Raw genomic sequence first — 57,671 nt, forward strand, 5'->3', positions numbered from 1 at the left:
TTTAATTCTTGTGCTTCTAATTTTTGAAAATTATTTTTATATTGTCTTTCAGCAACATAATCTAAATCTCGTAATACTGTTTCACGATTAGGAGTAAAACTATAATTCATTAAATAACGTTTATTACCAATAATTTTATCTGTTAAAATTTCTTTTCCACTTACTTGACTAATAACTTCTTGTAAATTTTTGGCTTCTTTAATACCAACTTGTTCTAATGTTTTAGTTTTTTGTGCTAACTTAATAAATTTATTTGTACGATAACCACGACTAATTTTATTCAGTCCAGCAAATGCAGGTAATATATTAAAAAAAGTATTTAATTTTGTTACATTTCCTTTTAAATAATCATAAACTTGATTAATAGTAAAATCAGTTAAAAATTCTACACCAACAGCACTAATACTAGCAACTAAATCACTTGCACCTAATCCAAGGGCTACACTTTCACTTAATCCACCAGTAAAAGGAGCAAGTGCTACTGCTATAACTTGTACACCAATCATTTCTAAAATTTCTCATCAAAAACTTTTATTTTCTTGTTGGTTACTTGTTCTAGTATGTTTTGGTTTATTTATGTTTAAAAGTATTACTGTACTAGTTGTACCAATTGGCATGATATTAATTTCCTTTATTTAAGAGTTATTTTAATTGGATTTATTGAACCTTTATAATTTAAATCATTAACATTTGAAGAAATAACTATGTATAAGTCACCCGCTTTTTGTTTTTGATTACTTACATTAGTTTTTCCTTGTGCATCACTAAAATATTTAATAGTTGGATTTGTTAAATTTGGATTTAATGATTTAAGTTCATTAGTACTTTTTATTTGTGTATTTAATTCACTATTATTGTTATTAACATTTGCAGTAATATCAATTGTTAAACTTGTAATTTTAGTTTTTAAATCAGTTTTTTCTGTTTTAATAACTCCACATAACATTCATCTTGATGTTGTTTCATTATTAGAAATATATGGTATTGCTTCTCCAACAACTTCACCAGCAACTTTATATGCTCTTCCTGCTTTATCATCTTTAATAAAATCTACATAAATAACTGTATTTTCTATCATGTATCTTTTCATTGCTCTTGGTGTTGCTAAAATAAAGGTCATTAATTGTTGTTCATTTTTATCATTAGTAAAAATCATATAGTCATCAAGAACAATTTCACATAATACACCTTTTACATATAAATTATTTCCATTTAAACGTAATTGTTGTGCCAACTGATTATCGGTAATTAAACCTTTATTATCTGCTAAATAAACTAAACTATCATAAAGACCATTAGTAATAAAAAATTTACTATTTGCAATATTTCTAAATTGAAACAAAGTATTTCAAGCAGATAACATTGATTTTAAATAGCCTACTGGTGTTGTATCTTCAATATCAATTTTAGTAGCAAATTTTGCAATTGCTTGTGTATCATCAATTGCCAATTTATCTGCTAAATCATTTGCAACTTCATATTGCATACTATCTAATAAATTTTGTCCATTATTTGCTTTTAAATCTACATCTGCAATAATTTCTCCTGCAAGATATTTTTTAGTTATTTTTTTACTAATTTTATCTGTATCAACATATGGTAATTCATATCTTTTACTTTTATCATCCCAAGCAATAATTTTTACTTCCGGTTTTTTTGGTTTTTTAACAATAAACTCAATATTTACTGAGTCAACAATTTCAGTAGGAAAAAAGTTTGCCCATGGACTATTTGAAATTTTAAAAAACTCTATAAATTCTGGTGCTTCTACTAATCTCTCTGTATTGTCTAAATTTTGATTAAATGGTACTGACATTTTATTTCTTCCTTTCGTTTATAAATAATTTTTCTTTTTATAATTAATTAAAAAATTTTCTTTATCATTTGTTTTATTATTAATAATTATTTGTTTATTACCACCTGTATTAATTGTTTGTTTAAATACTGGTTGCTCTTTAATCATTTTTTTAATTGTTTCTTCTATTTTTGAATTTTCTATATTACTTGTTTTAAATTTTAAAAAATCATAAAATTCAGTTTTAACTTGATATTTTTTAAATATATTAATCATTTCTTTTTCTTTAATTTCTTGATTAAGTTTATTTAATTTATTTTCTGCTTCATTAACTTTATTTTCTATTTCTTGTGAAGAAGCATTATTTTCAGTTAAAGGTTCAGTTGTTTGTTGAACATTATTTTCATTTTCTAACATTTAACATTCTCCTAATCTTATCCTAATAATCAATCTTTAACTAATTGTGGCATTTCGCTTATTAATTTTTTATAATCATTAACTGCATTTTCTAATGTATCAATATCAGAAAATTTAAAACAATTATCAATATGTAAATCAAAATCTCTATCAATACTGATATCTTGTTTTCTATATTTTTCATTAAATTCAATTTTTGTCATATTATTTTTCTCCTTTATTAATTTTTTCATTTAACTTTGCTATTTTTTTTTGATGTTTAATAATTTTGTTATTTGCTCTAACATGTTTTGGAGTTGTGATAAATCTTTTTAATAAAACAATAATTTCTCTACAAATTAATGTTCCAACACTTGTTCCAATAATTATTAATTCATGTAAAAATTCTTTCATTTGAATATTTTCCTTTCAACTATTTATTTTTAATTTTTAATTATTCATCAAATTGACCACCATTAATTCTTTCAATCATCGATTTTGAATTACTTATAATGCTTACTAATAAGGCCATTTCTTTATTTAACTGTTCCATTCTCTCTTTATATGTCTGAATTTCATTATTATAATATTTAATTAATTTTTCTTTATTCATAAATTATTCACCTCCTTTATAAACTCATGTGATTATAATCTCAATTTAATGAAGCATTATCATGATTTAATGGCACTTCGCTCATATTATCACTACCATAATATTGACACTTGCAGTTTCACTATTAATAGTAAATCTATTATCATTAATTAATCTTGTAGCTTCATTTGTAAATGGTGTTTCTTACATTTCTTGATTATGATGTATAGTTTCAATAGGTAATAAATTATGGATTATTTCACTTGCACCAGCAACTATGGTAGGTACTGCATAAGCATTCATAAAATCATTATTTATACCCATAGCAACACCACTTGAAATTAAACAACCACCAGTAGCCATATTACAAATTTTTCTTATTGTTTCAAATTTATTAGGTATTAACTCAGTTAATCCACTAATAAGATTTGATATACCATAAGCATTTAAACTAATATATGTATCTCAATCCATTAATGACTGATTTTCTTGCTTGTTTAATAGTAATCATGGTGGACCTTCTGTTGTAGTTGTAGTAGTTATTGGAATTGGTGTTGTTGGAATAATAGGATTAATATTGTTTTCAGTTCATTTACTATAATTTGCTAATCCAATTGTTCCTAAACCTAAAATAATTTTTTTAGAACTATTAATTAATTTAGTTTTAGTATTTGGTCTTTGATTTAAATTTCATATATCTAAACCTAATTTTTACCAAATAATAAACTATTAATTGAACCTAATACTGGATTTGCAATTACTTGACCATAATAAGCACTTGTACCAATCATTGCACAAATTGGACTTATTCCAGTTCTAATTAATTTAGTTAAAGTATAATTTGATTGATTTTCTATACTTGACATTTTATTCTCCTTTAATTTGTTTTAAATCATTTAATAGTTCTATAAATTTTTTCATCTCTTTTGAATGATAATCAATGCTTCAATAATCATCATTTCAATTAAAAATTATATGTGTATCTGAATGTAAAAATTCAACATTATCAATAAAAAATAATTTTTCATCTACATTTCATTTAATTAAAAATTCGCGTTTAGTCATATTTAATCTCCTTTAATTTTCTAATTTTTTAATTGTTACTTTAATTCAACCTTGATAAACATCATTATCACCAACTATTAATGCAACATTACTTTCTGGGTCAGAAACAATTATGTGTTTGGATTTAACATTTGGGTATTGTTTTAAAATAATTGCTCTAATATCATTACTTGTATGAATTGCTTTTGGAAATGGTGATAATATTTCAATTTCATCTTTATTTTCAAACAAAGTAGGTAATATTATCATTAGTCAAATTCACCTCTTTCAAGTCTTATAATTCAGTTTTCTAACTCATAAAGTTTGGATGAATATTCTATTAATGAATTATTTAATAAATCTATTCTTTCTTTCATAGAAATAATTAATTTTTCTTTATTCATAATTTAACTTTTCTTTTCTAACTCTTTTATTTTGTTTTTGTTTACAAAAGTTATTACATTTATGTGCATAAAATCTACCATAACCACATTTATTATTCTTTATTACTTTTAATAAAATTAGGAATTTTTAATTCATTTTTATTATTACTCATTATCAAATTCTCCATTTCTTATTAATTCAAGTAATTTCATAATTCTTTCTGGTTTATCATTTTCATAAGAATAATCACAACAATTACAATGATGTACATTAATATTTCATTCCTCTTCAATATAATCAATTAATTTTTGTTTAATCATTATTTTTTCTCCTTATTTTTAATTTGATTAGCAATTTCACTTAATATTTTTAATACTTTATATTCATTTTTTAATTCTTTAATAATAAATATTAAAATTATTATTAGTGTTATAGATGTTATTAATATTGGTATTATCAATAAAATTTTTCATAATATCATTTTTTACTCTTTTCATTTTTTAAATCATTTAACATTGATTGAACAAAATGCACGATTTTTAGGAATGTTTAAAGTGTTAAAGATTTGACCAGTTACTAAAATTTCATCATTTTTGTTTAATAAAATACAGCGTCTATAAAGTTTTGGGTTATTAAAAATTAAAGTAACATAATTTAATCCATTTCATTGACCACGAACACTATAATATAATTCCTTATTACCTTTTTCGTAATATTTTGCTTCAATAGTGTTACTCAGTTTTACTTTTAATTTGACATAATTTTCTTTATCTTTCATTTTTAGAATTCCTTAAATAATTATCAAAAATCAATATTTTCTTATGATTTTTTAAATAATATTGAATATGCTTATAAGCATCTTGTTCATGTTTTGTTAATTTTATATTTCCTTTATAATCTGTTATTTTATTTTTATTTTTTGGGTGATTTTCGAAATAATCTCAGTTAAAAACATCTTGAACTAATACCATTAATGCACCAATAATTTTAGGTGTTGATAATGGATTAGTTAATAATTGTTTTGAACTTAAAAAGAAATTTTCTACAATAACTAATATTTTTTTATCAATAAATTTTTCTTTAATTAATTGCAATTTTTCTTTATACATATTTTTAGTTCATAAAACAGTTAATGTATTAAATGTTTCATTAAAAACAATATTATTAGTTTCACTTGAATATATAACCATTCCATTATTACCAATTCCAGCAGGGTCAATTCCAATAATTAAGTCATATTGCATTAATTAAGTTAACCTCTAATAACCGTTTTAATAATTTCTAAATCACAATTACATCAACAATATTTACATTCTTCAATAAATTCTTTATGACCACAAACTAAATTATCTTTTTTTAAATCATCAATCAGTTTAATTAGCCCTATTTTAAATTCAATATCATCACTGTCTGGTATGCAAATCGTTTCTCTTTTAGTTAAATATTCTTTATCCATATTTATACCTCCTAATTAACTTAATATTTAAAATACAGTCATAACAAATTGCTTTACTATTTTTATCTCTTAAAAAATATTTTCTTGTTTTTATATCATTAGTATTAAAGAATAAATAATCTAATTTATTTTGTTTACATGTTCAACAAAAATACTTTTTCATTATGATTTGAAATTTCCTTATAAGAAGTAACTATATAATTAATTGCTAAATCATCATGTTTATATGGATTATTTATTTTAAAACCTTTTCTCTTTTCTTCTCACGTAATGTTATATTTAAAACAAGGATTAGTAATTTTAGTTTTGTTATCAGTTATTTCACCCATAAATCAACTATTATGCTGTTCATAAAATGTTAATGGTTCAAGTTTTATATCATTAAGATAATATTCTTTTGGAGTAATTGGTTTATTAACAGTTATTTTTTGGTCTTTAATATATGGTTCTAATAATTTTATTAATTCATTACCACTTAATTCTCTTTTAATATTTTCTAAATTAAAAACTCAATATGTGTAACTGTTATCAACAATAAAAGAATTATTTTTAATCATTCATTTTGGAAGTGATAATTTATATTCAACATAATCAATAAGAATAGATTGTGGTTTATCTTTAACAATTTGTTCTTTTTTAAATTCTATTTGCATAATAATCCTTTCCTAATATGTTCTGTTGCTTCTAGCATAAAGAACATATATTTTGATGTTTAGATTATTAATACTACTACTATTCGTTTTATTCATTCCATGAAAACTGGGCTCAAAAATAAATTGTGAAATTTTAAAAAACATTGAGGCATTCGATTCAATATTTATTTAATTTGTGTTAAACAAATTAATATTTTAATTGAACCGGCCCCGCTCAATTTTTTTTACAAGTTTGAAATTTATTTTCTCGCCCAAAAAAATTTTTCAAAAAAAATAAAAAATAAAACCAACACTTGCTCACTGGGGAGTGGCAAGGTTGGTTAAATAAAGAATAGAATTAATACAATGGGTCCCTACAACAGGTCTATATATACTAGTTTCCAATTCGCTCCCACCCCAAGAATTACCATTAATGGTTAGTATATTTTATTAGGTATCACTCCACTTTTTATTTATCCATGCAAGTCCACATGCTAGCTACTATTTTTAACAACTGTGTTGTAGTTCACTTTTTTAGTTCCCTAACACGTGTTGATAATAGTGCTAAAGACGGTTATTAAAAATTTTAAAATTTTACAATTACAAAAAAAGACAAGATTATTTCTTGTCTTTTTCCTTGTTGATAATTTTAATTTAACTTACAAAATGTATATTTTATTTTTTTTTAAATACGTCGAATATAAAATATAAATTTAATGTTTTAAGAAAAGAGAGTAATTTTCTCTAATTTTCATTATTTTTCAAATAATTCATTTTTGGAAATAAGTTACTAATATGATAATAAATTATTTCGTAACTTTGACAACCGCCCAATTAGTAAAGTTAAACTGAATTCCTTGAAATATTAAACTATGAAATAAGAAAAAAACATAAACTTTCTTAAAGTTACTATTTATCATTAACTGTTCATATAAATTAAATAAAAAAGAAAAGATATTTTTATTATTAATACTAATTTTTTCTAAATAATTAATAATTATCTTGTTAAAACTTTTAATCAATTGATAACTTTTTTCATTTATAAAACTATTAAAACTTTTTATTTTTTTATATGTTATACATAAGTTTGAACAATCATAATTTTGATTAAAAATAAAAATTCAACAATCTAAAAGACTATATTTATTTAAATTGATTTTTATTTTTGGTAAAGAAACTATTTTAACACCATAATTTGATGTTAAAATGGTAAGATTATTTATTGATTTAATGTAGTTAATGTTTAAAATAAAACCAGTATCAATATTAAACATATTTTAACTATAACCTAACTCTTTTAATTTTCTAGGATTATTTCTTCAATCAGGTATTACTTTTACAAAAGTTTTTAATATAATATGAGAATCAAAAATACTTTCTAAATCTGTTCTAACTCTTATTCCAATTTCTTTAATCATACTACCTCCTTTACCAATAATAATTCCTTTTTGTGAGTCGCGTTCAACAACAATAACAGCATTAATATCAGTAATATTAGTATTTGGATTATAATTAATACTTTCAATTAATACTGCTACACTATAAGGAATTTCTTCTTCTGTTAAATTTAAAATTTTTTCACGAATAATTTCCTTAATTAAAGTATTATCTGAAACATCATCGTTATTTTCAATTAAATAATTCTTTTCACCAATTGGTAAATACTCATATAGTTTTTTCAATAATATATCTAAGTTCATTTCTTTTATAGCAGAAATTGGAATTATTTCTTTAAATGGTAATAAATCTTTTCACTCATTAATTTTATCCATTAATTTTTCTTTTGTTACTAAATCAACCTTAGTTAATAAAAGTAGAATAGTTGTATTTACCCTTTCTGATAATAATTTAATAATATGTTTATCGCTATTTCCAATGTATTCATTACATGGCGCTAATAAACAAATAATGTTAGTTTCTTTAGTGGCACGGTTAGCATCGCGATTCATCATTCGTCCAAGTTGGTTATTATGTTTATGAATGCCGGGAGTATCAAAAAATATGATTTGCATATCATCACTATTATAAATACCTTGAATTTGATTTCTGGTTGTTTGTGGTTTATTAGACACAATTGCCTTTTTTTCTTGAAGAATGGTATTTAATAAAGTTGATTTTCCAACATTACTTCTACCAATAAAACTAACAAAACCTGATTTAAAATTATTAGTCATAAATTAATTCCCTTTCAATGAACTTGGTTTAAACGCTAAAGGTAATAAGTCTTTTACTAATATTTTACAAATTGTTTTAGTATCATTATTTTCATTTTTATTACTAATATAAACAGGGCATGTTTCTGGCATAATTTCAATCATAAATTGACGACACATACCGCAAGGAGAACCAACCGTTTCACTATCAGTAATTAAAAATAGACTAATAATATCTTCTTTTTTATAACCTTGAGCAATAACTTGTGACAAAGCTGCTCTTTCAGCACAAATACCTACTGAGTATGCAGCATTTTCAACATTTACTCCTAACACTTCTTTACTATTTTTCAAAATTACTATTGCAGCAACTCTAAATAAAGAATAAGGCGCATAAGCATTTTTTTGTATTACTTTTGCTTTTTTCAATAATACTAATAAATCTATATCTTGTTCCATTATACCACTCCTTATTTTCTAGTAATACCAAGAATATTTAAAATTTCATCTTGTAAATCAAACATAACCTTTTCTTCTACGCTATTTTGATGATCATATCCTAATGTATGAAGTAATCCATGAATAAAAAGAAATGATAATTCTCTAATTAAACTATGACCATATTCTTGTGCTTGCGCTACTGCCTTTGAATAACAAATATAAACATCGCCTAAATCTCTAATATCAATATTAATATTTGGAAAATCATCATCATTATTTCCAAATGATAAAACATCAGGAACATAATCTTTATGACGATACATTTTATTTAATTCAATACTAGTCTGTTCGTCATTAAAAATAACAGCAATACACCATGTAATTTTCTGTTTTAACTTAATAGCTACTGCATTTAAAATATTTTCTGATAAAATATTAAAATTTTTAATGTCATAGTTATGATCATTGTAAATATTTACAATATTAATTTTTGCTGGCATTTATCTACCTAACTTCTTTTTGATTAAATTATATCAATATTTACATTTATGTTGTAATATTATTTCAAATAAATGTTAACAAACTTTCTTTACCAATAATTATTAATACCATTTGATTTAAATATGTATTAGAATTAATGTTTTCTTCAATTAAAAGTTGATTATTATCATTTCATTTTGGAAAAAAAATTGTTAAATAACATTTATTAATAGAGAAAAAAATAGTAATTTGATTAAAACTATTAAACTTTAAATATTCTTCTCTTTTAAAATCTAATAAATAAGCAAAGTGTCCCTTATTTTCATATCTTGTCTCACTTATAAAAATAGTTTGACCATTAACAGCATAAACATGAGGAATATTAATAATTTTTAAACCTAATAAGAGTCTTAAAAAAAGAAAAATTGAACTACTTTCTAATAAATAAGTACTTTTTCTAAAAAAAATCATTATTCATTACCATCTATACTTTTATAATTATTTAAATCAATTACATTTTTAAATAATTTTACTAGTGTTAAATCATGACCTGCATAAATAATAATTATTTTTTTATAATGATTCAATAATAAAGTTATTAACTTTATTTTTAAATCATTATTGATGTTACTCAAAATTTCATCTAATAAAATTACTTTTCAATCATAAAAAAATAAACTTAAGAAAATAATTATTTGTTTTTGACCTTGACTAAGATTAGCCCCATATTCTTGACAATAATAAAATGTTGTTAAACCTAAACTGCCCAAGAGATCATTAAATCCTAATTTTTGAAAATTTATTAATTTTTCTTTTGTAATGCTGAATTATACTTGCACTTACAAGTATAATTCAGCAAATAAAAATAAAATTTTTGACATATTTTATTTAAAATATATTCAATTAAAATTTTCATTAAATTAATAAAAAAGAAACTTAATAATAAAATCATTGCTAACTGTAAACTATTATTTAAAATAATTTGATTAATAAAATACTTATAAAATACTTGTGCTATAAAAAAGGTAGTAACTAAAAATAAATTATTAATTATAATAATTAATGAATAATATAAATAATTTGGAATCAAAAATGGTGAAAAATTTTTAATTTTATTCATCTTTTTTTTATTACTAATAAAAAATTTATTTATTATATTAGTTGAAATAACAACATTCGTAAAAATTTTTGTAAAATCTTCAATATTTTTTCAACTAAGTTCAATATCTTCTGGATTTGCCACCAGTCATTTATTTTTTTTCTTTTTGTAAATAACTAAAAAATGAAATCCGACATTTGCATTATATATTTGAATAATTAATGGTTTAACAATTATTAGTGATTTTAATTTATCAAAATTAATATTATAAGTTTTTAATAATAAATTATAATTACTAGCCAATTGTTTTAATTCTAAAAGATTAATTCCCAATTTTGTTAAAAATATATCTTTTTTTATGTCATTAATTAATAACTTCTTCTTAAAATAAAACCTATATATCATAGCAAGACATGTCAAACCACAATCATTTTCTGTTTCTTGTTAAACAAAAGGATATTTCATATAAAAAATCACCGCCAATAATAATTAACAGTGATTACCATTTTTTCCTTTTTATTACTTACGATGTTTTTTCTTTTTAGCAGCAGCGCTTTGTTTTTCGCGTTTTTCATCACGCGCAGAAAGAAAATGTTTATGTCTTTTTTCTGCTCTTTTAGTTTCTTGGGCCTTTTTACTAAATCCTTTTAAAAGACGTTGAAACTCTTGTTCACTACTTGTTCGTTCTTCGTTTTCTTTGTTGTCTGATGATGGTGATTTTTTCACTGAATGCATTCATGTCAGCTCCTATTTTTTATTTTACTTTAACAATTATATTAGTAAATTAAAAAATTATCAATATTTTTATACAATATTAAACTTTTTATTTTGCTGAATTATACTTGTAAGTGCAAGTAAATAAAATTGCAAAAAATTCTCATATAAAAATTTCATAATGCTAAATTTAGTTTAGAAAAAAGTAAGGAGTTTTTATATGAGTTATAAACATCTTGGCATAGATGAAAGGATTTATATTGAGAATCAATTGAAATTTAAATTTAAAATTAGTGAAATAGCTAAAAATCTTAATCGAAGTATTAGTACTATTATTCGAGAAATTAATAGAAATAAAGATAATAATCATTATTTTTCATTAATTGCACAAAATAAAGCTAAAAATCGAAAACAATCACATATTAGTTTTCATAAGTTTAAAAATAAGAATTTAGTAAAATATGTACAACAAAAATTACTATTAGGTTGATCACCTGAACAAATTTATGGCAGAATTAAAAATTTTCATAAAGAGTGAGTTATTAGTTTTAAAACAATTTATACTTGAATTTATTTTGGAATGCTTGATAAAGTTACTAGTAAAAATTTAAGAAGAAAAGGTAAAAAACGAAAATCTAAAGAAAATCGTGGCAAGTTTAATGGTAAATCAATTAAAGAATGAGATATAAATGTTAATGATCGTATAACACTTGGTCATTGAGAAGGAGATACTATAGTATCATCACGAGGTAAAAGCAAATCAGAGGCTTTTTAGTAATCTGTGTTTCTTTGTTTTACAAAGTACTAGTTCAGATTAATTCTGTCTTCAAATTTTATCATAAAATGAGCAATTACTGTATTTCAATTTTGAATGGGCATTGTTCATTTTTTTGTTATATTTTCAATTGCTAAGGCTAAATTGTAAAGGTAAGTGCAACTAAATTATTTTTCTATCCAAATATTCGATTGGTGAAAGATAATTTAATATTTTTCTCGGTCTTTGATTTAAAGACAATATAAATTTATGAACTTCATTTTTATTAGTTTTTGAAAAAATAAATTTTTTAGGAAATTTTTCTCTAATTAAACCATTAGTATTTTCATTAGTACCTCTTTGTCAAGGTGAATATGGATTGGCAAAATAAATTTTTACATCTAAATTTTTTTCAAGTTGTTGTCAATTTGAAAATTCTTTGCCACGATCAAAAGTAATAGTTTTAACAATGTTTTTAGGAAGAATTGATAAATAATAACTGACATTTTTATTAATAACTTTAGTAGTTCTGTTTTTAACTAATATTGCTAAAGTAAATCGTGATACTCTTTCAACTAAAGTTATTAAACATGATTTGCTTTTGCCTCTTGATGATACTATAGTATCTCCTTCTCAATGACCAAGTGTTATACGATCATTAACATTTATATCTCGTTCTTTAATTGATTTACCATTAAACTTGCCACGATTTTCTTTAGATTTTTGTTTTTTACCTTTTCTTCTTAAATTTTTACTAGTAACTTTATCAAGCATTCTAAAATAAATTCAAGTATAAATTGTTTTAAAACTAATAACTCACTCTTTATGAAAATTTTTAATTCTGCCATAAATTTGTTCAGGTGATCAACCTAATAGTAATTTTTGTTGTACATATTTTACTAAATTCTTATTTTTAAACTTATGAAAACTAATATGTGATTGTTTTCGATTTTCAGCTTTATTTTGTGCAATTAATGAAAAATAATGATTATTATCTTTATTTCTATTAATTTCTCGAATAATAGTACTAATACTTCGATTAAGATTTTTAGCTATTTCACTAATTTTAAATTTAAATTTCAATTGATTCTCAATATAAATCCTTTCATCTATGCCAAGATGTTTATAACTCATATAAAAACTCCTTACTTTTTTCTAAACTAAATTTAGCATTATGAAATTTTTATATGAGAATTTTTTGCAATTTTATTTACTTGCACTTACAAGTATAATTCAGCTAATTAAAAACGAATCAGCTACTGTTAATTCTCGCTTTAGTCGAATTATTAAAACAAAAAGTATTAATCGTGGATTTTTAACAAGATTCCGTTTATCACTATTTACATCATCAATTGGAAAAATGGCAGCAGCAGCATTAACTATGTTTTTAGGAACAACTTTAATGACAACATCTATTATTGGTCCAAAAATTATGGCTGATAATAAATTACTTTCTTTTACTGGTATGAATTATCACTCCTTAGTTGAATATGACATTCCGACTTATAATTCTCCATATAGTTTTTATAAAACTTATAATCCAAATAATAAAGATGATTGAACTTATACTTCTACTGTTGATAGTACTACTGGTGATACATATTGACATCCACCACGTTTTGATAATTCTGGACCATTAAATGATACTTTTGTTAAAGAATTATTAGAAAATAATATTAATGCTGAAGCATATGCTCCAATGTCAGATGAAACTAATCCCGGTGCTGCTATTAGTGATTTAGGATATACTGGTTTAACGTATTTAAATGGTAAAATGCTTACTAAAAACTTTTTAAATGGATTAGATTCTAGTGATATTAAAGATGCTTCTGTGATTGTTGGAATTATGGTACAAATGGCTTGACCAAATGCATTACCAATGTATGACACAGTTTTAAAAAATACTAATATTAACAGTTTTTATAGTGAGAATACTTATAATATTATTAGAAAATTTTATCAAAACTATCGAACAACAGTGGCAATGAATATTAGTGGTACGATTTCGAAGACTGGTAAGATTAGTACTAATCCTAATGATTTAGATATTACAAAATTCAAAGATTGAGCAAATACTAATATTCCTGCTTACAAAAATGCCTCAAGTAAGGGTCCTACTTTTATTAATCATATTGATAATTTAAGTTTTGATACTAGCGATAAATTATATCCGTGATATTTAACTAATGAAACACAATTATTGAATAATAATGCATCTGAAATTAGTGACAAAGAGCGTGATAGTTGAATTAATAAAGTTGGAATTTGATTTGGTGCTTTATTTTATAATAGAATGGGACAAACTGTAGTGCAAGGTGCTTATACTAAAAGCCCATATTTTATTCGTCAAAATATTGCCAAAGCTTATAGTGATCCCAATGCTCCTTTTAATGTTGCTTTTAATGTTGTGCCTTTTGATAAAGAAACTGATGAATTAGGAACTTACTTTATTGGTACTCCTGAAAAATTATTTAAACAGAACAAATATTTAATGAAAGTTTATGATTTACAAAATCAACAACAGTTAGGCAAACCTTCAATGATGCAATTATATGATGCTGGAGGTTCTTCATTAAATCCACTTTTAGAACAAGAAAATAGTGATGATAGTATTAGTCTTGTTATTAATCAAACAATTGCTAAACAATTAAATTTAAAAATAAATGATGAATTTAAAATGAGTAGTAATGGTAATACTATGAAATTTAAAGATAATAATAAATTGAAACCTTTTGATTTGGAAAAAATTAATATTGATAACATTGTTAGTGATAGTAAAAATGTTAATAATGTAACATTATTAAAACAACAAACTGGTTATACACAAGTTGATGAGTTAAAGGATGGAGCTTATGATAATATGGGTATTAATGCTACAAATATGTTAAAAGAAGTTACTGCTGGTAAGGTTGTTAATTCTTATAATGATAAGATAAGTTCTAAAACACCAACGTATAAAGTAGTTGGTATATATAATGGTTATGGTCAACCTAATGCTTATATTAGTAAAACTAATGCTGATAAAGTTTTATCATTTAATAAAACAAAAGAATATTTATTTTTATTATTTAAAAAAGAATGAGAAGACAAAAAAACAACTTGTGATGTTGATTTTGGTAAATTAAAATCATTTAATGAATATCAAAATTTTCTTAATCAATTAAATGATCCCATTATTTATAAACTTAATCAAATATTTGAAAATGAAAATCCAATCTTTAATTTTAAATTTTCAAATTCGCAATCGAGGCTTTTTAGTAATCTGTGTATCTTTGTTTTGCAAAGTACTAGTTCAGATTAATTCTGTCTTCAAATTTTATCATAAAATGAGCAATTGCTGTATTTCAATTTTGAATGGGTATTGTTCATTTTTTTGTTATATTTTCAATTGCTAAGTAAAATATTTTGAAAACTGCCATATCATTTGGAAAAACTTTTTTATTTCTGATGACTTTTCGTAGTTGACTATTAACAGATTCAATAGAATTTGTAGTATAAATCACTCTTTTGATTTCTGGAGGATAACTAATAAAAATCATTAAATTATCTCAATTTTTATATCAAGATTTAGCAATTTGAGGATAGTGTTTATTTCATTTACTTTCAAATGATTCTAAAGCTTGCATTGCTTGTTCTTCACTACATGTATTATAAATTGGCTTTAAATCTGTAACTAGTGATTTTCGATGTTTGTATGAAACATATTTTAAACTATTTCTGATTTGATGAACTATACATAATTGATGTTCAGTTTTAGGATAAACTGATTGTATTGCTTCTGACATGCCTGTTAAGTTGTCACTACAAGCAATAAGAATATCATTTAAGCCACGATTTTTCATTTCTGTGAAATTTGCTAATCAAAATTTAGCGCCTTCATTTTCACTAATTCATAAACCTAAAACATCTTTTTTACCTTCTAAATCAATACCTAAAGCTATATAAACTGATTTGTTAATAATGCGTTTATCTTGTCGTACTTTAACTACTATACAATCAAAATAAACAATGGGATAAATGCCTTCTAATGGTCTATTTTGTCATGCTTTGACATCATCAATCACATCATCAGTAATTTGACTAATAACACTTTCACTAATATCAGCACCATGATATAACTCTTGTAACTGCATTCTAATATCTGATAATGTCATACCTTTTGCATATAAGGAAAGAACTTGTTGATCAAAACCATCAAATCTTCTCTGTCTTTTTGGCACTATTACAGGAGTAAAATTACTATTACGATCTCGTGGTACATCAATCTCAATTTTACCTTGTTGAGTTATTAATTTTTTTGAACTTATACCATTACGAGCATTGTCACTATTACTATGTTGATTTTTTTCATATCCTAAATAATTTTGCATCTCAGAATTCAACATTTTTTCAACTAAACGTTTTGTTAATTCTTTATATAAACCCCCTTCTTTAAAAACTGTTGTTAAATCTTCAGTATTTTCTAATAATAAATCTACTGCTTTTGATATTGGATCATTATTATTAAAGTTATCTTTTTTAGCTATCTGTAACTCACTCTTTCTAATCATTTAATTATATTTACTAGAATTAATTAAACATAGTTATTTTTGTAAGTTACACAGATTACTAAACATTACCTCGCAATCATTATCAGATATAACTAATTCATTTTCAACTTCGCAAATGTATGGAGATTACAGTGCTTTTGGTTTAAATGGTGGTACTGATGGTTCTGATGGTTCTGGTACTTATCAAGGTTATGGTGCAGGTAGTGCTGTTAATATTACGCCACAAGATATCCATCATCAGTTGTTAAATCAAATTACTGCTTTAGTTGATACAGTATTGGTTGCATTTATTATCTTTTCATTAATCATTTCGTTCTTTATTATTTTATTAACAAGTAATTTAGTAATTTATGAAAATCGTAAAACAATAGCAACAATGAAAACACTTGGTTATAGTGATGCAAAAATAACTAATATTGTTATTGGTATGTATTTACCAGTGATTGCTGTTATGTTTGTTATTGGTTTTCCTGTAGGATGAATAATTGTTAAGTTTATTCTTAACTATTTAGCTGCTAATACAACATGGGTTTTACCATTATTCTTTGTTTGATGATTACCGCTTGTGGTTGGTTTAATTGTCTTTGGCATTTATGCAACAACCTTTATTATTGATTGATATGCCATGAAGAAGATTAATCCAATTAAAACTTTAAATGAAATTGATTAAAAGCAGAAAGAAATAAAAACATGAAAAATGATAAAAAAACACTAAAAATTCAAGTGAACAAGTAACTAAAAATAAGTTAGAATCTAGTTTTACAAAGAAGTCAGTATCTAAAACCGAAGGTACAATACCACCAGTAACTCATAAATCTCATGATAAACCAGAATCAAAGGAAGAAATAGAAGCTAATAAAGCTAAATTACAAGCTTTTAAAGATAATCAAAAAGCAATTAAAAAATTAACAAAAACTCATTCAAAAGAAATTTTAGCAGGTAAAATTATATCAATGACTAATAATACTCCTGATACTCAAACTAATGTTATTGAATTATTTGATGTTAAAAAATCTTACTTAACTGGAGACTTAGAATATGAAGTATTAAAAGGAGTTAATTTAAAAATTAAATTAGGTGATTTTGTTGTTATCTTAGGACCATCGGGAAGTGGTAAGACAACATTATTAAATATTATTTCGGGATTGGATAAACCTAATACTGGTGATGTTTTTGTGGCCGGATACAATTTATCTTTATTAAAAGATAGTCATTTAACTAAATTTAGACGAGATAATGTTGGTTTTATTTTTCAACAATACAATTTATTAACTAACTTAACTGCTCGTGAAAATGCTGAAGTTGGTGAAAATCTTGCTAAAAATAAAAATATGAGTATTGATGATATTTTTCAAGTTATTGAAATGGATGAACATATGAATAAGTTTCCAAGTCAATTATCAGGTGGACAACAACAAAGAGTATCGATTGGTAGAGCACTAGCAAAAAATCCGACAATTTTATTTTGTGATGAGCCAACAGGAGCACTTGATGAGGAAATGGGGCGTAAGGTGTTAGAAATTTTATTGGATGTTAATCGAGAATATAAAACATCAATTATTATGGTTACTCATAATCCTAACTTCCAATATGTTGCAAATACTGTTATTAACGTTAAAAATGGTAAAATTATTAGTGTAAAGAATAATGAAAAACCAATGAAACCAAATGAAATAAATTGATCATAAGAAAAGGGTATAGATGGGGGTTGATTTAATAAATATAAGAAAAATGCATAAAAATATGCATTTTTCTTATATTTATATAGAGTAAATACTTGTATAAAGAAAAAAAATATTAAATTATAAGAATCTAATAGAAAATACTATATTTTATTTAGTTTAATTATTTTTTAGAAAGAAAAAGGTGCAAGGTAATGAGTATTGGTTTAATTACATTTATTATATGAATATGTTTAGTAATTTGAATAGTGTTTTTAATTTGAGGTATAAGTTTATGTAATAGTAATAATGCATTAGGCATCATATTATTATTTTTAACATTAAATTTAATTGGTTTAATAATAGGAATTTCTTTATTATATAATAAAAATAAGCAAAATATAGATAACAAAAAAAATATTAATAGTAATATTAAAATAGAAGAATTAAGTTAAACATTCCTTTTTAGAAATTTTAATATTAAATTAAAAAATCATACCTTAATTTAATACAATTGCTGAATTATACTTGTAAGTGCAAGTAAATAAAATTGCAAAAAATTTTCATATAAAAATTTCATAATGCTAAATTTAGTTTAGAAAAAAGTAAGGAGTTTTTATATGAGTTATAAACATCTTGGCATAGATGAAAGGATTTATATTGAGAATCAATTGAAATTTAAATTTAAAATTAGTGAAATAGCTAAAAATCTTAATCGAAGTATTAGTACTATTATTCGAGAAATTAATAGAAATAAAGATAATAATCATTATTTTTCATTAATTGCACAAAATAAAGCTGAAAATCGAAAACAATCACATATTAGTTTTCATAAGTTTAAAAATAAGAATTTAGTAAAATATGTACAACAAAAATTACTATTAGGTTGATCACCTGAACAAATTTATGGCAGAATTAAAAATTTTCATAAAGAGTGAGTTATTAGTTTTAAAACAATTTATACTTGAATTTATTTTGGAATGCTTGATAAAGTTACTAGTAAAAATTTAAGAAGAAAAGGTAAAAAACGAAAATCTAAAGAAAATCGTGGCAAGTTTAATGGTAAATCAATTAAAGAACGAGATATAAATGTTAATGATCGTATAACACTTGGTCATTGAGAAGGAGATACTATAGTATCATCAAGAGGCAAAAGCAAATCATGTTTAATAACTTTAGTTGAAAGAGTATCACGATTTACTTTAGCAATATTAGTTAAAAACAGAACTACTAAAGTTATTAATAAAAATGTCAGTTATTATTTATCAATTCTTCCTAAAAACATTGTTAAAACTATTACTTTTGATCGTGGCAAAGAATTTTCAAATTGACAACAACTTGAAAAAAATTTAAATGTAAAAATTTATTTTGCCAATCCATATTCACCTTGACAAAGAGGTACTAATGAAAATACTAATGGTTTAATTAGAGAAAAATTTCCTAAAAAATTTATTTTTTCAAAAACTAATAAAAATGAAGTTCATAAATTTATATTGTCTTTAAATCAAAGACCGAGAAAAATATTAAATTATCTTTCACCAATCGAATATTTGGATAGAAAAATAATTTAGTTGCACTTACCTTTACAATTTAGCAACATAGTTATTTTTGTAAGTTACACAGATTACTAAACATTACCTATTTTTACATTAGTAACTTAGATAAATATCTTATTTAAGTTATTATTTATTTCTTAATAATATATTATTCAAAACTATGTAATTCTTTTCATAGTTTTTCTAAAATTACTTTTGATTTAACTAATGATGAAAGTTTTGTTTTTGTAGCATTTTGCAATAATTGTCAAGTTGGAAATTGCTGTAATATTTTATTTTGTAATTGTAAACCAATTCCTGGTACTGATGATAAAACACTACTTATCATTGATTGACTTCGTTTTGTTTTATGATATTTAATTGCATAATTATGAACTTGATCTTGTAATTTACTCAAAAATAAAAAACAAGCATCAGTTTTAGGAATATTAATAATTTGCATTTTATCATTTATAATTTTATCAGTTTGATGTTTTTTATTTTTAACTAATCCAATAATAGGAATTGTTAAGTTTAATAATGTTAGTTGTTCTAATGTAGCACTAATTTGTGGTTTTCCACCATCAACAATAATTAAATCAGGTAGTGGCAATTTATTAATAACTAAGTGATGATATCTACGATAAATCATTTCACAAAAACGATGATAATCATCAATAATTTTTGGATCTAATAAAAATTTGCGATAATCATTAAAACTAGGATTACCATTCTTATAAATAATCATACCGCCAACACTAGCACTTTGTTGAAGATTAGAAACATCAAAAACCTCTAAATGATTTAAATTAGGAATTTTTAATCATTGTGATAATACTTTCATCATATTTAACGGTGCATTAAATTGATTAGTTTGTAAATAATTATTTCATGCGTAAATGGCATTGGTTTTTGCCAATGTTAAAATATGTTCTTTTGTTCCTTTAATTGGATTAATAAATTTTATTTGTGGAAATAATAATTTTAATTGTTTTAAATCAATATTTGATGGTAAATATATTTCATTTGGCAATGTATTTTTACTATATAGTTGTTGACAATAATTACGAATTAAATCTTGAATTTCTAAGTAATTATTTTGAACTATTTGTTCATCTTTAGCTTGCAATTTACCATTACGATAAAATAAAGTAATTAAAACAACCATTTCATCTTCAATTAAAAAATTAATAAAATCGCGATTTCCATAATCTTGAAACTCAACAACTTGTTGTGATAAAAATAAATCTATTTTTGATAACAAAATTTTAATACGATTAGCATTTTCAAATTGTAAGTTTTCAACACTAATATTCATATTATTAATTAATATTTTTTTAACAGCAGTAACATTCCCTTTGAAAAATTGATCAATTTTACTAATCATATCTTCATAATAAGTAATAGGTACCGATTTAAAACAAGCACCAGAACATTGCTGTAAATGATAATATAAACAAGGTTTACCAAGATTACCAGCACATTTTCGTAATGGAAAAATTCGTTCCAATAACTTTAAAATTTCACGCGCACCAGTACCATCGGGAAATGGTCCATAATAATGTCCCTCTTTTTTAGTAGCACTACGTACATAACGATATTGTGGATCACGATTATTAGTAATTTGAATATAAGGATATTTTTTATCATCTGCTAACAAAATATTATATTTAGGATGATGTTTTTTAATCAATGTTTGTTCTAAAATTAAAGCCTCTTTTTCATTAGATGTCGTAATGTATTCAACATCATGAATATCATTAACTAATAACATTATTTTAAAATTACTGGCTTTATTTAAATATGAAGTTACTCGTTTTTTTAATGAATTAGCTTTACCAACATAAATTAAATTATTATGTATATCTTTAAATAAATAACATCCAGCAATATTAGGTAAAAGTTTAATTTTCATTTGTAGTAAAGATTTTTCTGCCATTAGTTCACCTAAATTTATTAACAAATTAAAAGATACTTTGATTTTAACATTAATATAATGTTTTATCCTAAAGTAAATTCTTAATTTTATTCATTATTAATTACTTATGATTCGTTATTAATAATAGTTTCGTTATCATTAAGAATTTCACGATTTAAAATACTATCTTCTAAACTTTTTTTAACTACCAGAGTACCTTTGCTATTACTCATTACATCTTTTTGTTTTTCAGGGTCAATTTTACCAAAAGGAGTTAAATAACTATTTTCATTAAAATAAACAATAGGCGAAGAAGATTTATTGATAATGTCACTATTATCATTTTGTTTTATTTCATTTTGTTTTATTTCATTTTGTTTTATTTCATTTTGTTTTATTTCATTTTGTTTTATTTCATTTTGTTTTATTTCTGCTTTTTTTACTGGTGATATAGGCGGTTCCTTCTTTGATTCCTTATTAAAACTATTTTCTTTTCTAAAAGATTTTTTAACTTGTTTATCAATTAATAATTTTTCTTTTTTTAACTTAATATGTTTTTGTTTTAAATCAGTATTTATTTTATTTTTTTGCTTTTTATTTTTATTATTAATAATAATTTGTTTAATAATTTGTTTAATAATTTGTTTAATAATTTGTTTCATTTTGCTAAAGAAAATAAAAGGTTTATTAAAAATAAATAAACAAGTTAAAGAAAAAATACTAATAAAGTTTGCAATTAAATTAGTAACAAAAAAACCATAATTAAAAATACCTATTAAAACATTACTAATAATGCCACCAGTAGCATATGCTGGAAAAAAGGTTTCAACACTAAAATCTTTAAAAGAAATTGGTGAAGCAAAAAAACCTAGATAATTATTTATACCATTTGTATTTCATCATGTTTTAACGTATATTTCACTAATATTTAATAGGTTTAAATTATAATAACTAGTTCATAAATTATTCTTTCCTAAAATTATTAAAGTTAAAGTTTGCGTTGTCCAACAACTAATCACTAAAAATAAAAAATAAACAAAAATATACTTCAATTTAAATTGCATGCGATAACCAAAAGCTAAAGGAATAATCATTAAAAAAAGAAAGAAATAAACAGCATATTTCATTCACCCAAATAAAAAAGAAAAAAGAAAATCATCAAGTACTTTACCAATTATTGAAAATCTAGTTAAACTAACCATTAGGAAAAAGAAGATTACTAATAAGAAAAAAAGTAATCCAACTTCATCACCACGAGATTGAGATTTTGATATTTTAATGCTATTTTTAATCATAAGAACATCACCTCTTAACATTCTCCACAAAATAACTTATAAAAATAGTATAACATAATTGATATATGTAATATCTTTCTATAATCGATTTTTGATTTATTATTGCAAAAAACAATATTAATTTTTTAATACTTTTATCATAAAAAATGTATTATTTAAATTTCATATTCATTATTTTCTAGATTTTAAAAATTTAAAATAAATCATTTTTCTTATTTATATTTATTTAACAATTAATTTATATAATATTATATAATCATTGTAAACTTAATATAAGTTTTACCCGTTGCTTTATTTAAAGTAAAATGGGTTTTTATTTTCTAATTTTAAAGGGGACATAAACAATGTGGGGTTTTAATAAAAATAAAAAAGAAGAACAAGAAAGACAAAGAGAAGCTGAAAAACAAGCAGAACAACTACGAAAAATTGAAAGAGACCAAGCTAGATTAAAAGCCGAAAGAGAAGAAAGACAAAAACAAAAAGAAGAACAAGAAAAAAAAGAAAAGCAAAGAGAAGCCGAAAAACAAGCAGAACAACTACGAAAAATTGAAAGAGACCAAGCTAGATTAAAAGCCGAAAGAGAAGAAAGACAAAAACAAAAAGAAGAAAGAGAAAGAGAAGAAAAAAATAGAAAAGCTGAAGAAGAAAGCCAACGTGTAAAAGAAGCAAATGAATATATGGAAAAACAAAGAATAGAAAGAGAAGAAAAACGAGAAAAAATTTTTCAAGAAAAATTAAAAGAAGATCGAGCTAAAGAATTAAGAGAACGCGCCAGAGCAGCTGAAGAAGATGAAAGACAAAAAAGAGAACGTGCAGAAGCAGAAAATGCAGCAAAAATAAAAGGTAAAGGACATTATAATCCATGAAATTTTTAAATTTTAAAGGTAATGTTTAGTAATCTGTGTAACTTACAAAAATAACTATGTTTAATTAATTCTAGTAAATATAATTAAATGACTAGAAAGAGTGAGTTACAGATGGCTAAAAAAGATAACTTTAATAATAATGATCCAATATCAAAAGCAGTAGATTTATTATTAGAAAATACTGAAGATTTAACAACAGTTTTTAAAGAAGGGGGTTTATATAAAGAATTAACAAAACGTTTAGTTGAAAAAATGTTGAATTCTGAGATGCAAAATTATTTAGGATATGAAAAAAATCAACATAGTAATAGTGACAATGCTCGTAATGGTATAAGTTCAAAAAAATTAATAACTCAACAAGGTAAAATTGAGATTGATGTACCACGAGATCGTAATAGTAATTTTACTCCTGTAATAGTGCCAAAAAGACAGAGAAGATTTGATGGTTTTGATCAACAAGTTCTTTCCTTATATGCACAAAAGGTATGACATTATCAGATATTAGAATGCAGTTACAAGAGTTATATTATGGTGCTGATATTAGTGAAAGTGTTATTAGTCAAATTACTGATGATGTGATTGATGATGTCAAAGCATGACAAAATAGACCATTAGAAGGCATTTATCCCATTGTTTATTTTGATTGTATAGTAGTTAAAGTACGACAAGATAAACGCATTATTAACAAATCAGTTTATATAGCTTTAGGTGTTGATTTAGAAGGTAAAAAAGATGTTTTAGGTTTATGAATTAGTGAAAATGAAGGCGCTAAATTTTGATTAGCAAATTTCACAGAAATGAAAAATCGTGGCTTAAATGATATTCTTATTGCTTGTAGTGACAACTTAACAGGCATGTCAGAAGCAATACAATCAGTTTATCCTAAAACTGAACATCAATTATGTATAGTTCATCAAATCAGAAATAGTTTAAAATATGTTTCATACAAACATCGAAAATCACTAGTTACAGATTTAAAGCCAATTTATAATGCATGTAGTGAAGAACAAGCAATGCAAGCTTTAGAATCATTTGAAAGTAAATGAAATAAACACTATCCTCAAATTGCTAAATGAGGCTTTTTAGTAATCTGTGTTTCTTTGTTTTGCAAAGTACTAGTTCAGATTAATTCTATCTTCAAATTTTATCATAAAATGAGCAATTGCTGTATTTCAATTTTGAATGGGCATTGTTCATTTTTGAGGCTTTTTAGTAATCTGTGTTTCTTTGTTTTGCAAAGTACTAGTTCAGATTAATTCTGTCTTCAAATTTTATCATAAAATGAGCAATTGCTGTATTTCAATTTTGAATGGGCATTGTTCATTTTTTTGTTATATTTTCAATTGCTAAATAAAATATTTTGAAAACTGCCATATCATTTGGAAAAACTTTTTTATTTCTGATGACTTTTCGTAATTGACTATTAACAGATTCAATAGAATTTGTAGTATAAATCACTCTTTTGATTTCTGGAGGATAACTAATAAAAATCATTAAATTATCTCAATTTTTATATCAAGATTTAGCAATTTGAGGATAGTGTTTATTTCATTTACTTTCAAATGATTCTAAAGCTTGCATTGCTTGTTCTTCACTACATGCATTATAAATTGGCTTTAAATCTGTAACTAGTGATTTTCGATGTTTGTATGAAACATATTTTAAACTATTTCTGATTTGATGAACTATACATAATTGATGTTCAGTTTTAGGATAAACTGATTGTATTGCTTCTGACATGCCTGTTAAGTTGTCACTACAAGCAATAAGAATATCATTTAAGCCACGATTTTTCATTTCTGTGAAATTTGCTAATCAAAATTTAGCGCCTTCATTTTCACTAATTCATAAACCAAAAACATCTTTTTTACCTTTTAAATCAACACCTAAAGCTATATAAACTGATTTGTTAATAATGCGTTTATCTTGTCGTACTTTAACTACTATACAATCAAAATAAACAATGGGATAAATGCCTTCTAATGGTCTATTTTGTCATGCTTTGACATCATCAATCACATCATCAGTAATTTGACTAATAACACTTTCACTAATATCAGCACCATGATATAACTCTTGTAACTGCATTCTAATATCTGATAATGTCATACCTTTTGCATATAAGGAAAGAACTTGTTGATCAAAACCATCAAATCTTCTCTGTCTTTTTGGCACTATTACAGGAGTAAAATTACTATTACGATCTCGTGGTACATCAATCTCAATTTTACCTTGTTGAGTTATTAATTTTTTTGAACTTATACCATTACGAGCATTGTCACTATTACTATGTTGATTTTTTTCATATCCTAAATAATTTTGCATCTCAGAATTCAACATTTTTTCAACTAAACGTTTTGTTAATTCTTTATATAAACCCCCTTCTTTAAAAACTGTTGTTAAATCTTCAGTATTTTCTAATAATAAATCTACTGCTTTTGATATTGGATCATTATTATTAAAGTTATCTTTTTTAGCCATCTGTAACTCACTCTTTCTAGTCATTTAATTATATTTACTAGAATTAATTAAAAATAGTTATTTTTGTAAGTTACACAGATTACTAAACATTACCTGCTAAATCTTGATATAAAAATTGAGATAATTTAATGATTTTTATTAGTTATCCTCCAGAAATCAAAAGAGTGATTTATACTACAAATTCTATTGAATCTGTTAATAGTCAATTACGAAAAGTCATCAGAAATAAAAAAGTTTTTCCAAATGATATGGCAGTTTTCAAAATATTTTACTTAGCAATTGAAAATATAACAAAAAAATGAACAATGCCCATTCAAAATTGAAATACAGCAATTGCTCATTTTATGATAAAATTTGAAGACAGAATTAATCTGAATTAGTACTTTGCAAAACAAAGATACACAGATTACTAAACATTACCGTTTTGTTAATTCTTTATATAAACCCCCTTCTTTAAAAACTGTTGTTAAATCTTCAGTATTTTCTAATAATAAATCTACTGCTTTTGATATTGGATCATTATTATTAAAGTTATCTTTTTTAGCCATCTGTAACTCACTCTTTCTAGTCATTTAATTATATTTACTAGAATTAATTAAACATAGTTATTTTTGTAAGTTACACAGATTACTAAACATTACCCCATGAATATATATACCATCTCATTTTACATCATGATTTGGTTGTTTTGGAATATTTGAAAAATATAAATTCATTTTTTTGGTTCCACTACTATCAAAATAATCTGTTCAAATTGTAGTATCACCAAAAACAACTTCATGATTTGGTTTTAGATAATAATTAAATTTTTTATTTTCATGGGTAAGCACCCCCCATGATTAATCCTATTGTTCCGGTTGTAGCACCAGTTAGTGCTAATGCTAATGTTATTTTACTTAAATTTGTTTTTATTCATGTTTTCATATTAAATTACTCCTTTTTTCCTTGATTTTACTTCTAAATTGTACTGATTTTTTATTATTTTTACAAGTATGCTTTTAAACTCAAAATAATGCCTAAATTAAAAGTGTTTATTTTGTGATACCTATACTATTAATTGTATTGAAATTGTTTATTATATAGCAAATGTGAAGATACTTTTTTTCACAGTAACATTATTTTTACCACGAATGACATTTTTATATGGATATAGTGCATAAAATAATGCATCATATGGGTCTTGATACATATTTTTGTCAGGAATGTTAGTTTTTGTTTCATCATAACGTAATTCTTCTAAACATTGAGTTGTTTTTGATAAATCATCTTTATTTGCATAAAAGTTTCCATAACTCATAATATTTCTCATTCAAACTACTCTATTAGTTAATCCGGCTTCTTGATTTAAATTTGAAGCATGTTTAATAGCAGTTTGTGTTATTAAAATAGTATTGTGTTCATCAATTAATTTTTGATTTAATCAATCCATTGCTGTTCTTGCTTTATCATCATAAAAATAAATTGCTTGTTCAAAATTTTCAAAATTATCAATTAATCCTAAAATTTCATTAACATAAGCATTAATTTTTTCATTTTCATTAATAAAATCATTTGGTGTAACAACTAATTCACAAATAATATAAGCATCATAATAACCAGTATTATTATATTCTTTAAAACCAACTATCATAAATACAGTATGGTCTTTATGTCCAGTTGCTCAATCAACACCAACTGAATAAAAATCAAATTTATACATATCTTTTTCTTGATTATAAAATTGTTTTAAATCATATGGTTGTCAATATTTTACTGTTTTTTGAAATGGAAAAATTGTTGCATCACTATCTAAAAATTCAAAACCATAAAAAACAGTATTAAATTCATCAGGATTACTTTTTTTCATTTCTAATAATGTTCTTTTTTGAATATCTGGTAATTTATTTCAAAATGGTTGAATAGTAAATCTTAAAACAAATAAACCTAAACCACTAAACATATCTTTATTTTCATAATAAACTTTACCAACTTTTTTAAGATTTTCCATCACTTTATCATTTAATGGTAAAAATTGCGTGCAATACTTTAAATAAAATGGATGGTATTTATCATAAGGATTACATGTAAAAGTAATGAAAAAACTTTTATAAAAATAACGAGTAATCTTTTGTCCAAAGTTAGAACTATATATATTTTTATCAATAAATGTTCAACTTCATTCTTTAATTGGTTCATTTGATACTTTAATACGATTACTTCTAAACATAGAATTTTGTAATCTTTCATATCGATATGTTAATTGCTTTTCAGTTAATGTTTCTTTTTCTTCAGCCATTATTATTTCATCTGTTCTTGAACCTAAAAAACTTGAGCCACCTGCTTCTTTTCCAAAAATCTTATTACCATTAGCATAGCCAATAAAGTCAATTTGTTGATTATTAGGAAAAATAATATAACCACCATCCTTAGTAATTTTTCATTTAATACCATGTGGATTATTAGGTAATAAATTAATATCATATTTATCTAGTAAAACTTGACAAACATTCATCAATGCCCCAATAGTAGTTTCACTATGAGTATTTTCATATCTTCTTACTTCTTGAACACTGCTATCACTAAAATTACAGCATATAAATAAATCAAATGCTAAACAATTTCAAGTTTTTCTTGTTCCCCGTGCAGTTGGAATAAAACGATAAAAACAATTAGTAGTAAAATATTCTGCTCATTCATCATCAACAAATTCTTTAAAAATATCTCAACTAAAACCATAATTATTATCACTAAAATTAAGATTATATTTTTTATTTAATTGTCCATAACTACTAATAAAAGCCATATTTACTCCTTATTTTTAAAAAAAATTAAACTTAAATTATTAACAAACAAAAATTTAGAAAGGAAAATTAAAAATGTTTATACTACCATTCACTAATCATTTTGATTGAGACAAACACGATTTTAATCAAGATGAATTAAATTTACAACAAACAGAAGAATTATTTGCAAAAATAGATGATTATTTATGAAGTATATGTGATAAATCTGAATATAAATCATATAGATTTAGAAAAAGAAAATTAAAAGCAAAAATAGATGATTATTTATGAAGTATATGTGATAAATCTGAATATAAATCATATAGATTTAGAAAAAGAAAATTAAAAGCAAAAAAGGGTTTATTAAATTATAAACGACGTATTTGTACACATTATAACTCAAAAACACAAAAAAAGGAATTTGTTTCATTGTTAGATAATTATCTTGGAGTTAAAAAATATAGTAAACTTGCACCTAATGTCATTAAACAAATTTTAAAATATTTTGCTGATGATAAAAAGTATCGTGATGTTTGTGATACTTTTATTGAAGGTTTAATAAGTAATAGTACAGTTTGCAGAACATATCAAAAATTTGAATTACCAAAAGTTAATATTCCTAAAATTGTATTACAACCAAATCAAACATTATATATAAATATTGATGATGGACATCGAAAATTTAAGTTTAATGAAAAACACAATACTAAAAATTGTAAAAAATGTTCTATGAGATTAATAGTATTTTGTACTGGTAAAAAGAAAAATGGAAAATTAATTAATAAAAGAGCAGTTTGTAAAATAAGAGTATCAAAAACAGAAATTGGTGCAGAAAAAACTGCAAAATTAATTGAAAAATATGGTAATTTATTTTTTGAAAACTTTGACCAAGCAAATTTAGTAGTTTGTGGAGATAGTGCAAAATGAATTAGAAAAACTGCTACAATTTTAAATGCTAAATTTATTTTAGATAAATTCCATGCTTTTCATGTTTTATTTCTTGGAATAATGGCCGGAAGAAGAAAAAATAAAATTGCTAAATTACACTATCAAAATGCAATAACTTTATTTGAAAAAGGTCAATATTATGAATTAATTGATTTTTTACAATCATTAACTTTGCAATATAAAAAATTAAAAGTTGGTTATTTTATTAATGCAAAAGATGGTGTATTAAACCAAGCACTAGTTGAAAATATTGGTTGCTTTACTGAAACTAATATTAAACAAATTTTAAAACATATGATTGGTGATAGAACCTATAACATTGATATGTATACAAAAATGGTTAATTTTAAATGCTATCAAATAAATACTGCCATCCAGTTATTATAAATTAAAACTTAAATTCAAAAATAACTAAAAATAAAACAAAACTTATTAAAGTTTACTTTAATAAGAATTTTTGAGTTATAAAAGTAAGTATTATTGTTGACTAATATTTTCTAAGTGTTAAGATTAACATACAATTGCATATTAAAGTCAAAATTATTCTCGTCTAACTTTATAATTTTAAGACAAATTTGAATATTATTGACAACATCGGTACGCTCCCATTATTTTTTTCAATATTATTTAATCTTTTTTTAATCCAATTTTTCTTTAACATTTAATTTTTCAATTTAATTATATTTATTATTTAATTGATAGCAAATCATTAAATTTTCTAATAACATGGCAATAGTCATTGGTCCAACACCACCAGGCACAGGAGTAATTGCTGAAGCGGTATTTTTCATTATTTCAAAATTAATATCACCAACAACTTTTTTTTCTTTACCTTGATAATTAATTGCTACATCAATAATAACAACATCACGTTTAACTTGACTACTATTAATAATATTATAGACACCAGTAGCACTACAAATGATATCAGCTTCTTTAGTATAAAGAGTTAAGTCTTTAGTTAATTTATGAACAATGCTAACAGTTGCTCCCATATTAGTTAATGATAAAGCCAATGGTTTACCAACAATATTACTATCGTTAATAATAGTAATATTTTGTTTAGAAATGGGAATTTGATAGTGATTTAGTAATTTTAAAATACCTTTTACTGTACAAGGCAACATTGCTTTTTTATCACCTTGTAATAATCTTCCGGCATTAATATTTGTTAAACCATCAACATCTTTATTAATAGTAATGCTATTAATAATTGCTAATGTATCTAAATGTTTTGGTAGTGGTAATTGTACTAAAATTCCATCAATATTATTATCACTATTTAATTGTTCAATTTTATTAATTATTTCTTTTTGTGTTACTGTTGTTGTTAGTGAAAATACTTGTCCATCAATACCACATTCTTGACATGCTTTAATTTTAATTCGTACGTACATTTGTGATGCTAAATCTTCACCAATAATTATTACTGCTAGTTTAGGTTTACGATTAGTAATAGTTGTTACTTGTGCTTTAATTTTTGCTTTAATTTGCTGGGCAATTATTTTACCATCTAAAATTTTTATCATATGTGTTCACCGTTTCTTAATTTATCCAATTAATACGTTTTCTTCAACTCTACTTATCATTGGTTTTGATTTACGATCACTTCAAGCAAGAACAGTAGTTGATACTCCTAATTGTCCCACAAACATGACAAAAATTAAACTAAGTTGACTAAAAATACCTAATTTGGAATTATCAAATAATGAAAGTCCTGTTGTTCCAAAAGCACTTGAAACATCAAAAATTACTTGTGCAAAGGTCATATCAGAATTATCTATTATAAAAACATTTTCAATTGTGATAATCATTACTGATACAAAAACTAAAATAAAACCAAGTGTGCCGACTATAAATGACATACGAACAGTTTGATTAGAAATTTTACGCTTGAATACAAAAACATCATTACGGCCACGGGCAATATTAAAAATTGTTAAAAGAATGATTGCTAAAGTTGTCGTTCTAATTCCTCCGGCAGTACTTGCTGGTGAAGAACCAATTCACATCATTAATGATTGGATCATTTGTGAGGCAAGGTGAAATTTATTTAAGTCAACTGTATAGTATCCAGCATTTCTTGTTGACATTGTATTAAAAAAAACAGCCATAATTGCATCAGATGTCGATAAATTTTTAAAAATGGGCTCTTGCCTTGATGGAGTTATGACATTACGTGAAAAATATTCAATAAAAATAACACTACTAACACCCAATATCGCAACTAAAAAATATGTTATTAATGTTAGTTTAGTAAATAAACTAAATCTAAATTTTTTACCATGAGTTTTATTTTTAATTCAATGATATAAATCATAATAAACAGGAAAACCAATACCACCAATTACAAATTCAATAATAAAAATTCACTGCACAAAATAATCACTCTGAAAAGGTTCTAATGAAGTTATACCAACTATATCAAAACCAGCATTATTAACAGCAGAAATCGAGTGGAAAATTCCCGATCATAATGCTAATAGTATGTGATTATAGTAACCTGTATTATTGTTTAGACCATATTCTATTCCTGAGATAGGCACAAAATAAAAATATAAAAATAAAACAATTGCTCCCAAAAATTCAGTAATTGTCATAACAATAATACCAATTTTTAATACATCAATAGTCATTCCTAATTTATTAGAGCCACGTTCACCTTGCATTAGTAATCTTTCTCTTAAACTAGTATGTCGATTAAATACAAATAAGGATAATATTGCTAGTTTAACTGTAATTAAACCAATACCACCAAATTTAATTAAAATTAAAATAATAAATTGCCCAAAGAAAGTAAAGTCATTAGCAGTGCTTTTTACTGTTAAACCAGTATCAGAAAACGCACTACTAGCAGTAAAAAGGGCAGGCAAAAAGTTTCATTGTCCTTTTGTTGTGGCAATTGGTGTCATTAAAAGTATTGTTCCAACTAATAAAGTGAAAAAATATAAATTAAACATTTGTCGGGGACGAGTTTTACCAACAAAAATAATTTTAAAAATATTTTTTATACTACGATAATTAACCTTAGATAGCATCAAAAAACTCCTAAAATAACATTTTCTTTTATTATTATACTATACTATAGTCATTTCTATTAAATATTAGTTTTAAATTTAAAATACCAATATTTTAAGAATTAGTTTATAATTTAGTATAATATAACATATTTAAGTAAATATTATTTAAGGAAGAAGGATATAGATGTCTTCATCAGAAAATGATTTTTGTGTCATTGGTTTAGGTAAATTCGGAATTTCAGTTGTTAAAACTTTAGAAGAATTAGGTAAAGTTACATTAGCTATTGATAAAAGAGAAGACCGTTGTCAATTAGTTTCATCAATAGCTTCTGAAACTTTAATTTTAGATTCAACTAATCGTGATGCATTAGATGATGCCGGAATTCACAAAGTGCAAAATATTATTATTGCTATTGGTTCTGATTTAGCAGCTTCAATTGTTACTGCTGTTCATGTTTTAGCAATTCATCGTGAACACAATACATTATCATCACTTAATCTTATTGCTAAAGCTGTTGATAGTACTCACCAACTAATTTTAGAAGCAATTGGTATTACTAATATTATTTTATCTGAAACAGAAGCTGGTAAGAAAGCTGCATATCGTGCTATTTGAAAATTAGGAGTAGATTTAACTACAGTTGATGAAAAGTACTCAATAGCTAATGTAATTGTTAAAAATACTAAGTTTACAAATAAAAAACTAGAAACTTTAAAAATTCCTAGCAATTATAAAATTAACTTAGTTGCAATTAAACGTCATGGTAAAGTTATTATTCCTAGTAGAAATGAAATATTAATGTTAAATGATGAACTATTATTTATTAGTTCTAATGAAAATATTAATTCTGTTTGTAATGATTTTTCAATTGGTGATACTAATAAAATATTTGAGCCTACTATTATTAAAGAGGTAAAGAAAAAGCGTTCATTTTGAAATTGATTCAGAAGAAATAAGAAAAAGAAAAAAAATAAAAAATTAAAGAAAAAGGAAGTTAAGAAAGAAAAAAACACTAATAAAAAAAATTAATTATAAGAAAATTGTTTTTTATTTTTAGAAATATTAATGTATTATCATTGTAATAAAATTTATATATTTTAATTTAAATATAAGTTTTTAACCGATTGCTTTATTTTTTAAAGTAAATAGGTTTTTTATTTTTTGAAAGAAAAATATTATGTATACAATGGAAAAAAATAAGAAAGTACTAATTAAAAAAATAGAACAAATTTTTGAAATAATTCAAATTAATCAAAAAAATTTCAGCAAAGAAAAAATACGGAAACATAACCAAAAACCTGAGGTTGGAACTAAAAAATTAAAATATGATCAAAGGCCTGAAGTGAAAGCAAGAAAACGAGAATCTTATCAAAGATGGTCTCAAAAAAATAAAGAAAAAATACGAGAATATAATCACAGATGATGTCAAAAAAAATAAAGAAAAAATGAGAGAACATATTCAAATTCCTATAGAGTGAGATGATACTCAAATTTGCAAAAATTCAAAAGACATTAAAACAAAATATGCGACAGTAATAGTAAAGCAAAAAGTTGATGATAAGATAATGCTTTCTAACATCGTACCAATGCCAGTAACTCAAAGTAATGAAGAACAAGAAATAGTACACAAGGCAGATATATTTAACGTTAAAGATTTATCTAATGGTATTAATAACATTGAAACTAATATGTTTGAAAGACCAGAGGTACCTAAAACGCCCGAGATTATTGATATCATTTTAGACATGTCAGAAAATAAGATATTTTCTAATGTCAATGGTAAAGTAATTAGTAATAGTATTTAAAAGGAAAAAATATCAAAAGTATAAGTAAATTCTATTAATATTTAATAATTTACTAAATTAAGGAAAATTTATTTATTTAGTATTTAAAATAATAATTTTATGTAAAGGATGAAGAACAATGGACAATTATATTTATTTTTTTAGTAATAAATGAACACAATATAAAATAAAATGTTTGGATAAAAAAATACCAATTCTAAAAGGGAAATTTGATTCACTTAAAATTATTGAAGATTGAACAAATTCCTTAATCTTAGAATTAAATGATGAAATAAATAATTATTCATATAATTTTCAATTAACTACTTTAAAAGAGGTTTTTTTACCAAAAATACTTGAAGATTTTATTAATTTGCTAAATTGTAAAGGTAAGTGCAACTAAATTATTTTTCTATCCAAATATTCGATTGGTGAAAGATAATTTAATATTTTTCTCGGTCTTTGATTTAAAGACAATATAAATTTATGAACTTCATTTTTATTAGTTTTTGAAAAAATAAATTTTTTAGGAAATTTTTCTCTAATTAAACCATTAGTATTTTCATTAGTACCTCTTTGTCAAGGTGAATATGGATTGGCAAAATAAATTTTTACATCTAAATTTTTTTCAAGTTGTTGTCAATTTGAAAATTCTTTGCCACGATCAAAAGTAATAGTTTTAACAATGTTTTTAGGAAGAATTGATAAATAATAACTGACATTTTTATTAATAACTTTAGTAGTTCTGTTTTTAACTAATATTGCTAAAGTAAATCGTGATACTCTTTCAACTAAAGTTATTAAACATGATTTGCTTTTGCCTCTTGATGATACTATAATCTCCTTCTCAATGACCAAGTGTTATACGATCATTAACATTTATATCTCGTTCTTTAATTGATTTACCATTAAACTTGCCACGATTTTCTTTAGATTTTCGTTTTTTACCTTTTCTTCTTAAATTTTTACTAGTAACTTTATCAAGCATTCCAAAATAAATTCAAGTATAAATTGTTTTAAAACTAATAACTCACTCTTTATGAAAATTTTTAATTCTGCCATAAATTTGTTCAGGTGATCAACCTAATAGTAATTTTTGTTGTACATATTTTACTAAATTCTTATTTTTAAACTTATGAAAACTAATATGTGATTGTTTTCGATTTTCAGCTTTATTTTGTGCAATTAATGAAAAATAATGATTATTATCTTTATTTCTATTAATTTCTCGAATAATAGTACTAATACTTCGATTAAGATTTTTAGCTATTTCACTAATTTTAAATTTAAATTTCAATTGATTCTCAATATAAATCCTTTCATCTATGCCAAGATGTTTATAACTCATATAAAAACTCCTTACTTTTTTCTAAACTAAATTTAGCATTATGAAATTTTTATATGAGAATTTTTTGCAATTTTATTTACTTGCACTTACAAGTATAATTCAGCTTATAAAAATATTTCATAATTTTATCTTTTTGCTTGTAATAACTAATATTTATGGTTAATATTAAAATTGAAATTAATATTTATATTAATCTAAATTAGATAAGTATAATTAATAATAATTAGTTTTCAGCGAGAGTGAATAGTGTAAGCACTTAACCATTATTAATTAGAAGCTCCTAATTTAACAATTTTAATCATTAATTAAGTGCATTTACTTTGTAAGTGAATTAGGATGGTACCGCGTTAAAAAACGTTCCTATTTTGATAGGAATTTTTATTATTTTGAGGAGAAATTATTATGTCAATAAAATGAACAACAGATAAAGTTAGAACAACTTGATTAATTTTTTTTAAAAGTTATGATCATCACATTTTAGAAAGTGCATCACTTGTTCCAAATGATGATCCTTCACTATTGTGGATTAATTCTGGAGTTGCTACATTAAAACCATATTTTGATGGACGACAAACCCCAATTGCTAAAAGATTAGCAAATTCACAAAAAGCAATTAGAACTAATGATATTGAAAATATTGGTATTACAGCAAGACATCAAACTTTTTTTGAAATGTTAGGTAATTTTTCAATTGGTGATTATTTTAAAAAAGAAGCTATTGTTTGAGGATGAGAATTTTTAACTAGTAAAAAGTGATTAAATTTAGATGCTAATTTATTATATGTAACAGTTTTTAATGAAGATGAAGAAACATATAATTTATGATTAAATATTATTAAATTACCAAAAGAACGTATTATTAAAGGTACAAGATCTACTAACTTTTGAGATATGGGTCAAGGTCCTTGTGGTCCTAATACTGAAATTTATTATGATCGTGGTATTAAATATGATCCTAAAAATATTGGTATTAAATTATTAAAAGATGATATTGAAAATGATCGTTATATTGAAATTTGAAATATTGTTTTTTCACAATTTAATAATGATGGCAAAAATAATTATACTGATTTACCAAGAAAAAATATTGATACTGGTGCAGGATTAGAAAGACTAGTAGCAATTTTACAAGATGTGCCAACTAACTTTGATACTGATTTATTTCAAAATATTATTCATGAATGTGAAAAATTGACAAATTTTCGTTATGATATTAATAATTATTTTACACAAGAGATTAAACAAAAAACTATTAATACTGCATTTAAAATTATTGCTGATCATATTCGTTGCTTAGTTTTTGCAATTAGTGATGGTGTTTTTCCTAGTAATAAAGATCGTGGTTATGTATTACGAAGATTGATTAGAAGAGCTGTTGTATATGGACAAAAACTTAATATTAATGAACCATTTTTGTTTAAGTTAGTTTCAATTATTATCAAAGTTATGGGTCAACATTATCAAGAATTACATAAAAAAGTCGATTTAGTAACTAATATTATTAAAATCGAAGAATTAAAATTTTGAACAACATTGATAACAGGAAAACAATTATTATTACAAGTTATTAAAGATAATAAAAAAGTAGATGCAACTGCGGCTTTTAAATTATTTGATACCTATGGTTATCCTATTGAATTAACATTAGAGATTGCAAATGAAGAAAATGCGACTGTTGATTTAAAAGGTTTTCAAAAGTTATTGGATAACAGTAAAGATAATACAAGAAAGGTAAGAATTAATCATCAAGCATTAACAATTCAATCTTCATTACTAACTAATTTAAAAGTTCCTTCAACCTTTGTTGGTTATGATAAAGAACAAATAAATACAAATATTGTTTTTATGTTTAAATCAGAGCATGAGGTAAAATTTTTAAAAAATGAAAAAGGTTATTTAATTTTAAATGAAACACCTTTTTATGCAGAAAAGGGGGGGCAAGCATCTGATGATGGTATTATCAAAGGAGAAAATGGAACGGCCTCTGTTATTGATGTACAACAAGGACCACAAAAACAGCATATTCATCAAGTGGAAGTAAAAGGTGAATTAACACAAACAGAAATTGTTGAAGCACAAATTAATAGTTCACATCGTTTTTATACAAGAAAAAATCATTCAGGAACTCATTTATTACATGCTGCTTTAAGAAAATTATTAGGTTTACATGTTATGCAATCTGGAAGTTTTAATAATTATCAATATTTACGATTAGATTTTAGTCATTATGAAATGTTAACTTTAGAACAAATTATAAGTATAGAACAACAAGTAAGTAAATGAATTAAAGGTAAATATCCTTGTGAAATTATTTATTGTACATATGAAGAAGCAATCAAAATTGGAGCTTTAGCTTTTTTTGGTGAAAAATATGAAGAAAAAGTTCGAGTAATTAAGTTTGGTGATTTTTCAATTGAACTTTGTGGGGGTACTCATTGTTATAATTCACAAGAAGTAGAACAATTATTAATAACTAATGTTGAGTCAAAAGGATCTGGTTCTTATCGAATTCATGCTTTAACATCATTAAAAACTATTAATGAATACTTAACACAACAAATAATGATGATTAAAGAACAAAGCAATAGTTTATTTATTCAATATCAAAAAAATAAAGATAATTGTATGCAAGAAGAAGAAATTGAAAAAATATATGATGCTATTAATAATTTAAAAGTGGTAGCTGCTGATTGAAGAAAAGGAAAAATGTTATTACTAGAATTACATGGTTTATTTAAAAAATGACAAATTAATTTTGAAGAATTAAATCGTCAGAAGATAGTGAAAAAATATTTAACTTTAGTTCCAAAAAATGAAAATATTTATAAACTATTAATTGCAAATTTTGAAAATTTAGATATTAAAACATTAAGAGAAATAATTGAACATTATCGTAATCAATATCAAAATATTATTATTATTTTTATTAATAAAATTAATAATCAAGAATATTTAGTATTAGTTGCTTCAAGTAAAGAATTGCATAATAATAAACAGTATCAAAGTAATAATATTTTACAAAAAATATTAAAAACATATAATGGTAAGGGTGGCGGTAGCCCAATCTTAGCGCAAGGGAAGATTGATAAGTTTATTACAGAAAAAGAAATTAATAAAATTATATATTAAACTTAATGCTTATATGTATTAATTTATATAAATATTATATGATATACAATAATATATGTTCAACATCAATAATGTTTTACAATCATATATAACATTATTACAGTAATTGCATAATCTTTTATAATTTCTTATTGATGAAATATAGAAAATAGTAGTGATAATAATTTTAGAAAAAATACATTTTTTAATTAATAACTGTCAATATCGAGTGAAAATTTCCCAAAAATATTTATCAAAAAAAATAAAAAAGAAGTAAAATTTAACAAATAAAAGTTGCTTTGTTTTGAAAGTAAATATTTTGCTGAATTATACTTGTAAGTGCAAGTAAATAAAATTGCAAAAAATTCTCATATAAAAATTTCATAATACTAAATTTAGTTTAGAAAAAAGTAAGGAGTTTTTATATGAGTTATAAATATCTTGGCATAGATGAAAGGATTTATATTGAGAATCAATTGAAATTTAAATTTAAAATTAGTGAAATAGCTAAAAATCTTAATCGAAGTATTAGTACTAGTACTATTATTCGAGAAATTAATAGAAATAAAGATAATAATCATTATTTTTCATTAATTGCACAAAATAAAGCTGAAAATCGAAAACAATCACATATTAGTTTTCATAAGTTTAAAAATAAGAATTTAGTAAAATATGTACAACAAAAATTACTATTAGGTTGATCACCTGAACAAATTTATGGCAGAATTAAAAATTTTCATAAAGAGTGAGTTATTAGTTTTAAAACAATTTATACTTGAATTTATTTTGGAATGCTTGATAAAGTTACTAGTAAAAATTTAAGAAGAAAAGGTAAAAAACGAAAATCTAAAGAAAATCGTGGCAAGTTTAATGGTAAATCAATTAAAGAACGAGATATAAATGTTAATGATCGTATAACACTTGGTCATTGAGAAGGAGATACTATAGTATCATCAAGAGGCAAAAGCAAATCATGTTTAATAACTTTAGTTGAAAGAGTATCACGATTTACTTTAGCAATATTAGTTAAAAACAGAACTACTAAAGTTATTAATAAAAATGTCAGTTATTATTTATCAATTCTTCCTAAAAACATTGTTAAAACTATTACTTTTGATCGTGGCAAAGAATTTTCAAATTGACAACAACTTGAAAAAAATTTAGATGTAAAAATTTATTTTGCCAATCCATATTCACCTTGACAAAGAGGTACTAATGAAAATACTAATGGTTTAATTAGAGAAAAATTTCCTAAAAAATTTATTTTTTCAAAAACTAATAAAAATGTCGGTAATGTTTAGTAATCTGTGTAACTTACAAAAATAACTATGTTTAATTAATTCTAGTAAATATAATTAAATGACTAGAAAGAGTGAGTTACAGATGGCTAAAAAAGATAACTTTAATAATAATGATCCAATATAAAAAGCAGTAGATTTATTATTAGAAAATACTGAAGATTTAACAACAGTTTTTAAAGAAGGGGGTTTATATAAAGAATTAACAAAACGTTTAGTTGAAAAAATGTTGAATTCTGAGATGCAAAATTATTTAGGATATGAAAAAAATCAAGGGCGTATTGCAAGTCTAGTTATAATTTAATTTTCTTTAAATAAAAGATAAAATAAATTATTAATTGTTGATATAATTATATCATATTATTTATTATAAATAAAGGATTTTAGTGTTTTATTTTTATTAAAATAATTTAAAAATTCCTAACTACTTAGGTTTAGATTTATTAAATTTTATAAATTTAAACAAATATTTTTAATTTATTAATTCTTGCTTGTTTTAATTTTAATAAATTAAAAAATGCTTCTTTTGAATAAATTTTTGCATTATTATTAGATATTGATTTTATTAAATGATAAACATCACTTTCAGCACTACAACCAATATTTCAAATAGCATTTTGATTTTCAATACCTTTTTTATTATTTTTAAAATATTCATATATTTTTTCATCAGCATTATTTTCTTTTAAATAATCTAATAATTTATAATAATTACCATTTAAAAATAATTTATAATAAGCATAATTTAATTTTTTATTATTTTCTTTTGTTCTTTTACCTTTTCCTACAATAAATACTTGTTTTAATTTTTGTAATGGATGTCATTTATCTACAGCATAATCAATATTTAAATAATTAGCAGTAGATTTAAGATAAGTTGCACCATCACCAGTTAATTTTAAATTTCTATTAGTATGACCTATAAAAAGATTATCCAAATTAGTTATTATTGATTTAGCAAATTCTTTTTTAGTTATTCTTTGACCTTTTCTAGTTGAAATAACAAAAATATATTTATTTTCTAAAACATGTCTATTATCAGTAGATTTTTCTAAATCAAAACCTAAACTAATACTTACTGTTCTATGTCTAAATTTTCTTTTCTTTTTATTATCAATTAAATTATTATATGATTCATCTGATTGAATATAAATAAAATCAGTTGGTAATATTTGTCTTTTTTCTTGTGGTAAATCTTGTACAAATATATTTGTTGTTTTTACTCTTCTACAAATAGTTGATAAAGATATATTTATTTTTAAATTATGTTTAATTATAGGATATGTAATATTATTTAAATCTGCTTCATAAATTATTAATTTTGTTACTTGATTAGTAAATTTTTTATTTTTATCAATATTAATATATGTATCTAATGGATTTTAATAATGCTTATGCAATACCTACCATAATTGCTGGTGCAAGTGAAATTATTCATAATTTAATACCTATTGAAACTTCTCATCATATTGAAGAAATGCAAGAAACACCATTTACAAATGAAGCTACAAGATTAATTAATGATAATAGATTTACTATTAATAGTGAAACAACTAGTCAATATGGTAGTGATAATATGAGCGAAGTACCATTAAATCATGATAATGCTTCATTAAATTGAGATTATAATCACATGAGTTTATAATGAATCCTTTAATTATTGAATGAATATACAATGCTTTAGTAAGTAATGATATTAAATTAACATGCTGAATTATACTTGTAAGTGCAAGTAAATAAAATTGCAAAAAATTCTCATATAAAAATTTCATAATGCTAAATTTAGTTTAGAAAAAAGTAAGGAGTTTTTATATGAGTTATAAACATCTTGGCATAGATGAAAGGATTTATATTGAGAATTAATTGAAATTTAAATTTAAAATTACTGAAATAGCTAAAAATCTTAATCGAAGTATTAGTACTATTATTCGAGAAATTAATAGAAATAAAGATAATAATCATTATTTTTCATTAATTGCACAAAATAAAGCTGAAAATCGAAAACAATCACATATTAGTTTTCATAAGTTTAAAAATAAGAATTTAGTAAAATATGTACAACAAAAATTACTATTAGGTTGATCACCTGAACAAATTTATGGCAGAATTAAAAATTTTCATAAAGAGTGAGTTATTAGTTTTAAAACAATTTATACTTGAATTTATTTTGGAATGCTTGATAAAGTTACTAGTAAAAATTTAAGAAGAAAAGGTAAAAAACGAAAATCTAAAGAAAATCGTGGCAAGTTTAATGGTAAATCAATTAAAGAATGAGATATAAATGTTAATGATCGTATAACACTTGGTCATTGAGAAGGAGATACTATAGTATCATCACGAGGTAAAAGCAAATCATGTTTAATAACTTTAGTTGAAAGAGTATCACGATTTACTTTAGCAATATTAGTTAAAAGCAGAACTACTAAAGTTATTAATAAAAATGTCAGTTATTATTTATCAATTCTTCCTAAAAACATTGTTAAAACTATTACTTTTGATCGTGGCAAAGAATTTTCAAATTGACAACAACTTGAAAAAAATTTAGATGTAAAAATTTATTTTGCCAATCCATATTCACCTTGACAAAGAGGTACTAATGAAAATACTAATGGTTTAATTAGAGAAAAATTTCCTAAAAAATTTATTGAGGCTTTTTAGTAATCTGTGTTTCTTTGTTTTGCAAAGTACTAGTTCAGATTAATTCTGTCTTCAAATTTTATCATAAAATGAGCAATTGCTGTATTTCAATTTTGAATGGGCATTGTTCATTTTTTTTGTTATATTTTCAATTGCTAAATAAAATATTTTGAAAACTGACATATCATTTGGAAAAACTTTTGAGGTTTTTTAATAATCTGTGTATCTTTGTTTTGCAAAGTACTAGTTCAGATTAATTCTGTCTTCAAATTTTATCATAAAATGAGCAATTGCTGTATTTCAATTTTGAATGGGCATTGTTCATTTTTTCGTTATATTTTCAATTGCTAAATAAAATATTTTGAAAACTGCCATATCATTTGGAAAAACTTTTTTATTTCTGATAACTTTTCGTAGTTGACTATTAACAGATTCAATAGAATTTGTAGTATAAATCACTCTTTTGATTTCTGGAGGATAACTAATAAAAATCATTAAATTATCTCAATTTTTATATCAAGATTTAGCAATTTGAGGATAGTGTTTATTTCATTTACTTTCAAATGATTCTAAAGCTTGCATTGCTTGTTCTTCACTACATGCATTATAAATTGGCTTTAAATCTGTAACTAGTGATTTTTGATGTTTATATGAAACATATTTTAAACTATTTCTGATTTGATGAACTATACATAATTGATGTTCAGTTTTAGGATAAACTGATTGTATTGCTTCTGACATGCCTGTTAAGTTGTCACTACAAGCAATAAGAATATCATTTAAGCCACGATTTTTCATTTCTGTGAAATTTGCTAATCAAAATTTAGCGCCTTCATTTTCACTAATTCATAAACCTAAAACATCTTTTTTACCTTCTAAATCAACACCTAAAGCTATATAAACTGATTTGTTAATAATGCGTTTATCTTGTCGTACTTTAACTACTATACAATCAAAATAAATAATGGGATAAATGCCTTCTAATGGTCTATTTTGTCATGCTTTGACATCATCAATCACATCATCAGTAATTTGACTAATAACACTTTCACTAATATCAGCACCATGATATAACTCTTGTAACTGCATTCTAATATCTGATAATGTCATACCTTTTGCATATAAGGAAAGAACTTGTTGATCAAAACCATCAAATCTTCTCTGTCTTTTTGGCACTATTACAGGAGTAAAATTACTATTACGATCTCGTGGTACATCAATCTCAATTTTACCTTGTTGAGTTATTAATTTTTTTGAACTTATACCATTACGAGCATTGTAACTATTACTATGTTGATTTTTTTCATATCCTAAATAATTTTGCATCTCAGAATTCAACATTTTTTCAACTAAACGTTTTGTTAATTCTTTATATAAACCCCCTTCTTTAAAAACTGTTGTTAAATCTTCAGTATTTTCTAATAATAAATCTACTGCTTTTGATATTGGATCATTATTATTAAAGTTATCTTTTTTAGCCATCTGTAACTCACTCTTTCTAGTCATTTAATTATATTTACTAGAATTAATTAAACATAGTTATTTTTGTAAGTTACACAGATTACTAAACATTACCTCAAGTTGTTGTCAATTTGAAAATTCTTTGCCACGATCAAAAGTAATAGTTTTAACAATGTTTTTAGGAAGAATTGATAAATAATAACTGACATTTTTATTAATAACTTTAGTAGTTCTGTTTTTAACTAATATTGCTAAAGTAAATCGTGATACTCTTTCAACTAAAGTTATTAAACATGATTTGCTTTTGCCTCTTGATGATACTATAGTATCTCCTTCTCAATGACCAAGTGTTATACGATCATTAACATTTATATCTCGTTCTTTAATTGATTTACCATTAAACTTGCCACGATTTTCTTTAGATTTTCGTTTTTTACCTTTTCTTCTTAAATTTTTACTAGTAACTTTATCAAGCATTCCAAAATAAATTCAAGTATAAATTGTTTTAAAACTAATAACTCACTCTTTATGAAAATTTTTAATTCTGCCATAAATTTGTTCAGGTGATCAACCTAATAGTAATTTTTGTTGTACATATTTTACTAAATTCTTATTTTTAAACTTATGAAAACTAATATGTGATTGTTTTCGATTTTCAGCTTTATTTTGTGCAATTAATGAAAAATAATGATTATTATCTTTATTTCTATTAATTTCTCAAATAATAGTACTAATACTTCGATTAAGATTTTTAGCTATTTCACTAATTTTAAATTTAAATTTCAATTGATTCTCAATATAAATCCTTTCATCTATGCCAAGATGTTTATAACTCATATAAAAACTCCTTACTTTTTTCTAAACTAAATTTAGCATTATAAAATTTTTATATGAGAATTTTTTGCAATTTTATTTACTTGCACTTACAAGTATAATTCAGCATACAGAAATTATTGCTGATCGTATTATTTATTTAACTTAAAAGTAATTAAAAAATGGTCTTAATTATTGAGTAATTAAGACTATTTTTATTTTTACTACTAATAAGTTTATAGTCACTTTATATTTTTTCAAATTAAAATGATATATAGTAAAATAAATTTGTTATAATTTTACTATAATTTATTAGTATAAAAGGTTAGGAGCAAACAAAATGAAAATTGGAATTGTAAGTGATTCAGCTACTGGTTTTACCGTTGAAGATATGAAAAAATATCCTGAAATAATAATTATTCCTTTAAATATTATTGAAGGAGAAAATGCTTATGATGATAATAACATTGATATTGATTGTGAAACAATTCGTAAAAAGATGATTGATGAACACTGTATTTTAAAAACTAGTCAAACTAGTCGTGGTAAACTTGAACAATATTGAGATAATGCTTTAAGTAAATATGATCAAATTTTATTTTTACCAATTGCTAATAATGCTTCAGGACAATATGCAAGTTCACAAGTTTTACAAAAAGAAGAAAAATATAAAAATAAAGTTCATATTTTAGAAACAGGTGCTGCTTCAATACCTTTAAAATTTATGGTTTTAATTGCTTTTACTCTTGTTAAAAATGGAAAAAAAATTCCTGAAATTTTAGGAATTTTAAATAAATTTCGTAAAACTTATGAATCTTATATTGCTCCTAATGATTTAAAATTTTTGGCTCGTGGTGGTAGATTACCAATGAGTAAAGCAAGAATTGGTAATTTTTTACGTTTTAAACCAATTTTAAGATGTAAAGAAACAATTGATAATATTGGTAGAGTTAGAACCTTAAGTAAAGCTATGGAAGAAATGTTAGATATTATTACTAAAATTAAAGACGTTACTAAAGAAACAATATATATTATTGATGGTTGATGTAGAAAAGATATTATTGATGAAGCAATTAAAAAAGTAAAAAATAGAGGATTTACCAAATATAAAGTTGAATCATTATGTAATATTTTAAAAACACATACTGGTAATAATACTATTGGTTTTTCAGTAGTACCTAATCAATGAGTAAAAGAAGTCTAATAAAAAAGTAGTTTTATAAAAGATTGATTAAGTATTCTGTTTTTTAGAAAATATATAAAAAACTTTAAATCTAAAAAAGAATGTTAGTAAAGGTTAATTTAGTTTACTAACATTCAGATTTTTTCAACTTATAAATAATAAAATATTAAATATTATGATTTAAATTCTTATTAATAATTAAAGTTTTAAACTAAAGAAATAATTGAAAAAATTTAATAAAATGCTGAATTATACTTGTAAGTGCAAGTAAATAAAATTGCAAAAAATTCTCATATAAAAATTTCATAATGCTAAATTTAGTTTAGAAAAAAGTAAGGAGTTTTTATATGAGTTATAAACATCTTGGCATAGATGAAAGGATTTATATTGAGAATCAATTGAAATTTAAATTTAAAATTAGTGAAATAGCTAAAAATCTTAATCGAAGTATTAGTACTATTATTCGAGAAATTAATAGAAATAAAGATAATAATCATTATTTTTCATTAATTGCACAAAATAAAGCTGAAAATCGAAAACAATCACATATTAGTTTTCATAAGTTTAAAAATAAGAATTTAGTAAAATATGTACAACAAAAATTACTATTAGGTTGATCACCTGAACAAATTTATGGCAGAATTAAAAATTTTCATAAAGAGTGAGTTATTAGTTTTAAAACAATTTATACTTGAATTTATTTTGGAATGCTTGATAAAGTTACTAGTAAAAATTTAAGAAGAAAAGGTAAAAAACGAAAATATAAAGAAAATCGTGGCAAGTTTAATGGTAAATCAATTAAAGAACGAGATATAAATGTTAATGATCGTATAACACTTGGTCATTGAGAAGGAGATACTATAGTATCATCACGAGGTAAAAGCAAATCATGTTTAATAACTTTAGTTGAAAGAGTATCACGATTTACTTTAGCAATATTAGTTAAAAACAGAACTACTAAAGTTATTAATAAAAATGTCAGTTATTATTTATCAATTCTTCCTAAAAACATTGTTAAAACTATTACTTTTGATCGTGGCAAAGAATTTTCAAATTGACAACAACTTGAAAAAAATTTAGATGTAAAAATTTATTTTGCCAATCCATATTCACCTTGACAAAGAGGTACTAATGAAAATACTAATGGTTTAATTAGAGAAAAATTTCCTAAAAAATTTATTTTTTCAAAAACTAATAAAAATGAAGTTCATAAATTTATATTGTCTTTAAATCAAAGACCGAGAAAAATATTAAATTATCTTTCACCAATCGAATATTTGGATAGAAAAATAATTTAGTTGCACTTACCTTTACAATTTAGCATTTCAATTACCAATTAATGGTCAGATAATATCTCCAATTACAGGTGCTGCATCTGGAACAACGGAATGAGTAAATGGAGACATTAATGCTTTTACTAGAGGTATTGAAGGATCTGGATTTTTTCAATCAGGTTTCTTTCCTATTATGATGGGTGGTATTCCTGCTGCTGCCTTAGCTATGATTATGGCAGCTAAAAAAGAAAATAGAAAAATGGTATCAGGATTTTTAGGAGGAGTTGCTTTAGTTTCTTTTATTAGTGGAATCACACTGAACCAATTGAATTTTCATTTGTATTTATTGCTCCATTATTATTAGTAATTCATGCCTTATTAACAGGGATATTTATTGCAATAACGACAGCATTGCATATCCAAGTTGGTTTTGGTTTTAGTGCTGGAATTATTGACTATTGCATTTCTTTTGCTCAATCATGAGGATTTGCTAATCATGCTACAGGTGCTTATCATATTACTTCAAATCCACTATGAGTATTATTATTAATTGTGGCTGCTGGTGGAGTTTATTTTATTGTATTTTATACATTAATTACTAAAATGAATATTGAAACGCCAGGAAGAGAAGAAGATTTTGGTGTTGAAGAAAATAAAGTAACAACAAAATCAGAGTTAAGCAATAAAAATCTTAAAAGTGATAAATATACATTAATGGCAACAAAATTAATTGAAGCAATTGGTGCAGATAATTTTGTTGAAATTGATAATTGTGCTACTAGGTTACGTTTGATTGTTAAAGATACATCACGTGTTAATTTGGCAAAAGTTAAGGCCGCAGGAGCATTTGGTACTAAAATTTTGAATAAAGAAGCTTTGCAAATTGTTATTGGTACCGATGTTGAACATGTAGCCAATGCAATAAAGACACAGTTACAAAATTCAGCAACTTTGAATATTAAAACTAAAGTTAATCTATAATTAAAAGTGATTATTACAATATAATATTAAAGCTACTAAAGCTCATATAACCATTTAATGGCTATATGAGCTTTTAATTGATTAAAAAAGATAGGAGTAAAAATAATGGGAGTAGGTAAACATTTAATTACTAACATTTTACAAAAAATAAAATCACAAGTACCAACATTAACTAAAGAAGACATTATTACTGCGCTTAATATTATCTATATAACTTGTGCAGAATATAATGCTATTGATAGTTCTATTAGTAATATTGCCAAATATTATCATCAAGAAGATGAAAAATTTGATAGTCAATTGTTTAGAAAAAATTTGCATAGTTCTTTGCAATATATTGATCAAGACAATTTATACAGTTTGAAAAGTTTGATTTCAATTATTTTAATAATTAATGTTTTTAATCATCCTTTATTATTTAGTGATTTTATTAAAAAAGATATTACTAATATTGAATTTATGAAAACAAAAATAGAAATCCTGAAAAATGATAATATTTTTTTTATTAAAAAAATTAGTTCGTGCAAGGACTTAAATAAGTTAAATAAATTAAGAGAGCAATTAAATAATAATTTTGAAATATTAAAACATTTTAAAACAATTTGTAAAAATCATCAATTAGGTGTATTAAATATTTATAACTTTATTGCTAATCAATCAAAATATTTTGTTACTGATGAAGATTGTGATAATAAAATTAGTTTAACAAGTAATGAATATGAAAAAATTAAGGAGATAATGTCAAGAGAAAATAAATTTAAGGATATTTTAGTTAAAGATAGTAATTCTGAAATTCCATATAAATTAAATATTGAAGAACTTGATAAAATTTTTAAAAAGGAAGTTGTAAATTTATTCGATGAATATGAAAATAAAATTTGTGATTTTAAAAATAATAAATCTAAAAAAAATGAATTAAAAATTAAGGGAATTAAATTAAAAATTCAAAATATTTTTGATTTGTCAAAAATTATTTTTGAAATGTTTCAAAAACCAGTTACTTCTTCATTGCCTTTAACGAAAATTGTAAATCAAATTTTTGATGAAAATGATTCAATGCAATATTTAAGCGAAATTGAAAAAAATATTGATAGTAATATTGAAATGATTAAAAAGTTAAAACAAAAATTGCAAGAAATTTTAAACAATAATGACGTTTCAAAAAAGGAAACGTTAATGCAAGTAGAAAGTTTTAATAATTCTCATAAAATAGAAACAAAGAAAACAAAAATTAAAAAAAGAAAAAATAAGAAAAAAGACAACAAAAAAAATGAACATTTAAAATTTATTAATACTAATGAAACAGATAATTCAGAATCATCTACAACAAGTAGTTCAACGTCTTCACTTGAAAAAGATATTACTAAAATTAATGCTATTTTAGAAGAAAATGACATTAAAGAACAAAGTATAAAACAAGAAAATGATGCAAAAGAAGAAAAAACAGAAATTTTAAGTCAAGATCAAATTTTACAAGCAAAAATTAATCAATTAGAAGCACAATTAAAGCAAACACAAGAAGAATTGGATAAAACAAAAGTTAAATCTGCAGAAGAAACAGCAATATTAGAACAACAATTAATAGCAGAAAAGCAAAAAGTACAACTATTAATTGATGAAACTAAATTTTTAGTTTCTAAAGTAGCAACTTTAGAAAGAGAGAAAACAAAGTTAGAAAAAATTAAACAACAAAATAGTGTAAAAATAAATCAAATAGGTAATAATTTAGAAAAAGTGCAAAAAAAAATGAGAAATATTCGTGATCAAAAAAATAAAAGTATTGAAAGATTAATAAAAAAAGAGTTCGCGTTAGTTTCAGAAAAAGAAAGATTAGAAAGTAGAAATTATAAAAATAACCAAGATTTAGAAAAATTAAATCAAGAATTATCAAAAACACAACAAACATTAATAACAGTAGAAGATAAAAATCAAAAATTGGTTACGGAAGTTAATCAATTAAAGGAAGAAAAAATAAAACTAGAAACTATTCAACAAGAAAATGGCATGCAAATAAAGGAGAAAGAAAAAAATATTTCTTTACTAGAAGGTAAATTAACAAAGATTGGTAATCAAACAACTGAAGAAGTTCAAAAACTACTTAAAGAAAAAAAACAATTAGTTTTAGAAAAAGAAAAGTTAGAAACTTTAAATAAAAAAGGTAGTCAGAAGTTGACAAATTTAAATAAAAAAATACAAATGTTATCACAGTATAATCAAAATTTAGTAGCATTTACTGATAGTTATGATATAAAATCTTGTATTCATATTAACCCAGTTATTGAAAAAAAATAGTATCAAAAACATTAGTAGTTAGTGAAATGATGGAAGTAGTTGCACCACTATCAGTTTTAATACCTACAGGTCAACAATTTTCAGTTGAAACTGAAAATTGAGAAGACGTTCATACTGCTAATGAATTAACACCAGGATTTTGTTTACAACAAAAATTATTTACAATGTAATTAGTATTATTATTTCGTATAAATAAGAATCATTAAAATTATGTTATAGTTTATATAGAGGTGACCATATAGTGAACAATGAGGTACTAAAAACAATTTTATTCAAGAAAGAGAGGTTTTTTAATAATCTGTGTATCTTTGTTTTGCAAAGTACTAGTTCAGATTAATTCTGTCTTCAAATTTTATCATAAAATGAGCAATTGCTGTATTTCAATTTTGAATGGGCATTGTTCATTTTTTTGTTATATTTTCAATTGCTAAGTAAAATATTTTGAAAACTGCCATATCATTTGGAAAAACTTTTGGTAATGTTTAGTAACTTTAGTTGAAAGAGTATCACGATTTACTTTAGCAATATTAGTTAAAAGCAGAACTACTAAAGTTATTAATAAAAATGTCAGTTATTATTTATCAATTCTTCCTAAAAACATTGTTAAAACTATTACTTTTGATCGTGGCAAAGAATTTTCAAATTGACAACAACTTGAAAAAAATTTAGATGTAAAAATTTATTTTGCCAATCCATATTCACCTTGACAAAGAGGTACTAATGAAAATACTAATGGTTTAATTAGAGAAAAATTTCCTAAAAAATTTATTTTTTCAAAAACTAATAAAAATGAAGTTCATAAATTTATATTGTCTTTAAATCAAAGACCGAGAAAAATATTAAATTATCGGTAATGTTTAGTAATCTGTGTAACTTACAAAAATAACTATGTTTAATTAATTCTAGTAAATATAATTAAATGATTAGAAAGAGTGAGTTACAGATGGCTAAAAAAGATAACTTTAATAATAATGATCCAATATCAAAAGCAGTAGATTTATTATTAGAAAATACTGAAGATTTAACAACAGTTTTTAAAGAAGGGGGTTTATATAAAGAATTAACAAAACATTTAGTTGAAAAAATGTTGAATTCTGAGATGCAAAATTATTTAGGATATGAAAAAAATCAACATAGTAATAGTGACAATGCTCGTAATGGTATAAGTTCAAAAAAATTAATAACTCAACAAGGTAAAATTGAGATTGATGTACCACGAGATCGTAATAGTAATTTTACTCCTGTAATAGTGCCAAAAAGACAGAGAAGATTTGATGGTTTTGATCAACAAGTTCTTTCCTTATATGCAAAAGGTATGACATTATCAGATATTAGAATGCAGTTACAAGAGTTATATCATGGTGCTGATATTAGTGAAAGTGTTATTAGTCACAAATTACTGATGATGTGATTGATGATGTCAAAGCATGACAAAATAGACCATTAGAAGGCATTTATCCCATTGTTTATTTTGATTGTATAGTAGTTAAAGTACGACAAGATAAACGCATTATTAACAAATCAGTTTATATAGCTTTAGGTGTTGATTTAGAAGGTAAAAAAGATGTTTTAGGTTTATGAATTAGTGAAAATGAAGGCGCTAAATTTTGATTAGCAAATTTCACAGAAATGAAAAATCGTGGCTTAAATGATATTCTTATTGCTTGTAGTGACAACTTAACAGGCATGTCAGAAGCAATACAATCAGTTTATCCTAAAACTGAACATCAATTATGTATAGTTCATCAAATTAGAAATAGTTTAAAATATGTTTCATACAAACATCGAAAATCACTAGTTACAGATTTAAAGCCAATTTATAATGCATGTAGTGAAGAACAAGCAATGCAAGCTTTAGAATCATTTGAAAATAAATGAAATAAACACTATCCTCAAATTGCTAAATCTTGATATAAAAATTGAGATAATTTGGGAGCGTACCGATGTTGTCAATAATATTCAAATTTGTCTTAAAATTATAAAGTTAGACGAGAATAATTTTGACTTCAATATGCAATTGTATGTTAATCTTAACACTTAGAAAATATTAGAAAAATTCTTATTAAAGTAAACTTTAATAAGTTTTGTTTTATTTTTAGTTATTTTTGAATTTAAGTTTTAATTTATAATAACTGGATGGCAGTATTTATTTGATAGCATTTAAAATTAACCATTTTTGTATACATATCAATGTTATAGGTTCTATCACCAATCATATGTTTTAAAATTTGTTTAATATTAGTTTCAGTAAAGCAACCAATATTTTCAACTAGTGCTTGGTTTAATACACCATCTTTTGCATTAATAAAATAACCAACTTTTAATTTTTTATATTGCAAAGTTAATGATTGTAAAAAATCAATTAATTCATAATATTGACCTTTTTCAAATAAAGTTATTGCATTTTGATAGTGTAATTTAGCAATTTTATTTTTTCTTCTTCCGGCCATTATTCCAAGAAATAAAACATGAAAAGCATGGAATTTATCTAAAATAAATTTAGCATTTAAAATTGTAGCAGTTTTTCTAATTCATTTTGCACTATCTCCACAAACTACTAAATTTGCTTGGTCAAAGTTTTCAAAAAATAAATTACCATATTTTTCAATTAATTTTGCAGTTTTTTCTGCACCAATTTCTGTTTTTGATACTCTTATTTTACAAACTGCTCTTTTATTAATTAATTTTCCATTTTTCTTTTTACCAGTACAAAATACTATTAATCTCATAGAACATTTTTTACAATTTTTAGTATTGTGTTTTTCATTAAACTTAAATTTTCGATGTCCATCATCAATATTTATATATAATGTTTGATTTGGTTGTAATACAATTTTAGGAATATTAACTTTTGGTAATTCAAATTTTTGATATGTTCTGCAAACTGTACTATTACTTATTAAACCTTCAATAAAAGTATCACAAACATCACGATACTTTTTATCATCAGCAAATGACATTAGGTGCAAGTTTACTATATTTTTTAACTCCAAGATAATTATCTAACAATGAAACAAATTCCTTTTTTTGTGTTTTTGAGTTATAATGTGTACAAATACGTCGTTTATAATTTAATAAACCCTTTTTTGCTTTTAATTTTCTTTTTCTAAATCTATATGATTTATATTCAGATTTATCACATATACTTCATAAATAATCATTTATTTTTGCAAATAATTCTTCTGTTTGTTGTAAATTTAATTCATCTTGATTAAAATCGTGTTTGTCTCAATCAAAATGATTAGTGAATGGTAGTATAAACATTTTTAATTTTCCTTTCTAAATTTTTGTTTGTTAATAATTTAAGTTTAATTTTTTTTAAAAATAAGGAGTAAATATGGCTTTTATTAGTAGTTATGGACAATTAAATAAAAAATATAATCTTAATTTTAGTGATAATAATTATGGTTTTAGTTGAGATATTTTTAAAGAATTTGTTGGTGATGAATGAGCAGAATATTTTACTACTAATTGTTTTTATCGTTTTATTCCAACTGCACGGGGAACAAGAAAAACTTGAAATTGTTTAGCATTTGATTTATTTATATGCTGTAATTTTAGTGATAGCAGTGTTCAAGAAGTAAGAAGATATGAAAATACTCATAGTGAAACTACTATTGGGGCATTGATGAATGTTTGTCAAGTTTTACTAGATAAATATGATATTAATTTATTACCTAATAATCCACATGGTATTAAATGAAAAATTACTAAGGATGGTGGTTATATTATTTTTCCTAATAATCAACAAATTGACTTTATTGGCTATGCTAATGGTAATAAGATTTTTGGAAAAGAAGCAGGTGGCTCAAGTTTTTTAGGTTCAAGAACAGATGAAATAATAATGGCTGAAGAAAAAGAAACATTAACTGAAAAGCAATTAACATATCGATATGAAAGATTACAAAATTCTATGTTTAGAAGTAATCGTATTAAAGTATCAAATGAACCAATTAAAGAATGAAGTTGAACATTTATTGATAAAAATATATATAGTTCTAACTTTGGACAAAAGATTACTCGTTATTTTTATAAAAGTTTTTTCATTACTTTTACATGTAATCCTTATGATAAATACCATCCATTTTATTTAAAGTATTGCACGCCATTTTTACCATTAAATGATAAAGTGATGGAAAATCTTAAAAAAGTTGGTAAAGTTTATTATGAAAATAAAGATATGTTTAGTGGTTTAGGTTTATTTGTTTTAAGATTTACTATTCAACCATTTTGAAATAAATTACCAGATATTCAAAAAAGAACATTATTAGAAATGAAAAAAAGTAATCCTGATGAATTTAATACTGTTTTTTATGGTTTTGAATTTTTAGATAGTGATGCAACAATTTTTCCATTTCAAAAAACAGTAAAATATTGACAACCATATGATTTAAAACAATTTTATAATCAAGAAAAAGATATGTATAAATTTGATTTTTATTCAGTTGGTGTTGATTGAGCAACTGGACATAAAGACCATACTGTATTTATGATAGTTGGTTTTAAAGAATATAATAATACTGGTTATTATGATGCTTATATTATTTGTGAATTAGTTGTTACACCAAATGATTTTATTAATGAAAATGAAAAAATTAATGCTTATGTTAATGAAATTTTAGGATTAATTGATAATTTTGAAAATTTTGAACAAGCAATTTATTTTTATGATGATAAAGCAAGAACAGCAATGGATTGATTAAATCAAAAATTAATTGATGAACACAATACTATTTTAATAACACAAACTGCTATTAAACATGCTTCAAATTTAAATCAAGAAGCCGGATTAACTAATAGAGTAGTTTGAATGAGAAATATTATGAGTTATGGAAACTTTTATGCAAATAAAGATGATTTATCAAAAACAACTCAATGTTTAGAAGAATTACGTTATGATGAAACAAAAACTAACATTCCTGACAAAAATATGTATCAAGACCCATATGATGCATTATTTTATGCACTATATCCATATAAAAATGTCATTCGTGGTAAAAATAATGCTACTGTGAAAAAAAGTATCTTCACATTTGCTATATAATAGCTAAATTGTAAAGGTAAGTGCAACTAAATTATTTTTCTATCCAAATATTCGATTGGTGAAAGATAATTTAATATTTTTCTCGGTCTTTGATTTAAAGACAATATAAATTTATGAACTTCATTTTTATTAGTTTTTGAAAAAATAAATTTTTTAGGAAATTTTTTTCTAATTAAACCATTAGTATTTTCATTAGTACCTCTTTGTCAAGGTGAATATGGATTGGCAAAATAAATTTTTACATTTAAATTTTTTTCAAGTTGTTGTCAATTTGAAAATTCTTTGCCACGATCAAAAGTAATAGTTTTAACAATGTTTTTAGGAAGAATTGATAAATAATAACTGACATTTTTATTAATAACTTTAGTAGTTCTGTTTTTAACTAATATTGCTAAAGTAAATCGTGATACTCTTTCAACTAAAGTTATTAAACATGATTTGCTTTTACCTCGTGATGATACTATAGTATCTCCTTCTCAATGACCAAGTGTTATACGATCATTAACATTTATATCTCGTTCTTTAATTGATTTACCATTAAACTTGCCACGATTTTCTTTAGATTTTCGTTTTTTACTTTTTCTTCTTAAATTTTTACTAGTAACTTTATCAAGCATTCCAAAATAAATTCAAGTATAAATTGTTTTAAAACTAATAACTCACTCTTTATGAAAATTTTTAATTCTGCCATAAATTTGTTCAGGTGATCAACCTAATAGTAATTTTTGTTGTACATATTTTACTAAATTCTTATTTTTAAACTTATGAAAACTAATATGTGATTGTTTTCGATTTTCAGCTTTATTTTGTGCAATTAATGAAAAATAATGATTATTATCTTTATTTCTATTAATTTCTCGAATAATAGTACTAATACTTCTATTAAGATTTTTAGCTATTTCACTAATTTTAAATTTAAATTTCAATTGATTCTCAATATAAATCCTTTCATCTATGCCAAGATATTTATAACTCATATAAAAACTCCTTACTTTTTTCTAAACTAAATTTAGCATTATGAAATTTTTATATGAGAATTTTTTGCAATTTTATTTACTTGCACTTACAAGTATAATTCAGCAATAAACAATTTCAATACAATTAATAGTATAGGTATCACAAAATAAACACTTTTAATTTAGGCATTATTTTGAGTTTAAAAGCATACTTGTAAAAATAATAAAAAATCAGTACAATTTAGAAGTAAAATCAAGGAAAAAAGGAGTAATTTAATATGAAAACATGAATAAAAACAAATTTAAGTAAAATAACATTAACATTAGCACTAACTGGTGCTACAACCGGAACAATAGGATTAATCATGGGGGGTGCTTACCCATGAAAATAAAAAATTAAAGGATTATCTAAAACCAAATCATGAAGTTGTTTTTGGTGATACTACAATTTGAGCAGATTATTTTGATAGTAGTGGAACCAAAAAAATGAATTTATATTTTTCAAATATTCCAAA

62 protein-coding genes and 8 pseudogenes (2 of these 70 only partly in view) are annotated in these 57,671 nt (G+C 23.5%); 28 read left to right on the forward strand and 42 right to left on the reverse strand.

Annotation, left to right across the window (positions count from 1 at the left end; all coding sequences use genetic code 4):
* From AACK95_RS05400 to AACK95_RS05505, 22 genes and pseudogenes are all read right to left on the reverse strand, one after another.
* Positions 1-617, reverse strand: partial view of a hypothetical protein gene (locus tag AACK95_RS05400; protein ID WP_338979815.1) — the 5' end (the start) only. It extends 1,102 nt beyond the left edge of the window; the window shows 617 of its 1,719 coding nt (coding positions 1-617); it begins with the start codon at positions 615-617; its stop codon lies off the left edge, out of view.
* A 14-nt stretch (positions 618-631) separates the two neighbouring features.
* Entirely contained in the window at positions 632-1,816 is a 1,185-nt protein-coding gene (locus AACK95_RS05405; RefSeq protein WP_338979816.1) for a hypothetical protein, read from the reverse strand.
* A gap of 18 nt (positions 1,817-1,834) precedes the next feature.
* Entirely contained in the window at positions 1,835-2,212 is a 378-nt protein-coding gene (locus AACK95_RS05410; protein WP_338979817.1) for a hypothetical protein, read from the reverse strand.
* Between the two features lie 17 nt (positions 2,213-2,229).
* Positions 2,230-2,415 carry a hypothetical protein gene (locus AACK95_RS05415; RefSeq protein WP_281748210.1) on the reverse strand — a complete coding sequence of 62 codons (186 nt, stop codon included), beginning with the start codon at positions 2,413-2,415 and terminating at the stop codon, positions 2,230-2,232.
* Position 2,416: 1 nt separating this feature from the next.
* Positions 2,417-2,605 carry a hypothetical protein gene (locus tag AACK95_RS05420; RefSeq protein ID WP_338979818.1) on the reverse strand — a complete coding sequence of 63 codons (189 nt, stop codon included), beginning with the start codon at positions 2,603-2,605 and terminating at the stop codon, positions 2,417-2,419.
* Between the two features lie 40 nt (positions 2,606-2,645).
* On the reverse strand, positions 2,646-2,804 hold the full coding sequence (locus AACK95_RS05425; protein ID WP_338979819.1) for a hypothetical protein: 159 nt from the start codon (positions 2,802-2,804) through the stop codon (positions 2,646-2,648).
* A 183-nt stretch (positions 2,805-2,987) separates the two neighbouring features.
* Entirely contained in the window at positions 2,988-3,257 is a 270-nt protein-coding gene (locus tag AACK95_RS05430; protein ID WP_338979821.1) for a hypothetical protein, read from the reverse strand.
* Between the two features lie 230 nt (positions 3,258-3,487).
* Positions 3,488-3,649, reverse strand: coding sequence for a hypothetical protein (locus AACK95_RS05435; RefSeq protein ID WP_338979822.1), 162 nt, complete (start codon positions 3,647-3,649; stop codon positions 3,488-3,490).
* 1 nt (position 3,650) lies between these two features.
* The gene (locus tag AACK95_RS05440) at positions 3,651-3,848 is read right to left on the reverse strand and encodes a hypothetical protein (RefSeq protein ID WP_338979823.1); all 198 of its coding nucleotides are present in this window, start codon (positions 3,846-3,848) and stop codon (positions 3,651-3,653) included.
* Positions 3,849-3,860: 12 nt separating this feature from the next.
* Positions 3,861-4,097, reverse strand: a complete 237-nt coding sequence (locus AACK95_RS05445; protein ID WP_338960722.1) for a hypothetical protein — start codon at positions 4,095-4,097, stop codon at positions 3,861-3,863.
* 278 nt (positions 4,098-4,375) lie between these two features.
* A complete protein-coding gene (locus tag AACK95_RS05450) occupies positions 4,376-4,531 on the reverse strand; it encodes a hypothetical protein (RefSeq protein WP_338979825.1) in 156 nt (51 codons plus the stop codon).
* Positions 4,532-4,695: 164 nt separating this feature from the next.
* Positions 4,696-4,989: a hypothetical protein gene (locus tag AACK95_RS05455; protein ID WP_338956800.1), complete on the reverse strand. Its 294-nt coding sequence runs from the start codon at positions 4,987-4,989 to the stop codon at positions 4,696-4,698.
* Positions 4,979-5,455, reverse strand: a complete 477-nt coding sequence (locus tag AACK95_RS05460) for a hypothetical protein (protein WP_338979827.1) — start codon at positions 5,453-5,455, stop codon at positions 4,979-4,981. The genes AACK95_RS05455 and AACK95_RS05460 overlap by 11 nt, the downstream gene beginning before the upstream one ends.
* Positions 5,456-5,463: 8 nt before the next feature.
* Positions 5,464-5,667: a hypothetical protein gene (locus AACK95_RS05465; protein ID WP_338956796.1), complete on the reverse strand. Its 204-nt coding sequence runs from the start codon at positions 5,665-5,667 to the stop codon at positions 5,464-5,466.
* Positions 5,668-5,801: 134 nt separating this feature from the next.
* Entirely contained in the window at positions 5,802-6,320 is a 519-nt protein-coding gene (locus AACK95_RS05470) for a hypothetical protein (RefSeq protein WP_338979829.1), read from the reverse strand.
* A gap of 1,256 nt (positions 6,321-7,576) precedes the next feature.
* Positions 7,577-8,473, reverse strand: coding sequence for a GTPase Era (era, locus tag AACK95_RS05475; protein WP_338979831.1), 897 nt, complete (start codon positions 8,471-8,473; stop codon positions 7,577-7,579).
* Between the two features lie 3 nt (positions 8,474-8,476).
* Positions 8,477-8,911: a cytidine deaminase gene (cdd, locus tag AACK95_RS05480; RefSeq protein ID WP_338957389.1), complete on the reverse strand. Its 435-nt coding sequence runs from the start codon at positions 8,909-8,911 to the stop codon at positions 8,477-8,479.
* Positions 8,912-8,922: 11 nt separating this feature from the next.
* Complete coding sequence (gene ybeY / locus AACK95_RS05485; protein WP_174480613.1) at positions 8,923-9,393, reverse strand: rRNA maturation RNase YbeY; 471 nt, start codon at positions 9,391-9,393, stop codon at positions 8,923-8,925.
* 46 nt (positions 9,394-9,439) lie between these two features.
* Positions 9,440-9,844 carry a hypothetical protein gene (locus AACK95_RS05490; RefSeq protein WP_338979833.1) on the reverse strand — a complete coding sequence of 135 codons (405 nt, stop codon included), beginning with the start codon at positions 9,842-9,844 and terminating at the stop codon, positions 9,440-9,442.
* On the reverse strand, positions 9,844-10,143 hold the full coding sequence (locus AACK95_RS05495) for a hypothetical protein (RefSeq protein WP_338979834.1): 300 nt from the start codon (positions 10,141-10,143) through the stop codon (positions 9,844-9,846). Before AACK95_RS05495 ends, AACK95_RS05490 begins: the two co-directional genes overlap by 1 nt.
* Positions 10,144-10,175: 32 nt before the next feature.
* Positions 10,176-10,904, reverse strand: a pseudogene (locus AACK95_RS05500) (cysteine peptidase family C39 domain-containing protein); the annotation flags it as partial.
* Positions 10,905-10,991: 87 nt separating this feature from the next.
* Positions 10,992-11,207: a hypothetical protein gene (locus AACK95_RS05505; RefSeq protein WP_174480618.1), complete on the reverse strand. Its 216-nt coding sequence runs from the start codon at positions 11,205-11,207 to the stop codon at positions 10,992-10,994.
* Positions 11,208-11,406: 199 nt separating this feature from the next.
* On the opposite strand from AACK95_RS05505, the gene AACK95_RS05510 reads away from it, so the two are divergent.
* Positions 11,407-11,961: an IS30 family transposase gene (locus AACK95_RS05510; RefSeq protein WP_338979836.1), complete on the forward strand. Its 555-nt coding sequence runs from the start codon at positions 11,407-11,409 to the stop codon at positions 11,959-11,961.
* A 162-nt stretch (positions 11,962-12,123) separates the two neighbouring features.
* Here the strand turns inward: AACK95_RS05510 and AACK95_RS05515 are convergent, their stop codons facing one another.
* Complete coding sequence (locus AACK95_RS05515) at positions 12,124-13,074, reverse strand: IS30 family transposase (protein ID WP_338979838.1); 951 nt, start codon at positions 13,072-13,074, stop codon at positions 12,124-12,126.
* Between the two features lie 40 nt (positions 13,075-13,114).
* On the opposite strand from AACK95_RS05515, the gene AACK95_RS05520 reads away from it, so the two are divergent.
* Positions 13,115-15,241 carry a hypothetical protein gene (locus tag AACK95_RS05520; RefSeq protein ID WP_338979840.1) on the forward strand — a complete coding sequence of 709 codons (2,127 nt, stop codon included), beginning with the start codon at positions 13,115-13,117 and terminating at the stop codon, positions 15,239-15,241.
* On the opposite strand, the gene AACK95_RS05525 is transcribed toward AACK95_RS05520, so the two are convergent.
* Complete coding sequence (locus AACK95_RS05525; RefSeq protein ID WP_422397170.1) at positions 15,228-16,466, reverse strand: IS256 family transposase; 1,239 nt, start codon at positions 16,464-16,466, stop codon at positions 15,228-15,230. The two genes, AACK95_RS05520 and AACK95_RS05525, sit on opposite strands and share 14 nt — an antisense overlap.
* A gap of 139 nt (positions 16,467-16,605) precedes the next feature.
* Here AACK95_RS05525 and AACK95_RS05530 point away from each other — a divergent pair, with 139 nt between their 5' ends.
* The 3 genes from AACK95_RS05530 to AACK95_RS05540 all read left to right on the forward strand — a co-directional run bounded on the left by AACK95_RS05530 (position 16,606) and on the right by AACK95_RS05540 (position 19,722).
* Entirely contained in the window at positions 16,606-17,160 is a 555-nt protein-coding gene (locus AACK95_RS05530; protein ID WP_338979843.1) for an FtsX-like permease family protein, read from the forward strand.
* Between the two features lie 175 nt (positions 17,161-17,335).
* Positions 17,336-18,178 carry an ABC transporter ATP-binding protein gene (locus AACK95_RS05535; protein ID WP_422397166.1) on the forward strand — a complete coding sequence of 281 codons (843 nt, stop codon included), beginning with the start codon at positions 17,336-17,338 and terminating at the stop codon, positions 18,176-18,178.
* A gap of 593 nt (positions 18,179-18,771) precedes the next feature.
* Entirely contained in the window at positions 18,772-19,722 is a 951-nt protein-coding gene (locus tag AACK95_RS05540; RefSeq protein WP_338979845.1) for an IS30 family transposase, read from the forward strand.
* Positions 19,723-19,855: 133 nt separating this feature from the next.
* Here the strand turns inward: AACK95_RS05540 and uvrC are convergent, their stop codons facing one another.
* Together uvrC and AACK95_RS05550 are read right to left on the reverse strand one after the other, a co-directional pair.
* Positions 19,856-21,625 carry an excinuclease ABC subunit UvrC gene (gene uvrC / locus AACK95_RS05545; protein WP_338979846.1) on the reverse strand — a complete coding sequence of 590 codons (1,770 nt, stop codon included), beginning with the start codon at positions 21,623-21,625 and terminating at the stop codon, positions 19,856-19,858.
* A gap of 104 nt (positions 21,626-21,729) precedes the next feature.
* Positions 21,730-22,623, reverse strand: coding sequence for a hypothetical protein (locus AACK95_RS05550; RefSeq protein ID WP_338979848.1), 894 nt, complete (start codon positions 22,621-22,623; stop codon positions 21,730-21,732).
* Positions 22,624-23,243: 620 nt separating this feature from the next.
* On the opposite strand from AACK95_RS05550, the gene AACK95_RS05555 reads away from it, so the two are divergent.
* Both AACK95_RS05555 and AACK95_RS07155 read left to right on the forward strand, forming a co-directional pair.
* Complete coding sequence (locus tag AACK95_RS05555; protein ID WP_338979849.1) at positions 23,244-23,774, forward strand: hypothetical protein; 531 nt, start codon at positions 23,244-23,246, stop codon at positions 23,772-23,774.
* Between the two features lie 102 nt (positions 23,775-23,876).
* Positions 23,877-24,856, forward strand: a pseudogene (locus AACK95_RS07155) (IS256 family transposase); the annotation flags it as partial.
* A 151-nt stretch (positions 24,857-25,007) separates the two neighbouring features.
* On the opposite strand, the gene AACK95_RS05570 reads toward AACK95_RS07155, so the two are convergent.
* Entirely contained in the window at positions 25,008-26,246 is a 1,239-nt protein-coding gene (locus AACK95_RS05570; RefSeq protein WP_338981056.1) for an IS256 family transposase, read from the reverse strand.
* Positions 26,247-26,341: 95 nt separating this feature from the next.
* Between AACK95_RS05570 and AACK95_RS05575 the strand changes: the two are divergent.
* Positions 26,342-26,626, forward strand: a pseudogene (locus AACK95_RS05575) (transposase); the annotation flags it as partial.
* A 39-nt stretch (positions 26,627-26,665) separates the two neighbouring features.
* Here the strand turns inward: AACK95_RS05575 and AACK95_RS05580 are convergent.
* The 3 genes and pseudogenes from AACK95_RS05580 to AACK95_RS05590 all read right to left on the reverse strand — a co-directional run.
* A pseudogene (locus AACK95_RS05580) lies at positions 26,666-26,794 on the reverse strand (IS256 family transposase); the annotation flags it as partial.
* A 57-nt stretch (positions 26,795-26,851) separates the two neighbouring features.
* Positions 26,852-27,076, reverse strand: a complete 225-nt coding sequence (locus tag AACK95_RS05585) for a hypothetical protein (protein WP_338979855.1) — start codon at positions 27,074-27,076, stop codon at positions 26,852-26,854.
* A 245-nt stretch (positions 27,077-27,321) separates the two neighbouring features.
* Positions 27,322-29,028 (reverse strand): hypothetical protein, encoded by a 1,707-nt coding sequence (locus AACK95_RS05590; RefSeq protein ID WP_338979856.1) that lies wholly within the window; start codon positions 29,026-29,028, stop codon positions 27,322-27,324.
* Between the two features lie 73 nt (positions 29,029-29,101).
* Here AACK95_RS05590 and AACK95_RS05595 point away from each other — a divergent pair, with 73 nt between their 5' ends.
* Complete coding sequence (locus AACK95_RS05595; RefSeq protein WP_338979858.1) at positions 29,102-30,343, forward strand: Mbov_0401 family ICE element transposase-like protein; 1,242 nt, start codon at positions 29,102-29,104, stop codon at positions 30,341-30,343.
* A 287-nt stretch (positions 30,344-30,630) separates the two neighbouring features.
* Here AACK95_RS05595 and AACK95_RS05600 read toward each other — a convergent pair whose 3' ends face one another.
* Together AACK95_RS05600 and AACK95_RS05605 are read right to left on the reverse strand one after the other, a co-directional pair.
* Positions 30,631-31,485 (reverse strand): bifunctional 5,10-methylenetetrahydrofolate dehydrogenase/5,10-methenyltetrahydrofolate cyclohydrolase, encoded by an 855-nt coding sequence (locus AACK95_RS05600; RefSeq protein ID WP_338979859.1) that lies wholly within the window; start codon positions 31,483-31,485, stop codon positions 30,631-30,633.
* A 21-nt stretch (positions 31,486-31,506) separates the two neighbouring features.
* On the reverse strand, positions 31,507-32,994 hold the full coding sequence (locus AACK95_RS05605) for a TrkH family potassium uptake protein (RefSeq protein ID WP_338979861.1): 1,488 nt from the start codon (positions 32,992-32,994) through the stop codon (positions 31,507-31,509).
* 166 nt (positions 32,995-33,160) lie between these two features.
* On the opposite strand from AACK95_RS05605, the gene AACK95_RS05610 reads away from it, so the two are divergent.
* From AACK95_RS05610 to AACK95_RS05625, 4 genes are all read left to right on the forward strand, one after another.
* Entirely contained in the window at positions 33,161-34,006 is an 846-nt protein-coding gene (locus AACK95_RS05610) for a TrkA family potassium uptake protein (protein WP_338979863.1), read from the forward strand.
* 148 nt (positions 34,007-34,154) lie between these two features.
* The gene (locus tag AACK95_RS05615) at positions 34,155-34,415 is read left to right on the forward strand and encodes a hypothetical protein (RefSeq protein ID WP_338979865.1); all 261 of its coding nucleotides are present in this window, start codon (positions 34,155-34,157) and stop codon (positions 34,413-34,415) included.
* Between the two features lie 7 nt (positions 34,416-34,422).
* The gene (locus AACK95_RS05620) at positions 34,423-34,782 is read left to right on the forward strand and encodes a hypothetical protein (RefSeq protein ID WP_338979867.1); all 360 of its coding nucleotides are present in this window, start codon (positions 34,423-34,425) and stop codon (positions 34,780-34,782) included.
* 118 nt (positions 34,783-34,900) lie between these two features.
* Entirely contained in the window at positions 34,901-35,164 is a 264-nt protein-coding gene (locus tag AACK95_RS05625) for a hypothetical protein (RefSeq protein WP_338979868.1), read from the forward strand.
* Here the strand turns inward: AACK95_RS05625 and AACK95_RS05630 are convergent.
* The gene (locus AACK95_RS05630) at positions 35,161-35,619 is read right to left on the reverse strand and encodes an IS30 family transposase (RefSeq protein ID WP_338979870.1); all 459 of its coding nucleotides are present in this window, start codon (positions 35,617-35,619) and stop codon (positions 35,161-35,163) included. The two genes, AACK95_RS05625 and AACK95_RS05630, sit on opposite strands and share 4 nt — an antisense overlap.
* The gene (locus tag AACK95_RS05635) at positions 35,513-36,109 is read right to left on the reverse strand and encodes an IS30 family transposase (RefSeq protein ID WP_338979872.1); all 597 of its coding nucleotides are present in this window, start codon (positions 36,107-36,109) and stop codon (positions 35,513-35,515) included. The genes AACK95_RS05630 and AACK95_RS05635 overlap by 107 nt, the downstream gene beginning before the upstream one ends.
* 402 nt (positions 36,110-36,511) lie before the next feature.
* On the opposite strand from AACK95_RS05635, the gene alaS reads away from it, so the two are divergent.
* From alaS to AACK95_RS07160, 3 genes and pseudogenes are all read left to right on the forward strand, one after another.
* Positions 36,512-39,238, forward strand: a complete 2,727-nt coding sequence (gene alaS / locus AACK95_RS05640) for an alanine--tRNA ligase (protein WP_338979874.1) — start codon at positions 36,512-36,514, stop codon at positions 39,236-39,238.
* A 404-nt stretch (positions 39,239-39,642) separates the two neighbouring features.
* Positions 39,643-40,518 (forward strand): IS30 family transposase, encoded by an 876-nt coding sequence (locus AACK95_RS05645; RefSeq protein ID WP_338979876.1) that lies wholly within the window; start codon positions 39,643-39,645, stop codon positions 40,516-40,518.
* A 136-nt stretch (positions 40,519-40,654) separates the two neighbouring features.
* Positions 40,655-40,789, forward strand: a pseudogene (locus AACK95_RS07160) (IS256 family transposase); the annotation flags it as partial.
* A 184-nt stretch (positions 40,790-40,973) separates the two neighbouring features.
* Here AACK95_RS07160 and AACK95_RS05650 read toward each other — a convergent pair.
* On the reverse strand, positions 40,974-41,453 hold the full coding sequence (locus AACK95_RS05650) for a hypothetical protein (protein ID WP_338979878.1): 480 nt from the start codon (positions 41,451-41,453) through the stop codon (positions 40,974-40,976).
* A 437-nt stretch (positions 41,454-41,890) separates the two neighbouring features.
* Between AACK95_RS05650 and AACK95_RS05655 the strand changes: the two genes are divergently transcribed.
* Together AACK95_RS05655 and AACK95_RS05660 are read left to right on the forward strand one after the other, a co-directional pair.
* Entirely contained in the window at positions 41,891-42,160 is a 270-nt protein-coding gene (locus tag AACK95_RS05655) for a hypothetical protein (protein ID WP_338979880.1), read from the forward strand.
* Between the two features lie 218 nt (positions 42,161-42,378).
* Positions 42,379-43,173, forward strand: coding sequence for an IS30 family transposase (locus tag AACK95_RS05660; protein ID WP_338979883.1), 795 nt, complete (start codon positions 42,379-42,381; stop codon positions 43,171-43,173).
* Positions 43,174-43,202: 29 nt separating this feature from the next.
* Here the strand turns inward: AACK95_RS05660 and AACK95_RS07165 are convergent.
* The 3 genes and pseudogenes from AACK95_RS07165 to AACK95_RS05670 form a co-directional block, all read right to left on the reverse strand.
* Positions 43,203-43,362: pseudogene (locus AACK95_RS07165) on the reverse strand (IS256 family transposase); the annotation flags it as partial.
* A gap of 33 nt (positions 43,363-43,395) precedes the next feature.
* Positions 43,396-44,634 carry an IS256 family transposase gene (locus AACK95_RS05665; protein WP_338981058.1) on the reverse strand — a complete coding sequence of 413 codons (1,239 nt, stop codon included), beginning with the start codon at positions 44,632-44,634 and terminating at the stop codon, positions 43,396-43,398.
* A 57-nt stretch (positions 44,635-44,691) separates the two neighbouring features.
* The gene (locus tag AACK95_RS05670) at positions 44,692-45,450 is read right to left on the reverse strand and encodes an IS30 family transposase (protein WP_338979885.1); all 759 of its coding nucleotides are present in this window, start codon (positions 45,448-45,450) and stop codon (positions 44,692-44,694) included.
* Positions 45,451-45,766: 316 nt separating this feature from the next.
* Between AACK95_RS05670 and AACK95_RS05675 the strand changes: the two genes are divergently transcribed.
* The 6 genes from AACK95_RS05675 to AACK95_RS05700 all read left to right on the forward strand — a co-directional run bounded on the left by AACK95_RS05675 (position 45,767) and on the right by AACK95_RS05700 (position 51,326).
* Complete coding sequence (locus AACK95_RS05675) at positions 45,767-46,630, forward strand: DegV family protein (protein ID WP_338979886.1); 864 nt, start codon at positions 45,767-45,769, stop codon at positions 46,628-46,630.
* Positions 46,631-46,956: 326 nt separating this feature from the next.
* Complete coding sequence (locus tag AACK95_RS05680; protein WP_338979887.1) at positions 46,957-47,907, forward strand: IS30 family transposase; 951 nt, start codon at positions 46,957-46,959, stop codon at positions 47,905-47,907.
* A gap of 127 nt (positions 47,908-48,034) precedes the next feature.
* Complete coding sequence (locus tag AACK95_RS05685; protein WP_338981060.1) at positions 48,035-48,247, forward strand: PTS transporter subunit EIIC; 213 nt, start codon at positions 48,035-48,037, stop codon at positions 48,245-48,247.
* Between the two features lie 47 nt (positions 48,248-48,294).
* Positions 48,295-48,864 carry a glucose PTS transporter subunit EIIB gene (locus tag AACK95_RS05690; RefSeq protein WP_338979889.1) on the forward strand — a complete coding sequence of 190 codons (570 nt, stop codon included), beginning with the start codon at positions 48,295-48,297 and terminating at the stop codon, positions 48,862-48,864.
* Between the two features lie 105 nt (positions 48,865-48,969).
* A complete protein-coding gene (locus tag AACK95_RS05695; RefSeq protein ID WP_338979890.1) occupies positions 48,970-51,156 on the forward strand; it encodes a hypothetical protein in 2,187 nt (728 codons plus the stop codon).
* A gap of 26 nt (positions 51,157-51,182) precedes the next feature.
* Entirely contained in the window at positions 51,183-51,326 is a 144-nt protein-coding gene (locus AACK95_RS05700; protein ID WP_338979891.1) for a hypothetical protein, read from the forward strand.
* Positions 51,327-51,479: 153 nt separating this feature from the next.
* Here AACK95_RS05700 and AACK95_RS05705 read toward each other — a convergent pair.
* A pseudogene (locus AACK95_RS05705) lies at positions 51,480-51,629 on the reverse strand (IS256 family transposase); the annotation flags it as partial.
* A gap of 18 nt (positions 51,630-51,647) precedes the next feature.
* Here AACK95_RS05705 and AACK95_RS07170 point away from each other — a divergent pair.
* Both AACK95_RS07170 and AACK95_RS07175 read left to right on the forward strand, forming a co-directional pair.
* The gene (locus AACK95_RS07170; RefSeq protein ID WP_422397171.1) at positions 51,648-52,010 is read left to right on the forward strand and encodes an IS30 family transposase; all 363 of its coding nucleotides are present in this window, start codon (positions 51,648-51,650) and stop codon (positions 52,008-52,010) included.
* Positions 52,011-52,099: 89 nt separating this feature from the next.
* Positions 52,100-53,088: pseudogene (locus tag AACK95_RS07175) on the forward strand (IS256 family transposase); the annotation flags it as partial.
* Between the two features lie 191 nt (positions 53,089-53,279).
* On the opposite strand, the gene AACK95_RS05720 reads toward AACK95_RS07175, so the two are convergent.
* A complete protein-coding gene (locus tag AACK95_RS05720) occupies positions 53,280-54,116 on the reverse strand; it encodes an Mbov_0401 family ICE element transposase-like protein (RefSeq protein WP_338979896.1) in 837 nt (278 codons plus the stop codon).
* The gene (locus tag AACK95_RS05725) at positions 54,097-54,420 is read right to left on the reverse strand and encodes a hypothetical protein (protein WP_338979897.1); all 324 of its coding nucleotides are present in this window, start codon (positions 54,418-54,420) and stop codon (positions 54,097-54,099) included. The genes AACK95_RS05720 and AACK95_RS05725 overlap by 20 nt, the downstream gene beginning before the upstream one ends.
* A 73-nt stretch (positions 54,421-54,493) precedes the next feature.
* On the opposite strand from AACK95_RS05725, the gene AACK95_RS05730 reads away from it, so the two are divergent.
* Positions 54,494-56,200 (forward strand): hypothetical protein, encoded by a 1,707-nt coding sequence (locus tag AACK95_RS05730; RefSeq protein ID WP_338979898.1) that lies wholly within the window; start codon positions 54,494-54,496, stop codon positions 56,198-56,200.
* 26 nt (positions 56,201-56,226) lie between these two features.
* Here the strand turns inward: AACK95_RS05730 and AACK95_RS05735 are convergent, their stop codons facing one another.
* Entirely contained in the window at positions 56,227-57,177 is a 951-nt protein-coding gene (locus tag AACK95_RS05735; protein ID WP_338979900.1) for an IS30 family transposase, read from the reverse strand.
* A gap of 351 nt (positions 57,178-57,528) precedes the next feature.
* Here AACK95_RS05735 and AACK95_RS05740 point away from each other — a divergent pair, with 351 nt between their 5' ends.
* Positions 57,529-57,671: the 5' portion of a hypothetical protein gene (locus tag AACK95_RS05740; protein WP_338979901.1), read on the forward strand. The gene runs 82 nt beyond the window's last position; 143 of the gene's 225 nt are visible here — the first part of the coding sequence; it begins with the start codon at positions 57,529-57,531; the stop codon falls past the right edge of the window.

The sequence above is a fragment of the Spiroplasma endosymbiont of Lasioglossum malachurum genome (assembly GCF_964020065.1).
Classification (GTDB): Bacteria; Bacillota_I; Bacilli_A; order Mycoplasmatales; family VBWQ01; genus Spiroplasma_E.